38 protein-coding genes (1 of these 38 running past the window's edge) are annotated in these 57671 nt (G+C 58.2%); 12 read left to right on the forward strand and 26 right to left on the reverse strand.

Features of this window, described 5'->3' with window-relative positions; translation table 11 throughout:
- The 8 genes from LAP85_11750 to LAP85_11785 form a co-directional block, all read right to left on the reverse strand.
- A partial coding sequence (locus LAP85_11750; GenBank protein MBZ5497068.1) for a hypothetical protein occupies nt 1–4261 on the reverse strand: 4261 nt, incomplete at its 3' end.
- An 840-nt stretch (nt 4262–5101) separates the two neighbouring features.
- Nucleotides 5102–5917, reverse strand: a complete 816-nt coding sequence (locus LAP85_11755) for a class I SAM-dependent methyltransferase (protein MBZ5497069.1) — start codon at nt 5915–5917, stop codon at nt 5102–5104.
- A gap of 237 nt (nt 5918–6154) precedes the next feature.
- A complete protein-coding gene (locus LAP85_11760; GenBank protein MBZ5497070.1) occupies nt 6155–6835 on the reverse strand; it encodes a transposase in 681 nt (226 codons plus the stop codon).
- Between the two features lie 278 nt (nt 6836–7113).
- A complete protein-coding gene (locus LAP85_11765) occupies nt 7114–7812 on the reverse strand; it encodes a hypothetical protein (GenBank protein MBZ5497071.1) in 699 nt (232 codons plus the stop codon).
- 246 nt (nt 7813–8058) lie between these two features.
- Nucleotides 8059–9516, reverse strand: a complete 1458-nt coding sequence (locus tag LAP85_11770; GenBank protein MBZ5497072.1) for a radical SAM protein — start codon at nt 9514–9516, stop codon at nt 8059–8061.
- Complete coding sequence (locus LAP85_11775) at nt 9517–11265, reverse strand: ABC transporter ATP-binding protein (protein MBZ5497073.1); 1749 nt, start codon at nt 11263–11265, stop codon at nt 9517–9519.
- Nucleotides 11262–12098 (reverse strand): ABC transporter permease, encoded by an 837-nt coding sequence (locus LAP85_11780; protein ID MBZ5497074.1) that lies wholly within the window; start codon nt 12096–12098, stop codon nt 11262–11264. The genes LAP85_11775 and LAP85_11780 overlap by 4 nt, the downstream gene beginning before the upstream one ends.
- A gap of 111 nt (nt 12099–12209) precedes the next feature.
- Nucleotides 12210–13655, reverse strand: coding sequence for a glycosyltransferase family 4 protein (locus tag LAP85_11785; GenBank protein MBZ5497075.1), 1446 nt, complete (start codon nt 13653–13655; stop codon nt 12210–12212).
- Between the two features lie 307 nt (nt 13656–13962).
- Between LAP85_11785 and LAP85_11790 the strand changes: the two genes are divergently transcribed.
- Entirely contained in the window at nt 13963–15126 is a 1164-nt protein-coding gene (locus tag LAP85_11790) for a glycosyltransferase family 4 protein (protein ID MBZ5497076.1), read from the forward strand.
- Entirely contained in the window at nt 15123–16085 is a 963-nt protein-coding gene (locus tag LAP85_11795) for an NAD-dependent epimerase/dehydratase family protein (protein ID MBZ5497077.1), read from the forward strand. The genes LAP85_11790 and LAP85_11795 overlap by 4 nt, the downstream gene beginning before the upstream one ends.
- Before the next feature lie 115 nt (nt 16086–16200).
- Here the strand turns inward: LAP85_11795 and LAP85_11800 are convergent, their stop codons facing one another.
- The 4 genes from LAP85_11800 to LAP85_11815 form a co-directional block, all read right to left on the reverse strand.
- A complete protein-coding gene (locus LAP85_11800) occupies nt 16201–19179 on the reverse strand; it encodes a DNA polymerase III subunit alpha (protein MBZ5497078.1) in 2979 nt (992 codons plus the stop codon).
- Between the two features lie 88 nt (nt 19180–19267).
- Nucleotides 19268–19615 (reverse strand): four helix bundle protein, encoded by a 348-nt coding sequence (locus LAP85_11805; GenBank protein MBZ5497079.1) that lies wholly within the window; start codon nt 19613–19615, stop codon nt 19268–19270.
- A gap of 70 nt (nt 19616–19685) precedes the next feature.
- Nucleotides 19686–20816 carry a DNA polymerase IV gene (locus tag LAP85_11810; protein ID MBZ5497080.1) on the reverse strand — a complete coding sequence of 377 codons (1131 nt, stop codon included), beginning with the start codon at nt 20814–20816 and terminating at the stop codon, nt 19686–19688.
- 67 nt (nt 20817–20883) lie between these two features.
- A complete protein-coding gene (locus tag LAP85_11815; GenBank protein ID MBZ5497081.1) occupies nt 20884–21639 on the reverse strand; it encodes a DUF72 domain-containing protein in 756 nt (251 codons plus the stop codon).
- A gap of 210 nt (nt 21640–21849) precedes the next feature.
- Here LAP85_11815 and LAP85_11820 point away from each other — a divergent pair, with 210 nt between their 5' ends.
- From LAP85_11820 to LAP85_11835, 4 genes are all read left to right on the forward strand, one after another.
- A complete protein-coding gene (locus tag LAP85_11820) occupies nt 21850–22131 on the forward strand; it encodes a 4a-hydroxytetrahydrobiopterin dehydratase (GenBank protein ID MBZ5497082.1) in 282 nt (93 codons plus the stop codon).
- Nucleotides 22132–22663: 532 nt separating this feature from the next.
- On the forward strand, nt 22664–25267 hold the full coding sequence (locus LAP85_11825; GenBank protein ID MBZ5497083.1) for a carboxypeptidase-like regulatory domain-containing protein: 2604 nt from the start codon (nt 22664–22666) through the stop codon (nt 25265–25267).
- Between the two features lie 320 nt (nt 25268–25587).
- Nucleotides 25588–26712: an aminotransferase class I/II-fold pyridoxal phosphate-dependent enzyme gene (locus LAP85_11830; protein ID MBZ5497084.1), complete on the forward strand. Its 1125-nt coding sequence runs from the start codon at nt 25588–25590 to the stop codon at nt 26710–26712.
- Between the two features lie 806 nt (nt 26713–27518).
- On the forward strand, nt 27519–28562 hold the full coding sequence (locus LAP85_11835; protein MBZ5497085.1) for a homoserine dehydrogenase: 1044 nt from the start codon (nt 27519–27521) through the stop codon (nt 28560–28562).
- 123 nt (nt 28563–28685) lie between these two features.
- Here the strand turns inward: LAP85_11835 and LAP85_11840 are convergent, their stop codons facing one another.
- Nucleotides 28686–29420, reverse strand: coding sequence for an SDR family oxidoreductase (locus LAP85_11840; protein MBZ5497086.1), 735 nt, complete (start codon nt 29418–29420; stop codon nt 28686–28688).
- A 207-nt stretch (nt 29421–29627) separates the two neighbouring features.
- On the opposite strand from LAP85_11840, the gene LAP85_11845 reads away from it, so the two are divergent.
- Nucleotides 29628–30536 carry a proline dehydrogenase family protein gene (locus tag LAP85_11845; protein MBZ5497087.1) on the forward strand — a complete coding sequence of 303 codons (909 nt, stop codon included), beginning with the start codon at nt 29628–29630 and terminating at the stop codon, nt 30534–30536.
- A gap of 183 nt (nt 30537–30719) precedes the next feature.
- Here LAP85_11845 and LAP85_11850 read toward each other — a convergent pair whose 3' ends face one another.
- From LAP85_11850 to LAP85_11880, 7 genes are all read right to left on the reverse strand, one after another.
- The gene (locus LAP85_11850; GenBank protein ID MBZ5497088.1) at nt 30720–33878 is read right to left on the reverse strand and encodes a transglycosylase domain-containing protein; all 3159 of its coding nucleotides are present in this window, start codon (nt 33876–33878) and stop codon (nt 30720–30722) included.
- A 145-nt stretch (nt 33879–34023) separates the two neighbouring features.
- Nucleotides 34024–34287, reverse strand: coding sequence for a hypothetical protein (locus LAP85_11855; GenBank protein MBZ5497089.1), 264 nt, complete (start codon nt 34285–34287; stop codon nt 34024–34026).
- A 386-nt stretch (nt 34288–34673) separates the two neighbouring features.
- A complete protein-coding gene (locus tag LAP85_11860; protein ID MBZ5497090.1) occupies nt 34674–34838 on the reverse strand; it encodes a zinc ribbon domain-containing protein in 165 nt (54 codons plus the stop codon).
- Nucleotides 34839–34904: 66 nt separating this feature from the next.
- Nucleotides 34905–37730, reverse strand: coding sequence for an AAA family ATPase (locus LAP85_11865; GenBank protein MBZ5497091.1), 2826 nt, complete (start codon nt 37728–37730; stop codon nt 34905–34907).
- A complete protein-coding gene (locus tag LAP85_11870; GenBank protein ID MBZ5497092.1) occupies nt 37727–38875 on the reverse strand; it encodes a DNA repair exonuclease in 1149 nt (382 codons plus the stop codon). Before LAP85_11870 ends, LAP85_11865 begins: the two co-directional genes overlap by 4 nt.
- 13 nt (nt 38876–38888) lie before the next feature.
- Nucleotides 38889–39467, reverse strand: coding sequence for a ribonuclease H-like domain-containing protein (locus LAP85_11875; GenBank protein ID MBZ5497093.1), 579 nt, complete (start codon nt 39465–39467; stop codon nt 38889–38891).
- A 100-nt stretch (nt 39468–39567) separates the two neighbouring features.
- Entirely contained in the window at nt 39568–40962 is a 1395-nt protein-coding gene (locus LAP85_11880) for an MBL fold metallo-hydrolase (GenBank protein ID MBZ5497094.1), read from the reverse strand.
- A gap of 154 nt (nt 40963–41116) precedes the next feature.
- Here LAP85_11880 and LAP85_11885 point away from each other — a divergent pair, with 154 nt between their 5' ends.
- Both LAP85_11885 and LAP85_11890 read left to right on the forward strand, forming a co-directional pair.
- Nucleotides 41117–41782 (forward strand): ABC transporter ATP-binding protein, encoded by a 666-nt coding sequence (locus LAP85_11885; GenBank protein MBZ5497095.1) that lies wholly within the window; start codon nt 41117–41119, stop codon nt 41780–41782.
- A 50-nt stretch (nt 41783–41832) separates the two neighbouring features.
- The gene (locus tag LAP85_11890; protein ID MBZ5497096.1) at nt 41833–43659 is read left to right on the forward strand and encodes a CPBP family intramembrane metalloprotease; all 1827 of its coding nucleotides are present in this window, start codon (nt 41833–41835) and stop codon (nt 43657–43659) included.
- A gap of 42 nt (nt 43660–43701) precedes the next feature.
- On the opposite strand, the gene LAP85_11895 is transcribed toward LAP85_11890, so the two are convergent.
- From LAP85_11895 to LAP85_11915, 5 genes are all read right to left on the reverse strand, one after another.
- On the reverse strand, nt 43702–44265 hold the full coding sequence (locus tag LAP85_11895) for a hypothetical protein (protein ID MBZ5497097.1): 564 nt from the start codon (nt 44263–44265) through the stop codon (nt 43702–43704).
- 29 nt (nt 44266–44294) lie between these two features.
- Nucleotides 44295–44846: a DUF4398 domain-containing protein gene (locus LAP85_11900; protein MBZ5497098.1), complete on the reverse strand. Its 552-nt coding sequence runs from the start codon at nt 44844–44846 to the stop codon at nt 44295–44297.
- A 277-nt stretch (nt 44847–45123) separates the two neighbouring features.
- The gene (locus LAP85_11905; protein MBZ5497099.1) at nt 45124–47772 is read right to left on the reverse strand and encodes a hypothetical protein; all 2649 of its coding nucleotides are present in this window, start codon (nt 47770–47772) and stop codon (nt 45124–45126) included.
- Nucleotides 47773–47871: 99 nt separating this feature from the next.
- Nucleotides 47872–49839 carry a dipeptidyl peptidase 3 gene (locus LAP85_11910; protein ID MBZ5497100.1) on the reverse strand — a complete coding sequence of 656 codons (1968 nt, stop codon included), beginning with the start codon at nt 49837–49839 and terminating at the stop codon, nt 47872–47874.
- 227 nt (nt 49840–50066) lie between these two features.
- A complete protein-coding gene (locus LAP85_11915) occupies nt 50067–53102 on the reverse strand; it encodes a PAS domain S-box protein (protein MBZ5497101.1) in 3036 nt (1011 codons plus the stop codon).
- Between the two features lie 472 nt (nt 53103–53574).
- Between LAP85_11915 and leuS the strand changes: the two genes are divergently transcribed.
- Nucleotides 53575–56397: a leucine--tRNA ligase gene (leuS, locus tag LAP85_11920; GenBank protein MBZ5497102.1), complete on the forward strand. Its 2823-nt coding sequence runs from the start codon at nt 53575–53577 to the stop codon at nt 56395–56397.
- Nucleotides 56398–56892: 495 nt separating this feature from the next.
- Nucleotides 56893–57285 (forward strand): response regulator, encoded by a 393-nt coding sequence (locus LAP85_11925; GenBank protein ID MBZ5497103.1) that lies wholly within the window; start codon nt 56893–56895, stop codon nt 57283–57285.
- 28 nt (nt 57286–57313) lie between these two features.
- On the opposite strand, the gene LAP85_11930 is transcribed toward LAP85_11925, so the two are convergent.
- Complete coding sequence (locus LAP85_11930) at nt 57314–57493, reverse strand: hypothetical protein (GenBank protein MBZ5497104.1); 180 nt, start codon at nt 57491–57493, stop codon at nt 57314–57316.
- A gap of 175 nt (nt 57494–57668) precedes the next feature.
- On the opposite strand from LAP85_11930, the gene LAP85_11935 reads away from it, so the two are divergent.
- Nucleotides 57669–57671, forward strand: the beginning of a protein-coding gene (locus LAP85_11935) for a radical SAM protein (protein MBZ5497105.1). 1173 nt of this gene lie beyond the right edge of the window; the window shows 3 of its 1176 coding nt (coding positions 1–3); it begins with the start codon at nt 57669–57671; its stop codon lies off the right edge, out of view.

Consider the following 57671-nt stretch of genomic DNA (forward strand, 5'->3'; position numbering starts at 1 on the left):
AAGTATCGAACGGCGCCGTCGAACCGGCGTTGCGCACCCAGACCGCAAAATTGTATTGGCCGGCCACCGTCGGCGTCCAGATAAAGGTGTTGCTGGTGGTGTAGTCTTGCACCATCGTCCAGGCGCCGCCAAACCAGACGTAGAACCGGTACTGCAGCGGCGCGACGCCTCCGGTAGCGGTCGCCGACCAGGTGATCGCGGTGTTAATCCGCTGTGGTAGTGCCGGACTCGGACTGATACTTACCGACTGCGGTGTAATGTTGAAGTTGCCGGTGAATTTGTAGGCATCGTAAGCCGCCGTCGACCCGGCATTGCGCACCCAGACCGCAACATTGTACTGGCCGGCCTGGGTCGGCGTCCAGGTATAGGTGTTGATGGTGCTGTAGTCCTGCACCATGGTCCAAACGTTGTTGAACCAGACATAGAACCGGTATTGCAGCGGTGCGACGCCTCCCGTCGCCGTTGCCGTCCATGTGATGGGAGTGCCCACCAGTTGCGGTGGCGCCGGACTTCCACCGATCGTCACCGACAGAGGAGCCGGCGTCGTGATGTTGAAGTAGCCATAAAACCGGTAGGCATCGTACGCCGCCGTCGATCCGGCGTTGCGCACCCAGACCGCAAAATTGTATTGGCCGGTCTGCGTCGGCGTCCAGGCACAAGTGTTGGCGGTGGTGTAGTCCTGCACCATCGTCCAGGCGTTGGCGTGCCAGACATAGAACCGGTATTGCAGCGGTGCGACGCCTCCCGTTGCGGTTGCTGTCCATGTGATCGGGGTTCCGGCCGCCACCGGAAACGCCACATTGGGCGTCAGCCCGGTGATCGTCAACGTCCCTGTCCTTGCCGGGCTCAACGTCACCGTGTTGGTCGCCGGTGAATTGCCGGCAGCGTTGAAGGCGAACACCCGATACGAGTACGAGCCCCCGGTGAAAGGTCCATTGTCGGTGTAGGTGGCTGAGTTCGCGGGAGCCGTTCCTATGGCCGAGAAACCGCCACCGCCGCTGGACCGCTCAATACGGAACCCGACCTCATTGGCGGGATTACCCAGGCTGGGCGGAGGCGTCTGATCCGTCCAGCTGAGGTTGACTTGAGCTCCGGTTGCCGAGCCGGTCAGGGGAGAAGGTGCAGCCGGCGCGGCAACTGGAACGCTGAACACAATCGGGCGCATCATGTCGTTTTCTTCATGGCCCAGAATGTGACAGTGCCACACGTACTCCCAGCCAAAGTTGGTCAGTGTGTTAAGGACCGTGACTGGGTTTCCTTGCGGATCCACACCATAAAACTGCCCTGTGGTGCCCAGAATCCGCGTGACGTCCAGAGCGCGAATGCTGTTGGGAACCCCAAAGGGAAGCGCAGGCGCAACCGGCCTTAACGCCACAATCGCATCCTCCAATGGGTTCATCCGGACGGTTTCCTTCCAGCCCAGCTCGTTCGCGTCCGGCGGTTTTACCGTCCCGTCCCAGCCAACCCGGTTGATCAGCTGCACGTTGAACAGGTGGAAGTGTATGAAGTGGGTGTCAACACCATTGTGAGTGACCTTCCAGATCTGGGTTCCATCGCCCGTCACCGGCGGGCCAGGTGACGGGGAGGCGCTGATCATCTCGGTGGGCGGATCTATGTAGAAATAGGGGATCGTCGTCTGGGTGTTGAAATTGGTAAAGGGCAACTCGACGCCCAGCGTGGCATTCATCCGCCCATAATCGAGTTCAAAAAGCTCCTGGATGGTCTTCGGCTGCATCGAGATCGTCATCGGTGTGGCTGAACCGACCGGGGTGAAGGTCAACGCGTTGGCATAAATTGTCGAGTAAGTATTGACAGCCGCCGTATTCGGTGCCGGATAGGTCGTTTCTGGAACGATGGGCGGGGGCTGGGATGCAGCAAAGGCGACCGGTAACGCCGTTTGCAGTGCTGCCAAATTGAAGGGTGCACTGACCGGTGACCCTACCGCTACCTGGAACTGCATAACAGTCCGGGTGTTGGGACCGTAACCGGGCAGCGTCGTGGGTGCGCCTCCCGTCGAAGTTTGATCGATGTCGCCCGTGTAATAGTCGAGGCGCGGGTCAAATCCCGGGACAGGGGCTGGCGCGTCGTTATAGAGGATGAGTTTCGAACCATCCGGAACACCGGAGAAGTCAATGATGACGTCCGCCCGCTCCGCCGGTCCGATGTAAAGTCCGTGGGTGCTGACATTCAAAACGGTTATGCTTCTGCGGAAGTACTCGTAACTGATCGGCGTGCTGGGGATCACCACCGGCGCCGGCAGGAAACCGCCTTCGGTCCCGATCTGGATCATCGGCGGGCCCGAAGCGTTCGGATCGGGCACACCTCCATCCCTGCCATCCGTTGGCCAGAGATCCGGCAAGCCCGCGTTGGGAACAGCAGGAACCATCTTGACTTCGGTAACGCTCCCGACGGTGACAATAGGAGCAGAAGTGTAACCAGTGCCCCCGTTTGTCAGCGTGATGGCTGCGACGGGACTGGCCGCCAGTTTTGCTGTGGCAATCGCGCCCGTGCCGCCACCACCGGCAAAAGCGACATTGGGGGCCGAAGTATAACCCGTGCCGCCGCTCGTGAGCGTTATGCTGTTGATGGCGCCATTCACGACGGTTGCGGTAGCAGTAGCGCCCGTGCCGCCACCACCGGCAAGTGTAATCGTAGGAGCCGTAGTGTAACCGGTGCCTCCGCTCACGAGCGTGATGCCGGCGACGGGACCGGGCGCCAACGTTGCTGCGGCAGTAGCGCCCGTGCCGCCACCACCATATATGTAGACACTCGGAGTTGAGGTGTAGCCGAGGCCTCCGTTAGTGAGCGTGACTCCAGTGACCGCGCCCCCTGCTACTGTGGCTGTGGCGAGAGCGCCTCCGCCGTTGCCGCCCGTGTCGGCATAATAAAGCTGCAGGTTGAGAGTACGGTCATTGCTGGCGTTCAGGATCCGGAACCGGTAGGCTTTGCGCGTTACCGGGAGGACCGGGTAGGCAGTGCCGTTGACGATGGGCGTGTCCATGAAGGCTTCCGGCACCATGGAGGGATTGGGTGTCCCGGGGCAAGCCTGGAGCGGATTCGCTGCGCATGGAACCGCACCGTGGGTCAAGGTCGTGAGTGGGGGCCAAAACCAGGGCCCCCAGTCCCACCGGCCAAAAGCGTTGGTCCCGTCTCCGGTAACTACATCAGCTGGGTTCTGGTTCGGCATGTAAACATGGGGGAACCAGAGATTGCCGTAGCCTCCCCAGTGGACCGTATCCCAGGTAGGATCCTCGACGGACAATTGACCGCCCGGGGCGGTATTGGGCACGAAAGTCTTATCCTGGATGACCAGAGGGATTCCATAGTGGTAGACCCCTCCCAGATCAGGCAGGACCTTTACTAGACCCGGGTTGATGCCTTTGACATTGGTGCCCGAGATCAGATCTTCCTCATACAGGTCCGTCAATAGATAACCTGCCGCTTCGCCGGCATAGACATCCAGGCGCGTTATCCCGTACGCGTGGTCGTGGTAGAACATCAGACGGGAGCTCTGTTGGTTGGTCCAATAAAAGGTTGCTGATCCAGCGCCCGGATTCGGCATGTCAGGGGCGTTTTGCTGACTGTCGCCTACGGGGAAGTGGGTCACTTCTCCCGCGGGAGTAATCCACTGGTGAGGTGTCCCGTCACTGACCCAGGGAGTGGCGCCGCCATGGAGATGGAGGACGGCGCGGTTTTGTGTGTAACTGGTTCCATCGGGGCCTGTGCCCGCTCCCATGGCGGTGGTGTCCACCGGCAGAAATAAGTTGCCCGCGGCGCCGGTGGCCAGCTGATTGGTGAACTTGACGCGCACGGGCTTGCCGCTCTGGGCTATGATCAGAGGTCCCAGATAATGAGCCTTCCCGTCCGCGGTAGGCGCGAGATCCTTATAGCCTCGCAGTTGCGTGGTCGCAGGCAGGTCCCTGTGCATCTGTTGGGTGTAGTCGACCAATCCGATCTGGTAATAATCGGAACCGGGGTATGTAGTCGTATCCGCAATAGCAATCGGGATAAACTGCCCGAGGTTGTTGGCATTGGCAGCCCCCAGGCCCGGCAGGGTGTCCACGAATTTCCGAATTCCGCCGGAGACCACCGCCCCGGCGACGGTCGGAAGCGGGCTATTGGCGTAATTCGCTACATTGAAATAATCCGGCGGGCCGCCCGGATTGAGCGGGGCACGCGGCGCTGCCAGCCCCCCGCTGGCCCGGGCTGCTGCGGCCCTTTCTGCCGCAGCCTGCCTCTGCGCGGCGGTCGTACTCCTCATGCGAGGCATCTGGCCCGTTGGATCCTGGGGCGAGCCACCGGTCTTCGGAGGTTGCGATTGCGCGCGGATGCCCTGGTCATTGCCCCAGAAAAGGCCGGCCGCTGCCACCGTTAATCCCAATAACAAACGCGTCAAAAACCTATGCCTGTGCATATTGCTAATCCCTCGCTTCGAACAAAGTAATGAGTTGTTGCTTTTTTCTGCCCGGCCGCCGCCTGCGAACCACATTTGGAGGCCGGGTGAGAGGATCAGAAGAAGACGTTCCTCTCAATAGACTTGAATCGAGCTAGAGCGATGGGGCTTCCACCGCGCCGGGCGCGAGTCTATCAACGCGCCTCTGCAAAAAGGAACTAGGTTCTTCCCTAGTTTTTAAAAGGAAAAACCATAAAGATGGGAGTGCCAACTACTACCATCAGACAAAACCGAGGAGGATTATAACCCTTTTATTGACGCAGGCAAGTGAAAAAAGGAAATAGCAATCACTTTTCATCATCGCAGGAAACGCAGCCCCGCTTTGCGTGGAAATTGAAAATGACGAAGTAGCAATCGCTTTTCACTAACGCGGCAACTGAAGCTCCATTCCATTGAAGATAAAGGGATTATGTATGATTTGCCGTACCAGAGGAAGGAATCGAGCCTCGGAGGCCCCACAGGAGCTTGAGCAGGGCGCCGTTGCAGATGGACTCCGCGCAGCGCACAGCTGCCCCCTAACCCGACAGCAAACCTATACGATGCTTGACAAATGTTGCAACGACAAGCCTTACCGGACATCTCCATGAATGCGAGTTCCACGGCCGAGGCGGCTTTTTGGAGCAAGGGGAAAGCTGTTCAACCGCCGGCTCAAATTCTCGTTGCCCTGGCGATCATGATGAAGCCAAATCGCAGTCTGTCCATCAGCCGATCCAGATAGGGCGCAAATCGAATATCCAGACTGTCAATCTTCAACATCCATTGATGTGGCTTGCCTCGCACCTGGGACGAGAATTCCTGCCAGCGTTTAGAAGTACGGTTCTGAGCCACAATCTCATCAATCTCCTCACCGGCTGCCAGCTTTACAAGATAGTTGAGTACCCCCCGGTTATTGCCACCAAACAGGTCGCAGTTGAAATCAAAACGATCAGGCCTGAATCCTGTGCTTTGCAGCATTTTCCCAAGGGTACGCCTTGTGAACAAAGTCGTGTGCCGAGGAATGTCGTCATGCCGCATGAATCGTCCCGGCAGACTGTTGAAATTGGTTACCAACAGAACCGCTTTGCCACCCCTCCTCAACAGCCGGTAAACCGAGGCCAACATTTTCTTTGGATAGTAGACGTGCTCGAGAACCGCCCAGAGCGTGACCAGATCAAATGAGCCGGGAGAGTATCCGGCCGACTCTATATCCCCATAGAAAATGTCCAGGTCAAAGACATTCGGCGGCTTAGTCGAAAAATCCGCGCCGCGAACCTCCCAACCCCGTTGCTGCATGAAGTACATAAACTCGCCCTTCATACATCCGATATCCAACAGCCTGCCGGCAGGAAGGTCTCTGACATATTCAAACTTGAGTGCAAGCTGTCTGTCCTTCGCGCGCAACAGGCCCTCGGCGGTCAGATGGCTGTCGTAGAATTCCTCCGGATAAAATAAATGGATTTCTTCATCAGATGGACGAGGATTCACATAGACCAGTCCGCATTTCCTGCACCGGACAACGCAGAATGGTTCGGCATCCGTTCGATGTGCGAAGTCTTTGCGTTTGAAGACAAGCCTGGTGCGGTTGGTTTCACATAATGGGCATTGAATATATTGCATTCTCAGATCAGCGGTGGTTCAGATCAATTTACTTTATCATACGTGCAAAAGACAATTGCACCGTTGGAGTGCGTCGACCATTGACAGCCCTACGGCGATCCATGATCAACAGACCGACCTTGTCATCTCATCTATGACAGATCGGAAGTCAAGGAACACTTTCCCCTTTTGACCCTTTCTTGACCTCCGAAGGGCCCCATAATTTCGAGCACTCCCATCGCGTGCATCATTAGCGTGTCGCAACTGCGCCCACTCTATGCAGCTGCCCTGTTCTTTCAATCGCTTCAGGTTTCGACTCCCGTTTCGCACCGAATAAATTCCATCCCCTACCTCGTGCAATCCTCCTCCGAGAAAGCACTGCTTGACCCGGTTTTTGGCTCTCGTCAGCTCACGAGACGAAATCCAATAACCACGCACCGCCTGGCGCAACCCCCCATAGGTCAGCCTCGGATGATGAACACGCTTAAACCTGTTTAGATACAGCAGGTCTGACAAGGACTCGGCATCCGTCTTATCCCACTTGTCCTCCGATTCGCTGATCAGACGATTGAACCGTGGCTGGCAGCGAATCACCTCGTCAACATGACCCATTAGAAGCCGAGTCACCAAGTCCGAAAGCCGGCTCTCTTCCACGATGACCCTCTTCCGCCCTGGAATACCAATCACCAAATTCTCCAGCTCGGACTTTGTCGTCGGTATCCGTTGCCGAAGTAGGATCACTCCTTTGCCGTTTCGCACACATACGTCTGTTCTTAAACTGTGAAGATCCATTCCCATATGCTTCATCGTGGCCTCCAGTGTCACGTTCTTGCTTGCGAACGGAACGTATTTTCACACTGTGAGGCGCGTTCTGTCATATTTTCACACGCAGGAGCCTTCACCACCCTGCGGCGCAACAAAGCCTCCTGCCCGCTGACCACAATGGAATGCTCACCGTCTCTCAGCGTTTTTCCTCGTGTAAAACTGCCTCTTAGTCGCACCTTCATGAATAACCACTGCTTGAGCCCGATCTTCCTATCCTATTTTCCACCTCCTCTCAACAGATGACCAAATTTAGCTCTTAATCATTCCTGTTGAATGTCATAAGGAACACTGAATGGAGCGTCGTCATGTTTTCGATATGCAGCCATATAAAGGACGTTTGCCGGAATCCTCGACCGACGAAGCAATTCGTCGACTTTTTGTCGAAAAGAAGTCTCCCGTTTGCCGTCATAAGTAAGATAGATTGAAAAGCGTCTTCTCCAAGGGACGATTAACTCATTGCGAATAAAATGAAAAGCTTCTGCGACCAGTTGATACCTGTTTACATCACCAACCGCCTTGAAAAACATCGGATTAAAATTGTAATATCCATGATCATACCAAGTCAGCGGCGCAAGATGGATAATAACTCCATTGCTTTTTACAAGAGAGTGTATGTTTTGCAAAGCCGCCCGAACATCCATGATATGCTCAAGCGTGCCGCCGTTAAGCAGAGTGTTAAAGCTTCCCGCCATTTCTCGCGGTATTGGCTTATTGAAGTCCAACCTCAAATCCGCCATGTCATTCAGATCACAATCCAGATATTGATCTATACCGTAGCGATCGAGAAAATATGCACGAACACTGCGTAAATCGCACATCAGATGTGGATAGGAATATTTAATAGCAACCTTTTGAATCTCAGATTCCGGCTGGTTGATACGAAGGCACCCCAGCGCCAACATAGGGCCCCGCAACGCGCCTTGCGCATGGCATATATCAAAAAATTCGTTAAACGACATCTGTATTCCCATATTTCCTTAGCGGGCAGTATGCCCCGTCAAAGCAAACAGCCCGCGTCTACATTCGCAATCACTCTCGCAACGATCCGCACTTTGCGCTAGGCCCCGCAACGCAAATAGTAATCAAGTATCCGGCATTTCGGCTTTTTCTCAGATTTCGGTAACAGGCGCATAACCCAAACAGTAACACTCCCGTTGCCATTCCTACTATCACCTCCACCTTAACTCACAGAATTTCTCGCCATCTTAGATTCCACTCAATATCATGTCAATAACAGCAATAATTTGATCCTTAGAAGATGGAACATTAATATATCCCAAAACTTTCCTGAGTTGTACCAAATCCTCGGCCCGCTCCCGACAGAATATATTATGTTCATCTGTGAACCACTGATAACCCGCCGCCTTGTACAATTGCAGGTCCAGCCCTTCCGGGTCATATTTTGTGATAAATTCCTGCAACTCCAACAAACCTTTATAAGTAAAGTCGCTCAACACGGTGCTGAAACGTAATTTTGGCCGTTTGAGATTTCGCCTAGCTCTCACTTCCATAAAGTTATCCAGCCGCCGCCGCAATTGATCCAAACTTGCCCCTGTTCGCAATTTTTGATATATTTCTGGATCTACAGAATCGATCGAAATGGCTATGGTCGTAACTACATTTGAAGCAAAGATGTGATCTGCCCACGCGTTCGACATTAAAATCCCATTGCTATATAATACCAAACGCAAGTGATCCAAATTTGCGTATTCATTGACATCCGTTAAGATTCTCGACAATAAGGACTTATCGGGAGGATCAATAAATATCTCTCCACCGCCCACAATATTCAGCAATCTAAGATACCGATAGGCAGGAATGAAGTTGTTCATCGCCGCGACAGAAAGATCACCATCGCAGGCCAGAATTCCCGACGTCATTCTCTGAGGGCACATCGGACACCGCAAGTTGCACTTATCATTAATTATAACCATAGCCTGAAACGGAAATGAGGCTGTGTTACAATTTCTACCATGATATTCAAGATCATTGATGTAGATATTATCGTCATAGGAAGTGGGAGCGGTATATAGGTTTCCCGCATCATCATCAGTTCCGATAGGAGGAGATTCGAAACTATAATTTAGGTGGGAGGGCACTTTAATATACGGATGCATATCGCTATAACGCATCACCAACCGAGGACATGACAATTCGCATCCGGCGTTTCGATATGTTCCTTGAGCAAAAAATCCCCGGATTTTACTTAATACGGCGTTTTGATGCCAAATGTCATCGATTCTTGTCTTCGTCAGATCGCCGATGATTGCATGATTATTGCAACATATTGACACCTTCCCCTCAAGGGATACAGAAATTGAATTCCATGCATTATCACAGGCCCATGGGTCTTGGTGATCTATGATTTGAATGGTGTACGAGCGACCATTACTATTAGGATCACTATTATCCGATGTGGAAAACAACAACATGCCATTCCAATGGGAATAATATCCCCTCCCCAGTCTGCGAATGTTGTCATGCAGAGCGTGTGGAATCCCATATTTATGATCATTCTCAAATAGAACTACGTTCGATCGAGTGGGGTACCCGAGATCATCGGATGCAGTCTGAATCCCTGTCAGATTGGCCGCCCAGCAGTGGCCATTGTCGTGGGTAAATGGCCGTTTCAAAGGGATCTGACCTCTGTTGTTGACTTCCATCTATTCGTCCTTCACCTCTTCAGCGGATTCTCCCTTTGCCAGGGTAACCACCTTGATCTGCGGCTCGAGATCGACAACCGATGTAGTAAAAATGCCATCCCGCATTCGGACCTCGAATTGGAGCCCATCATAGCGACAATCATAATGCGCATCCGTTTCAGCATCCGGGTCACCAATAGAAAAGGTCATGAAATACAAGCCGTTCGTGAGCCGCATGGTCACATGCATGCACGCTTCGATAATATCTCCCTTTCGTTGACCTGGAACCTGGATCTTTTGCAGAGCCGCCGTGGTTCCAAACAGGTCAACGCCCTTCATATTGCGGATCAGAAAGCCGACGTTAAGGCGCTCCAGATCCTCGTAGAATAATGCACGCAGAAAGAAAGTGCAACCAGCTCCCGAGTCCAATAGCGCGCTTTTGATCCCGAGTTCATCGCGAATGCCGAAATCAAGAATCTCCGCTTTCTTGTTACCGATTCGCATCTGATGAGAATTATGTTGATCGAATGGTTCGCGAAGCCCAAGTTTTTGAAGCGCGCCACGACGAATCGCCTCCCTTTCCCGGGCATCATGAGTGTCGAAATCTCCTCCATAGGCAGCCTTCTTCGACAGGTAAATGTGCCGGAGCCGGTACTGGTGTCCGTTGTAACGAGGATCGCTATTGTCGGTCGTGGAAAATAACAGGGTTTTGCCCCAATGTGAGAATGCCCCCCGGCCATATTCGCGTATCTGGCCATGCAAACAATGAGCAGGATGCAAGCGCACATCGTCCTCCCAGAGGACAAACTTTGATTGTTCCGGCTTCTCGGATGTATCGCCTTTTATGGGGATCTTGGAAAGATCCACAAACCAAGCATGACCACTCTCCGGCATAATATCACTAGAGTTCAAGGGATAATCGAGATCCAGCTGTGATTCCTCATCGCAGGTCGATTCTGGAACTTGAACATCGCCGACTCTGTCGCACTCCCGTTCGGCTCGAACGTGAAGTTTCCGTTCCTGTTCCTCATCACTCCCGAAGAGCATTTTGTAGTAAACCAGACTGATCCGATGCGGCTCGCCTTGATCAAGAACCCGACCCTTATCCAGCAAGATCGCATGATCACAAAAAGTACTGATGGTGTTGGGGTCGTGCGAAACCAGCAAGATAGTTCGCCCAACATTGCGGAACTCCTGAATCTTGCCGAAGGACTTGCGCTGGAATTTGGCGTCGCCGACGGATAAGGCCTCGTCAATAATCAGGATATCGGGGTCTATGCATACCGCGGTGCTGAAGGTCAAGCGCGCCTGCATGCCCGTGGAATAGGTCTTGAAGGGTTGGTCGATGAAGTCCTCGAGCTCGCTGAACTCGATAACCCAATCCATCTTGCCAAGGATCTCCTCGCGGGTCAGCCCGACCATCAGCCCGCCGAGGTAGATGTTTTCACGTCCGCTGTATTCGCCATGAAATCCGGTCCCCAGTTCCAGAATGGAAGAAATCCGACCTGTGACCGCAACGGAACCGGCGGTGTGATCGAGAGTGCCGGTGATGATCTTGAGGAGCGTGCTTTTGCCCGCGCCGTTGCGCCCCATGATGCCGACGACCTGGCCGCGGCGCACCTCGAACGACACATCTCTCAGCGCCCAGAAGGGCTTGTAGTTCTGCTTGCCGGCGAGCAGTCCCCAGAACATGTCCGCAGGTCTGGCGTACATCTTGAACATCTTGGAGAGATTGGAAACGCGGATGGCAAACTCGCCGGCATCGTTCATAACACGTTCCCGAACATCACCTTCAGTTTGCGGAATATGCGATAGCCCAGGACGAAGATGAAAACGCTCATCCCGCTGAATGCTACCCATGCCCAGGGATGCGCAAAACGCCCGAAGTAGAGAATGTCCTGATAGCACCAGACCATGTAGCTGAACGGGTCGATGTAAAGAACAGCGCGCACGGCTCTGGGTACCGATGCCGGCAAGTACAGGATCGGCAGCAGGAAGAACGCGACGGAGCAAAAGACCTGTACAAAGTCTTTCACATCACGAAAGTAGACTCCGACCGATGCGAGCAAATAGCTGGCGCCGACCATCGCCAACGCTTGCAGGATGAAAAGCAAGGGCAGCAGCAGGTAGGTCCAAAGCAACGTGTGATAGTTCCACAGATTGTATCCGGTCAGGAGCACCAGAAATATGATCTGCGTCCAGAGCGTGGCCAACACCCCCTTGACCGGCAGAACCTCGATGGGAAAAATCACTTGTTTGACCAGGTTGGTATTTGCAACGACAACTGTCCCGGACTTCATCATGCATTCCTGGAATGTGAGCCAAGGGATCAGCCCCGCAAGCATGTACGAGGTGTAGTTGAGCGGCATGTCGAGCGTGCCGCCGATGCGCGTCTGGAAAACGAAAGCAAACACAAAAACATAGATCACCATCAATGCCAACGGGTGCCCGATAGCCCAGAACGTGCCGAAGAGCTGGCCCGAGTACCGCTCGCCGATCTCGCGCCTAGCCAACTCCAATGTCAGGCGGCGATGACGGGTGAGCAGGACGGTCAGCTCCTGGAACGCCTGCAAATTGGCCCTGAGATTCAGTGCCGTATACATATCCGATCCGGGATTGAGAGAATTATCATAAGGGAGAATGCGCAAGAACGCAAAGACGCGGGTCCATAGGTCGGGCCGGAGGCCCCGCAGCTGCCGGCTGCGACTGAGGTGTCACCCACGGGCTTTTTGATTGTCCTCCAACAAATTCAGCATTGCCTCGCGATATTTCGGTATCAGGACATCTTTGTCGTGATGGCCGGCAAGGTAAGTCTTGCAATTGGCGCCGGCCTGACCATATCGACGTTCATCCGACATGAGCAGGGATACATTTTCCACCAGCCGGTCAAAATCGCCGCCGGAAACCAGCCCGCATCCGTGCTCGGAAAACATGCCGTTGGGATCCACCTGCAAACTGACGATCGGGACTCCGTATTTGAAGGCCTGCAGGAAGGTGTCGGGGCAGCCCTCGAAGGCCGAAGTGTTGACCAGCAGTCTGGCCTCCGCAAAGTGCTTCTCAACCTCGTCATAGGGAACATAGGTCAGTATTTTCAGGTTTGAAAGGCTCTGGCTTTTTTGCAGGATGCGGCGGTGAACGTTGTCGATGGCCAGGCTCATGATCATCAGGTACTCGTACTCGGGTTTCCTGCGGGCGAGATCCACGAACAACTCGGGCTGCTTGACGCGATCGTCGGATTTGCCCACCCACAGGATTCTTTCAGCTCTTGAGGATTTCGGAAAACGCGGGGCCAAATCGACAGGATTGGGAATGACGACCGCGTCTCGTCCAAAATGAGTCTTTGCCAGTTCGGCTTGCCGCCTGCTTTGCACCATAAGCAGATCTGCGTTCTCGATGGTGTACGCCATCAGGAAACCCAACTGGCCATAGATGTCCGTCGAGCCGGTTCGGGCCTCATGGGCCGCGACAAAATCCTGGTCCGAGCCGCTGACCATAATGTACTTCTTGCCACGACGACGGCAGAAGTATGCGAGGTTCGCAGTCAAATCATGATTCCCATGCGCCATATAGACATCGGCGTCGATTTGGTCGTAGATGTTCACGTCCGCATTTCGGATCGTGTGCGACCGGATGCATCCAAACAGGCTCTCCCCCTGCAGGAAGGCCGTCGCCCGGCGCGCGCTCGATTCGACTGCCGCCACAGGATAACGCAGCTTCCTGATCACGTTGACCATGCCCCTCGGCGCGTGCGCTTTGAGGTAGAGTCTTGCTCTCAGGCTCAGCGGTGAAGGCGCCGGCATGATTCCTTCACGGTGGCGCTGAGCTGCGGATAAATCATCCGGTCCGGCAACCGAATCCGAATGCAGGAGAGCGCCGGCCCAAGGATTGTCGGCCCGGAGCGGGCAGTATCTGCCGGGCCACGGGCAGAGAGTCACGCCATGGCGCACTTCGCTGCCTGGTTGCCCGTGGTCAAAGACCACCAGCTTGACCTCCAGGTCCGGGTACTTTGCCAATTCCCTGGCAATCAGGGAGATCCTTACTTCCGATCCGCCAAAAGGGCTGATGCATGACGGGTTGAAAAGAGGATAGCTGTACAGACTCAATACACAGACTTTGAGCTTCCATGTCTCCAAAGTGGCCGGTGCCGGTTGTTCGCTCATCTTGTGTCACATGTCCTCAGGATTCGTCACCGAAGGAGCGTAATCAATCCTCCATGACTCTTAAAGACTCGCGGGCGCATCTTATCATGGGCGGACGAGGATTGATGACCGTGATTCGGATATCGGTCTCGATGGAGGGGGCAAACAGGACATCACAGCAGAAAACGCTGCGCAGCCCGGAGGCCGCAACCGAGACATCAACCACGAAAGACACGAAAATGATTTGGTCCCGCGTCAGGCACAGTATTCCGCCAGGGCTTGAGCGGGTCTATAATCCGCCTGTCCGGCAGCACATTCAGGGAGCCTTATGCGGAGCGGACCGCGGATACTCATCGTGGTAAACGTCGATTGGTTCTTTTTGTCCCATCGTCTCCCGATAGCAAGAGCGGCTCGGGACCGGGGCGCGGAAGTACTGGTCGCAGCCGCAGATACAGGACGATCGGATGAGATCCGCAGGGAGGGATTCGGCTTCATGCCGATTCCGCTGACCCGCACAGGGACAAACCTGATCGCCGAGTCGCGTGCCGCCTGGTCCCTGATCAAGACCTACCGCGAGACCAGGCCGGACCTGATTCATCACGTCACAATCAAACCGGTCATCTATGGATCGCTCGTCGCGCGCATCACGGGATTCAAGGCTGTGATCAACGCGGTCAGCGGCCTCGGCTACGCTTTTTCAGACGACGGGCGCGCCAACGTTCTGCGCCCCATGGTGAAGCTCCTCTATCGATTAGCTCTCGGATCCCGCCGCAGTTTCACCGTGTTCCAGAATCCTGACGACCTTAATGATTTTGTCCGCATGGGTCTGGTGACACTGGATCGCACAGCACTGATCCGGGGATCGGGCGTGGATTGTTCAAGATTCCGGGTGAATGCTCAGGCTGAGGGTAACCCGATGGTCATGTTCGTGGGCAGGATGCTCTGGGACAAAGGAGTGGGAATCTTCGTCGAAGCGGCCCGCAGGCTCCGCGCGGCCAATCCTGAAGTCAGATTTGTCCTCGTTGGCGCCGTCGACCCCGTCAACCCGGCGGCCGTGCCGGCGGACCAGATCCAGCGCTGGGTGGCGGAGGATGGGATCGAGTGGTGGGGGGAAAGGCTGGACATGCCGGAGGTCCTGGCACGCGCTCACATCGTAACGCTGCCCAGCACGCACAGGGAAGGACTGCCGAAGGTACTGCTGGAGGCTGCCGCCTCGGGCCGTCCCATTGTCGCCAGCGATGTCCCCGGGTGCCGCGAGATCGTCCGCCACAACGTGAATGGTCTGCTCGTGCCGCCTGGTGACAGCAAGTCCCTGGCACGGGCGCTTCAGGAACTCCTGGAATCGTCGGAATTGCGAAACCGCTTCGGCTCGGCGGGACGCGAGATCGTCGATAAGGAGTTTTCCCAGGAGCTCGTCGTGGAGCAGACCTTGGCCCTGTACTGCAGGATGCTGGGCAGCGCATGGTCTCAGAGCGGAGCATCCTTCTTATGAGCCGAGTCCTGGTCACAGGCGCGGGCGGTTTTGTCGGCGGGCATCTGTGCCGGCGGCTCGCCGCTGCCGGCTTGTCGATTCGAGCTGCAGCACGCCGTTCGCTGCCCTACGCCATCCCTGGAGACAGATTCCAGCAGTGCCTGATCCCAGGCGTCGGCCCGACCACAGACTGGACTATGGCCGTTGAGGGCGTTGATTCGGTGGTTCACCTGGCGGCCCGCGCACACGTCCTGGAAGCGAGAGGCGAAAGACATCTTGAGGCCTTCCGCGAAGTGAATGTCGAGGGCAGCCGCTCCCTGGCTCAAGCGAGCATACGAGCCGGGGTCCGCCGTCTCGTGATGCTGAGTTCGATCAAAGCGATGGGCGAGGAAACCGTGGTCGGCCAGTGCTACGCAGAAGACAGCCCTTGCCGCCCAAGCGATCCCTATGGGATCAGCAAGCGGGAAGCCGAGCAGGCTTTGTGGGAGACTGCGGCCGGCAGCAACATGGAGGTGGTGATCGTGCGCGCTCCTTTAGTCTATGGCCCAAGGGTGGGCGCAAATTTCCTGCGGCTGCTCAGGGCGGTCGATCGAGGCACCCCCCTGCCTCTGGGATCGGTCAAAAACAGGCGCAGCCTCTGCTACGTGGAAAATCTGACGAGTGCGATTATGAGCTGCCTGGATCACCCCGCGGCGGGTGGGCAGGTTTTCCTGGTTGCCGATGAACAGGCGCCTTCCACCAGAGAACTCGTGTGCCGATTGGGCGAACTGCTGGGCCGTTCCCCGCGGCTCCTCCCCATCCCAATCCTGCTATTGCGCATTGCGGGCAGGATATCAGGCAAGTCGGATGAAATCCGGCGACTGACCGGCTCATTGCTCCTGTCGACCGCCAAGATCCGGCAACGGTTGGATTGGCGTCCGCCATTCACGCTCGACGACGGTCTGCGCACTACCGTCGCGTGGTACCGGTCTCTGGAATGAAACCATTCCGACGCGTATTTGGGATTTTAGATTTTGGAATTTGGATCTGCTCCTTTCTTTTCAAATCCAAAATCTAAAATTCCTCAAAACACGCGAAACCGGTTTCGTGGTTTGGTTAGAGGAAGCGGACTGAATCGACGGTCAGGGTGACGGCGCCGAAGTCTTCCTCTACCAGGCCCGACAGCACATACGGGCGCGAGCGGTTCAGCATGTGGCAGAAGCGGGCATACGTCTGCGGGAAAAAGGTGGTCTCGTAGAGCGCGCTCGTGTCTTCGAAGCTGATGAACTCCATCGGCTCGTCATCTTTGCTGGTCACCACCTTGCCGGTCACCCACCAGCCGATCGTGGTCACGCGCCGGCCCACATGCTTCGCCAGATCCGCGCCGCGCACGTGCTTCAGGCGTGCCAGCGGCTCGCGATAGAGTTCCAGCGGGTGCCGGCTGATCAGGAAATCGAGTGTCTCCAGCTCGTGCTCCAGGACCGTGCGCGCGCTGTATTGCGGCACGCGCGGAGGTTCCACCGCCGCGATGTCCTGGAAGAGCGAGCGCGCCACGGCGCGCCGTGCGGCCTTCGTTTCGTGCCACGCCAGCGTCTTCCAGATCATCTCCGGCCGCGTGGCGCCCCCTGCAATGCTGTCGGCGGCGCCGGCCTTGATCAGAATCTTCACATCGGACGGATCGATGTCGACGCGGGCGAGAAAATCCTCCAGCGAGGCAAACGGCCGCTTCTTCCGCTGCTCCAGCAGCGCCTCCAGCCCAGCCTCCTTCAGCCCCTTCAGCTGCATCAATCCCACCCGCACGATCCGATCCTTCCCCCGGTATTCCTTCCCGCTTTCATTCACATCCGGCAGCAGCACTTTCAGCCCCATGCGGCGCGCCTCCGAGATGTAGGCGAAGGGCGAGTAGTATCCGCCCTGGTTAGTGAGCACCGCCGCGATGAACTCGGCCGGATAGTGCGCGCGCAGCCAGCACGACTTGTAGGAAACCAGGGCGTACGACGCCGAATGGGGCTTGCAGAAAGAGTAGCCCGCAAAGCTGAGGATCATCTCCCAGACCTGATCCACCACCTCGGGCGCCACCCCACGCCCGGCCGCCCCCTGGTAGAACATCTCCTTGTAATCTTCGAGTTTCTTTCCCGCACGCTTCTTCGACAGGATTTTACGCAGCAGGTCGGCGTCGGCCGCGCCGAAGCCCGCCATCGCCATGGCGATGCGCGAGACATCCTCCTGGTAGACCATGATGCCGTAGGTCTCGCCCAGGACTTCGTCCATGATCGGGTGCAGCGGCTGCCACGCGCCGCCGCGCAGCCGCCGGACGTACTCGCGGATGTATTTGTTGGCCGCGGGGCGGATGATCGAGCTGTGGATCACGAGATGGTCGAAATCCCCGCGGCGGCATTTCTGCTGCAGCTGCCGCATCGCGGGCGACTCGACGTAGAATACGCCCACCGTGTCCCCCTTGCAGATCAACTCCTGCGTCTTGGGATCGGTCGTCGGGTCCCAGGTGCCGTAGTCGATCGCGACCCCGTAATTCTCCTTGATCGCCGCCAGAGCGTCCCGGATGACCGCCAGGGAGCGGTTCCCCAGCAGATCGATTTTCACGAGCCCCGCATCTTCGGCCTGATCCTTTTCCCATTGGATGATCTGAACCCCCTTGGGCGCACGCTCGACGGGCACGTGCCGGTCCATCCGGCCGGGCACGATCACCACCCCGCCGCAATGCACCGACAGGTTGCGCGGATAGCCGTCCAGCTTCACGGCCAACTCGACGATCTCCGGCCACGGATCCTTAAGCTCCATGTCCTTGTAGACGGGATCGTGCTTGACGAAATCCGGCAGGTGGCGGATCGACCAGTAGTAACCCATGCGCTCGGTGACGCTCTTGATCTCAGCCTCGGGCAGGCCGTAAACCTTGGCCACCTCGCGCACAGCCGCGCGCGCGCGGAAACCCACGTGATTGGAAATCATCGCGGTGCGCTCCGCGCCGTACTTGCGGAAAACGTAGTCGAGGATGTCGTCGCGCTCGTCCCAGGGGAAATCGACGTCGATGTCGGGCGGATCCGCGCGCCCTTCGTTGAGGAAACGCTCGAAAAAGAGATTGTGCGTGATCGGCTCCACGTGCGTGATCCCCAGGCAGTAGGAGACCAGGCTCGCCGCCGCCGAACCGCGCCCGCAGGTGCGCGCCGACTGCCGCACGATGTCGCGCACCACCAGGAAATAAGGGGCGAAGCCCTTGGCGCGGATGATTTCCAGCTCGCGTTCCAGCCGTTTCAGCACAGACTCCGACAGCTCCCCGTAGCGCGCCTCCGCGCCGCGGTAACACTCTTCCCGCAGGTATGCGAAGGGATCCGATCCGTCAGGCGTCTCGAAAGCGGGAAAGGCCGGCCTGCCGATGTCGAGGTCCGCAGAGCATTCGTCCGCAATCCGCAGACTGTTCTCCAGCGCCCGGGTCAGGTGCGGATAGCGGCGCGCCATCCCCTCGGGAGGCTTCAGCCAGCGATCCGCGCTCGCCAGCTCCTCCTTCGGGATGCGCGACAGGCTGGTGTTCAAATCGATGGCGCGCAGCAGGCGGTGCATCGGGAAGTCGGCGGCATCGACAAAATGGACGTCGTTCGTCGCCACCATCGGAATGCCGCTCGCACACGCGAATTTGCGCAGCGCCGGCTCCACTGCGGGATCGTTCAGCTCGACGTAAAGCTGCGCCGTGCCGTTCTGCCTGCCGAGCGCCTCCAGCAATGGGATCTGATCGCTGAGCACGAAGACATGCTCCCGATCCGCGAGCAGCGACCGGCTCAAGCTGAATCCCGGCTCGAGGTGACGGTTCGAGATGAGCCGGCACAACGTCGCGTACCCTTCGCGGTTGCGCGCCAGGACAACTGCGCGTTCGCCGTCCGCGCGCAGCTCGGCGCCCACGATCGGGCGCAGGCCGCGCTCCGCCGCGCACTGCAGGAACCAGACCAGCCCGTAGAGGCCGTTGGTGTCGGTCAAGGCCAGGGTGCGCATGCCGCGGGCCAGCGCCGCATCGACAAGGGCTTCGATCCGGCTCGCCCCCCGGCAGAACGAGTAATTCGAGTGTACGTGCAAATGGGTGAACATATTTTGGATTTTGGATTTTAGATTTTGGATTTGATTTTGGGTTCACTCCGTCTGTTCAAATCTAAAATCCAAAATCACAAATCCAAAATCATCCCCTGGCCGTTTTGATTGACGCAGCAAAAATAGCGGTCAGTTCGTTCGCCTCGTCGTATAAAGGTTGCACGGATTTCCCGGGGAGCAATCCGCCGTCGATAATCAGTTCCAGCCAATAGGCGCTCTCATCGGTTTCCTCTTCTACATTTCCCAATTTGGCTATGAACTCAGCCCTGGAACGGCCGCGGCAGGCAGCGCGGTAGTTTGCACCAATGGCCGTTCCGCTACGGACAAGCTGGCTGCCGATTGCCCGACCAGCAGTGGATTTCGGCAGAGCATCTGACAGCTTGAGAATTCGTAGCGCGAACCTCTTTGTTCTTTCCTTCAACTCCGTTTCGGTCATCAGGACCCCCGCGTGCTTTGGATTTTGAATTTGAAGCGAACGATCAAATCCAAAATCGAAAATCCAAAATCTAAAATTCGTCGCCAAACCGGCGGCGCAGGTCGTCGAGGGCGGACTCCAGCCGCGCCTGGCGCAGCAGCTTCGGGTCGGCGAACAGGTCCAGCTGGGCAGGACCGCTGCTCAACTCGGCCAGGCGCAGATGCAGGCTGCGCACACGCGTGCGCCGGGCCAACGTCCGCTCGAGCAGGCGTCCGGCGCGGGCCGCCAGCACCGCCGTTGATTGCAGCGGCGGGACAAGCTTCGCCTTGCCCACGACTTCTCGATAATCCGAGTACCGGACGCGCACTTCCATCTGCCCGGCGCGCTGCTTCTGCTCCCGCAGCCGTTCCCCGGCGCGCCCGCACAACCCGCAGAGCGCGCCTTTTAACAGATCCCAATCGTTGCTGTCCTCAGCCAGCACGGTTTCTTCCTCCACGGCCGGAACCGCGCGGGGCGGGTAAACCGGCGTGTTGTCGATACCGAGCGCGCGCTGGTGGAGCATGAAGCCAAGCCGCCCGAAGGCCAGCACCAGATGATCCAGCCTCATTGCGGCCAGCTCCCGGATAATCCGGATGTTGAGCTCCCGGAGCTGCTCCTGCGTTTTCGGTCCCACACCGGGAAGCAACTCGGCCGGCAGCGGAGCCAGAAAAGCGGACTCGTCTCCCGCCGGAACATCCTGCAGCCCCACCGGCTCGGTTACCACTGCCGCGATCCTGCTGACCATCTTGTTGGAGGCCACCCCAAGGGCGGCATCGAGGTGAAGCCGCTGCCGGATCTCTTTCTGCGCGTGCCAGGCCGCATCCCGTGGCGGGCCGAACAGGCGTCCCGTACCCGTCATGTCGAGATAAGCCTGGCCGTAGCCCATGGGCTCCAGCACCGGAGAAAATGTTTCCAGAACCCGGCAGAGAGCGCGCGACGCCCGCGCATAGAGCGGTTCGTTGGGAGGCAGAACCACCACGTCCCGGCAGCGCCGCAGAGCGCGCGCCAGAATCATCCCCTTGCGGATGCCCGCTTCCTGCGCCTCCGGCGACAAAGCCGTCACCACCGACCGGGAAGGGCCGACAGGCGCTACCACGACGGGACGACGACGCAGTTCCGGGTGCACCACCCGCTCCACCGCGACTGCAAAAGCGGCAATGTCGATGTGAATGATCTCAGCCATCGTCCCCTCTAATTTTGGAATGGAATCAGCTCTTCCAATCCAAATTCCAAAATCCAAATTCCAAAATCTATAACAATTCCAGGAGCATGCGGGCGTTGATCACGGCCTGGCCGCGCCACGGATTGTTCATCAGCACCAGCACCCGCTCACTCTCCTGTTCCAGGTGCCGAATCTCCGGCACCACCGCCGCCAACTCCGCCCGGCTGTACAGATAATCGTGCCGGTCCGATCCGTCGCCCTGGATCCAACGCGACTGGTTCCGCCCTTGAAACCGCACATATGCCGTGCCCGCCGTCGCACAGTAAAACGTCTTATCCGTCAGGCTGGTGCCGCCGTCGACGCACGCGAGGGCGATACGCTCGGCGGCCAGATGCCGGGCGGCGCGCGGCGTCAACCAGTCGGGGCAGCAAAAATCCGCTATCAGCGGCAGGCCGGCAAGAGCATCCCTGAGCCGGCACAGGCGCTGGAAGTTGTCGCGTATGAATCCAAAATCGGGCCCGAACTGCGCAACTACGCCGGCCAATTGGGCGCCCTCCTTCAGAGGCCAGAGTGCCGCTACAAACCGCTGCGCCAGATCCCCTGCCCCGCCTCGTTCTTCCACCAACCGGGACGGAACGCGGAAAAGGAATTGGAGCGAGCCCGCCTCGTTTATAAGTTGTTGAATCGAAGATACTTCAGGAACACGATAGTACGTAAAAGTCAGCTCACAGCAACCAAAATGACGGCTGTAGTACTTCAGCCACAGGGCGGGGTCGAGGCTTGCAGGATAAAACACCCGCCCCCAATCGCGATGCTGAAACCCGCTCGTGCCCACCAGAATCATGACTCTAAAATAGGTGAAAATTAGGTGAAAGTCAATAGCCCAGAAATCAGGAGTCAGAAGAAAAACAAGCGACAAATCGGTTGCACAAATTGCAGCCTGAGGTGGCCGCCGTTTCCTATTCCGACCGGGTCGGAGTTCGGAGATGGAAATCCAGGACTTCTGTCCTGACTCCTGACTCCTGGGTATAATGAATCAAGGCAGGAGTGAGTTATGAAGATCTTGTTGCAAGATGAAATCAAGCAAAAACTGGCTGCCCTGCGGGGCTGGAGGTCCACCCCCGAGGGCATCCAAAAGCAGTATGAACTGGACAGCTTCATGTCCGTGATCCGTCTGGTCAATCGCGTGGCCGAAGCAGCTGAAAAAATCAACCATCATCCCGACATCCTCATCAATTACGACAAGGTAACGTTCACGCTGGTAACCCACGATGCCGGCGGCGTCACCCGGAGAGATTTCGACCTCGCAACTCGCATCGAGACGCTCGCGTCGTAACCGGTGCGTCGCCAAAACAAGCAAAAGCCAGCCACGAATGGCGCGGTGCGGAATATCCGCAACCGAAAGCCTCAACGCAGAGGCTGCAGAGGATTTTCGCTTCTGCATGACTTTTCTCCGCGACTTCTGCGACCTCTGTTGATCTTTTGCTGTTCTTGCCTAAATGGCGAGGATTGTAAGTAAGTAGTACAAATTTCACCAATGGCGCATTCGTGAAATTGTGGCATTCGTGACTGTTTGGGAAGTATCCCGAGGGTATTTTTCTCCCGGGACTAGGATTCCACCTAGTTTCTTACCTGGGGCGTTCCCCATAGAATGCGCGCAGCGTTGGCAGGGTCGGGCTTGTGACCTGGGTTGCTCGGATCACCGCTCCTCAAGCTTACATTTCGAGCGACCGTCAGATGGATTTTGGGGTGTTCTGGGTTTTTGATTCTTTGATTGAAGCAACCCGGCTCGCTCCAGGTTCACCCATCCGTATTTGACCGCAATGGTCTGTGTTTTCCGGAAACGCAGGAACCGGGGGGAAAATTGCATGAGAACCAAGATCTTCGTGGTTGCTGTATTCCTTGCACTCTTCATGGCAAAGAGCACCTATGCGCAGAACAGGTATTTCCTGGCTCAAGTGGCCACGGGCCACTATGCCGGTGGGAGTTACCGCACGACATTCATCCTGTTCAACAATACCGATGCGGATACCACAACCTCTTTGCAGTTGACCGATGACAACGGCAATCCTCTGACGGTCACAATTCCAGGTCTCGGCACCAACAGTCAATTCAGCATCTCACTGACGGCCGGCGCCTGCCGCATCCTCCAAACCGACGGCTCGGGAAACCTGGCGACGGGAAGCGCTACCGTAGCTTCTGCAATAGCCATCGGTGTTTCGGCGATATTTACGATCTATGATCCCAATGGAAATTATGTGACCGAAGCGGGAGTCGGAAGCTCCAATCCGCTGTCGGAATTTGTGCTCCCTGTGGATACGACCGGATTCTTCAATACCGGCCTGGCGCTTTTCAACGCCGGTGGCGTCGACGCCTCGATTACATTGATCCTCCGGAATACATCCGGGCAGGAGGTTTTGAGAGCGCCACTGACACTCAAGAGTAATTACCACATCGCCCGCTTTGTCGCTGGCACCAATCAGCTTTTCCCCTCGATAAGCAGTTTTCAAGGCACACTTCTGGTCCAGAGCTCCGTCCCCATTGCGGCGCTTGTGCTGCGGCAAAACGGGACACCGCTTTCCTACACTTCGTTACCTGCAGTGCCGACCACTTCGACCAAAACGATTCTTAATCTGGCACATGTGGCAAATGGAGCCTACGGCGGTGGGAGCTACAAGACATCGTTCCTGATTTTTAATCTCTCTTCAACACTCCCCGCAAACGTCACCCTTTCATTGACAATTCCCGTGACTATTGCGAACCAGGGCACCAGCACGAGTTTCAATTTTTCCCTGGGTCCCGGCGCCTCGATCTTCCTTCAGACGGATGGTTCGGGCACCGTGGCCACGGGTGCAGCCACCGTCACATCCACATCCAGCGTGCCTATCGGGGCATCCGGGATTTTCACGGTCTTGGATTCCCAGGGAGCCTTTCAGACGGAGGCAGGTGTTGGGGATTCGCCCATAATGACATCGTTGACGCTGCCCGTCGATGTCATCGGCAACTTCGACACCGGCGTCGCCTTCTTCAATCCGACCAGCTCAACCGCGACTCTGACCTTCCGGTTGCTGGATCCTAGCGGCTTCCTGGTCGGATCGAGCGCCACGAGAAGCCTGTCCCCCAACGGCCATACGGCGGAATTTGCCTCGCAACTGTTCCCGGGAACCAGCAATTTCTTTGGATCGGTTGCAGTCACTGCAACCGCGGGAGTAGCGTCTCTGACATTGCGCCAGAATACCTTGCCTCTTTCCTATACCACTCTGCCTACGGCCTCCGGGACAGCCACAGGAAAGACCGCAATCGCGCCGCTGCTGTCGAAGAAAGAAACCGGCATCACGGCACTCATCAACGACCCCAATGTGGTAGTCAACGAAACGCTTCTCCCGGGATTCAAGCTTTCGGGCACGGTCAGTGGGGCCGGCCAGGGGATTCAGGTCATAGCCAGCGCAGGCACAAGTAATGTCTTTGCAGGTCAAGTCGACCCACTGACAGGCAAGTACCTGATAGTGGTTCCGGGCGGGACCTACAGTCTCACAACCTGCTACCAGCCGGCTGGTGCCCTATCCGTTGGTGTCGTGACGGTGACGTTTGCAGATCCGAACGCGGTCCAGGTCTCCGGCGACACCACCAGGGACATAACGCTGCCTGCGGTCCCGCTTTCCAACGTCTCGGGCGCAGTCTCCGGGCTGAATGGCCTGCCTTCCGGAGTGATTACGACGATCGTGTTCACTGCTACCGACAACACCAGGCAGGGTCAATTCACTCTGGATGCGAGTGGGAATTACCAGGGAGTCCTGCCGGCGGGAAACTATCTCGTGGGCGTCAGCAGGGCGCCGATCCAGTTCGCGCTGCTCCAGAACGAGTCGTTGCAGCTTTACAACATTGGCTCTCTGACTGTGGGAGGAGGCCCAGGCACCGGCAACTACGCCATCCCTGCCACCGCGACGCTCTCGGGCTCCATTCTTGGCGGAGGCCTGCTGAGCATCCCGCCGGGCACGATCGTTACCGCGACCGACACATCCGCGCCGTCAATCACGCAGCCTGCCTGCTGCGCCGCGCCGGCCACGAGCTCCGCGACCGCCAACCTCTTGGCGCAGTACCAGACGGTTCTGGCGCAGAACCGGAGCTTCGCAGTCAGCGCCACTGTTCCAATCGGGCAGGGACTGAATTTAGCCAGCCTGGTCACTTACCCGCTGAGCCCCAGCGCCGTGAGCCTGGGGGTGAATACTTCACTCGACATCGTAATCCCCAACTTGCCGAGGAGTGCAACCATCTTCGGCCAGGTCAAGGATGGCGCGGGCGTACCGATCGCCAATGTGGTGGTCACCGCCTATTCCCAGTCGATCCAAGACGCCGCCAACGTGGGATTCACGGCAGTTGGAAAGACGGATGCCTTTGGGAACTACAGCATTACGGTGCTTAGCGGAACCAACTATCAACTCACCTTTGTGCCGCCTGCGCCCCCCGGATAGCGGCGAAAGTCGCCGAAGATCGACATGTTCTCCGCGAGCAATGGATGCGGCCCTGAGGGTCCGCGCCGGCCTTGCTCCGATTGTCTGCGCCTGACTCATCGGCTGCCGTGACGGCGTTCGATCCCGGGCGGCGTCCCGATCGGACTCCAGTGCGGTAACCGGGCATTGTGAAGGTGACCACTTCGGCCATCGGAAACCTACCGACATCACAATTTTGGTGCGCTTGAGTGCGAAGACGGCGCATGAGACTGTGGTGAGGCTTTTTGCTTTTTCCATGCTTTGATGTAAGATCAGGCAATTTTGCGAGGAGGAGATCGCCGATGAGGCTGGACGAATTCGAAATGGAGCGCCTGCAGTCCACCTGGGAGAATCGGGTGAAATTCAATCTCTCAGAGAGCAGCGTTCACCCCATGTCTCCGCGGGAATTGGTCACCGATCCGGACTATCTGGAGCGGCTCATGGACACGCCGCTGATCTACAACCAGAGCAACGGGACGGACGAACTGCGCTCGACCATCGCGGCCCACTATCCCGGAGCCACGCTGGATCATGTCGAGGTCACCAATGGCGGCAGCGAGGCAAATTTCGTCTCGGTTTTTGCCATGCTGGCGCCCGGCGATGAAGTCGTCATCCTCCTCCCCAATTATCAGCAGATCCTGGGCATGGTCCGCAGCTTCGGAATGGCGGTGAAACAAGTCAACCTGCATGAAGATCGCGACTGGGCACCCGACCTCGCCGAAGTTGAGGCCGCGGTGTCGCCGCGCACCCGCATGATTATTGTGTGCAATCCCAACAATCCCACCGGCGCAATTCTGACTGCCATGGAGATGGACGCGATCGTGCGCATCGCAGCCCGAAGTGGAGCCTGGATCCTCTGCGATGAGATTTACCAGGGCTCGGAAAGAGATGGCCGGATGACGCCGACCTTCTGGGGAAAGTACGATCGGGTCATCATCACGAACGGCCTGTCGAAAGCCTACGGACTGCCAGGCCTGCGCATCGGCTGGATTGTCGCTCCGAAAGACATCATCGCAAAGACCTGGTCTTATCACGATTACACCACCATCGCGCCCGGCACGCTCAGCGACTGCCTGGCTCGCATCGCTCTCTCCCCGGAAGGGCGCATCCGTTGCCTGGAGCGCACTCGCAACATCTGTCGCCAGAATTTCCCGCTGTTCCGTTCGTGGATGAACAGCCACGGCTCCCTGTTCCGCATGGTTGAGCCCAAGGCTGGCGCCATTGCCTACGTGCGCTACGATCTCCGGGTCAATTCCAGCGTGCTCGTCGACCGCCTGCTCAAGCAGAAGAGCGTGCTGGTGGTACCCGGCGATCACTTCGGCATGGATCACTATCTGCGCATCGGCTACGGTCCGCCGCCGGAGTATCTCCGGGAGGGGCTTGAGCGTGTGCGCGATGTCATTTCTGACCTGAAAGAGAAAGAATGATTTGAGGGACAGTCCCGAATGGCGCTTAAAAAAAAGTGATTTGAGGGACAGTCCCGAATGGCGCTTAAAAAAGGGTGATTGGAATCGTCTTGAGCGTACCAGGAGCAAGGGCTTAAGCCCCGAAAGGGGCGTCCGCAGTCCGCAGCCCAGGGCGTGAGCCCTGGGAATGGAGGGCCATTAACAAAGAGAGCCCTGCAAGGGCGATGCAAGGTCCCTGCAATCGGGGCATTGCAGGCGTTTCTGCATCGCCCTTACAGGGCTCGTCGATCATTTGCGTCTTATCCCAGGGCTTGCGCCCTGGGCTGAAAACTACGGCCGCCCTTTCAGGGCTTGCGGACGCCAACCGCTGCGGACGCTAACGGTTGCGGACGCTGACGGTTGCGGACGCTGACGGTTGCGGACACCAACGGCTGCGGGGATTGTAGCAACCGATGGCTCGCCGGAATGGCTGAGCCCGCCAGGGTCGCACCCTATTTACTTAAAGGGCCTATCCAGGTGACTCAGGTTCGGTTCTGTAATTGCGCGTCAGTCGGCCCTGAGTGGGCCCGCAGACGCAGGACTGGTGGTCTGTGCCATACCGACGCTGCTTTGATGCCCAGGAGCCTCTGAGTGCGATTCTCGCGCCAACCTGGAGCGCATTGGACCGAGATGGCTACCTGAGTCAAATGGATAGGCCCTTTACTTAATTAAGCGCCAGTCGGGACAGCAAGCGATGTCCCAAACTTTTGGGGAAACGGTCCTTGTGAAAGCCGTCCCTTCAGTTCGGGGACAGAGGCGACTATCCCTGAAGTTCCGGATGAGGTGTGATGACTGAGGAATTGCTGCAGATCAACCTCGCGTTTCTTGGTTTCGGCTCGGTCGGGCGCGCATTCATGCGCCTGTTGCTGCACCGCCGCGCCTGGCTGCATCGGGAGTTTGGCCTGGAATGGAAGGTCACCGGTATCGCCACACGGAACCATGGCATGGCCATCGATCACAATGGTCTGCCCGCGCAGAAGATGCTGCGCTCCTGGAAGCGCGAATTCAGCCTCGACCGCTATCATGACGGCCCCGCCTGCTCCTCCAACACGGACTTCGTCCGCCAGTGCGGAGCGGACGTGCTCTTTGAAACGAGTGTGTTCGATCTCAGCGGCGAGCCTGCCGCAACCTACATCCGGGAAGCGTTGCAGGCCGGTCTGCATGTGGTGACTGCAAACAAGGGGCCCGTGGCGACGCACTTCCGCCCCCTGACCCGCCTTGCGCGCCAGCGCGGCGTCGGTTTCCTGTACGAGGGGACGGTGCTGGACGGAGCGCCCGTCTTCAACCTGGTCCGGCAGACGCTGCCATCAACCCGCATTCGCTCACTCCATGGAATTCTGAACAGCGCTACGAACTATATCCTCACCCAGTTGGAGCAGGGCGCCTCCTTCGAAGGGGCGCTGAGCTATGTCCAGAAGCAGGGGATTGCCGAAGCCGATCCAGCGCTTGACATCGAAGGCTGGGATGCGGCGGCAAAACTGTCAATCCTCATCCAGGCCCTGATGGGTGGGACCGCCAAGCCGGAGGACATCCGGAGAGAGGGGATTTCGGAGAGCACCGGGAAGCTGGTGCGGGCCGCTGTGCGCAGGGACAGGCGCATCCGCCTGGTTGCCAGGGCGTATCGAAAAGGCGGGAAAATCATCGGCAAGGTGGCGCCGGAAGAGTTGGAGATTTTCGATCCGCTGGCTGCGATTCGAGGCCTGAGCAACATCCTGATCCTCAACACGGATACCATGCGGGAACTGGCCATCGTCGAAAACAACCCAACCGTCGAACAGACCGCTTTCGCTCTCTTCGCCGACCTGGTGACCCTGCTTCATCGCCCTCGATAGCAGACTTCCGAAATCCGACCTCAGACCAGAAGCATCAAGCTGGTCTGGGACCGGGAAGATAGGGGTGCACGGGTTTCGGCCGGGGCTTGGATCCAAAATCCGCAATCCAAAATCCAAAATAGATCAGATGCCCCAGGCGCCGCTCAGGTGGATGTTGGTCCCATTGATGTAGCGGGCTTCTTCCGACAGCAGAAAGCATACGATCGAGACTGCATCCCGGGGGCTGCCGACATAGCCGGCTGGGATGTTCTTGGTCAGCTGCGCGAACTCCTGCTGCGGTGGGCTGTCGGTCTGGATGAACCCGGGCGAAATCGAGTTCACGGTGATGCCGTGCGGCGCCAGAATCTTGGCGAGCGACCGCGTCAAGATGAGTACGCCCACCTTGGCGATATAGTGCGCCGTAATGAAGGGCTGGCCGACAAGCTGATCGGCTTTGGCGATGCTGAAGTTGATGATGCGGCCCCAGTTCCGCCCGATCATGCCGGGCGCCGCGGTGCGGCTGAGATAAAACACCGTATGGAGGTTGTCGTTGAACATGGAGTGCCATCCCTCGATGCTCTCCTCGAGCACGGGTGTGCGGTGATAGGAGCCGGCACAATTGACAAGGGCGTCGATCCGGCCGAACTCCGACTCGGCCCGCCGCACCAGTTCCTCAGCCGAGGCGGGATCGGATGCGTCGGCCTGCAGGGCCAGGGCGTGGCCCCCCATACCCTTCAGTTCGGCCTCGAGAGACCTGGCCTGCTCTTCACTCGTTCGATAGGATGCTGCCACCGCCCAGCCGCGCTCCACAAGGGCAGTGGCTACGGCGCGGCCAATGCCGCGCGCCCCACCGGTGATCAGAGCCACTCGTTCTTCCATACCAGCACCTTCTTTCCCTCAACAAACCGCACAACACACCAAGCAGGCTGCGGCAGTGCCTGTTTCCCTTGATGAGCAGGTAGATGTTATCAGGGATGCGGGGATAACCTTAACGAAATCGGAGCCCCTATTTTTCTGCATCTTCCGCAATCTCTGCGGTAATATAGCCCCGGTGACTTGCTCGATGGTCATGGAGGATGACTCGAGATGCGTGCGATCCTACTGTTTTTGTCCCACCGCGAATCCTTCAAGAACTTCATGCTGCGTTTCAAGATCTTCCGGAAGACAGCATGGCGCTTTGTCGCGGGCGAGACGATTGATGACGCGATTCGCGCGGCACGCGAGGCGAACCTCCAAGGGATCAGAGCCACGTTGGACCTGCTCGGCGAGAATACGCTCTCACAGGAAGACGCCCTGAGAAGCACCGGGGAGATCATCGGCTTGCTCGATCGGATCTATACCGAGAAGGTCGACTGTAATGTCTCCGTCAAGCTGACGCAGCTCGGCCTTGATCTCGGCACCGATTTTTGCCGGCAAAACCTGATCGGGATCCTGCGGCGCGCGGCCGAACTGGGCAACTTCGTCCGCGTCGACATGGAGGACAGCAACTACACGCAGCGCACCCTCGACATCGTGCTTCAGGCTCACCGAGAGACCGCAAATGTGGGTACAGTGATCCAGGCCTACCTTTATCGGAGCGAAGATGACGTACGCAGGTTGATCGAGAACGGAGTCGAGATCCGCTTGTGCAAAGGCGCCTACCTGGAGCCGGCGACCGTGGCCTTCCGGAAGAAACGCGACACCGATGCGAACTATGTGAGGCTGATGAAGCTGTTGCTGGCAAGCGGCCTCCGCCACGGCATCGCCACGCATGATGAAGCCATGATCGACGCCACCCGGCAGTTCGCGCGAGAGAAAAACATTCCCAAGGACCATTTCGAATTACAAATGCTTTTCGGAATCCGCCGCGACCTGCAGCAGCAACTTGCGCTGCAGGGTTACAACATGCGGGTCTATATTCCCTACGGTGTGCGCTGGTACCCTTACTACATGCGGCGTCTGGCCGAGCGCCCCGCCAACCTGCTCTTTATAGCCCGCAATCTCCTCAGACAGTAACCGGCAAGCAGTCGACGCCCGGCGTGCTGACTGCACTCGATTGCAGAGCCCCGGCTGATTCGAAAATCCTATTGAAAAGCAATAGCTCAACGGAGAGGGGGTGGAGAGCTCGGAGTCGAGGCAAGAAACGCCCTGCGTCCCCTGCGCTGAGCTGTTGAGGCTCGAGGCAGTTATCTTGTACTTTTAGTCAGTCTGCGGCCCCGGCACCTGAGAAACCGCTTTGAACAAATGGGGCTCGATGGCCGGGGCGAGCAGCTGCAACACTGCGAGCGGCAGAGAACTTGTAAACTTGTAGCTGTCGGCGGCCTTGCCATCGACGAAGGCGGTGATCACGCCGAAATACCGGTCCCCGACATAGAATACGAAAGTAGCCGTCCGGTTCACCGCGCGCGATGACAGCTTGACGCCTCCGCGGCCGACCACAACGAAACGATTGTCCCCCGATCCGGTTTTACCGCCCAAGGCGATGCGCTTGCCGTCCGGACCGACGAAAGCACCTGCAACGCGGATGGCAGTCCCCTTGTCGACGACTTCCGACAGAACCTGGCGTAAGAGGCGAGCCGCCGGTTCAGCCATAACCCGCTCGCTTTTCTCGGGAGCGCCTGTAAACACGGTCTCGTACGGGCCTCGCGCACCGAACTTCAGGTCTTCGAAGCGCAGTGTCGGGCGGAGCAAGCCGTCGTTGACGATGATTCCCATCAGCTCGGCAAGAGCCGCCGGGCGGTCCGAGGAACTGCCGATCGCCGTTGCATAGGACGGAACCAGATGATCGAAAGGAAATCCCAGGCGCCGCCAGTAAGGTGTCATGCGCTCGAATGCATCTTCTTCGAATCGGATCCGCAACTGCAGGTCCTGCGCCCCGCGGCTCCGAGTCTGAAACAGCCATGCCGAAGAGATCTTCCGCGCCACGGTGCTGCGGTCGAGCAGATCACGCCAGGAAGCCGCAGGATCACGCACGAGCTCTCCGGCGATCCAGACTTCGAGGGGGTGCTTCCCCAACAGGTAGCCGTAATCCGCAATGGTTAAGCGGGAGCTGCCGTAGGCGCGGACCAGGCGGCCGACCTGTTCGGGTGACTCCGCCACTTTTCGGGCGCGAAGCCAGCGATCCAGCTGCCCCTCGGGATCCTGGATGCGAGCCTCGGGATACCAGGCGAAAAACAGCATGGCCAGATGCCGGTCGCTGGCCGCGCGCGAGCCCAGCAAGGTTGGAATGGCCGCATCCGGCTTTAGGCCGTGGTAGGTCTCATAGAATCCCGCGAGCCTTGCGCGCGCATCGTCGTCCGCGATTTGCTGCAGCAGATGGTGCCGGACCGGATCGTTGAGGTTGTTCAGGACCTGATCCGTGTTGTAAGGCAAGCGTGCCTCGTGAAAGCGTACGATGTCGCGCATCAGCCGGATGAACACGAGATTGGTGGAGTGCTGCGTTGCCTCACGAATGGTCAGCGTGCGCTCATTGTCGTCCGGATCAAAGTTCTCGAAATTGTGAGCTCCGCCTCCGGTGAAAAAGGTCTCGAACGGGCTGGCGGAATAAGTTCGATTCATCGCCATTTCAAGAAACTTTTCAATGCTCAATCCCGGCCCGCGGCTCAGGGTTTCCGTAGCCCAGTGCGTGATTGGATCGCGCGCCTGCCGGGCCCGTTGCTCCAGAGTCTTGGCGTCGAGGGGGACGAGTTCGCTGTGCAGCGCCATCATAAGCTCGAGGTAGTGCGCGAGGACGCGCAGTTTGGCCGTGCTTCCCAGCTGCAGTTTCACGCCCTCATTGATGTCGAAGGGAGCGTCCAGGTTATCCGCCTGGGCGCGCAGTACATTTCCCTGCGGCAGACTTTCGAACAGCAGAAAGCTGTAGGTTACCTTGTCGAGATCATCTCCCTGAGACAGCAGCCTTTTCCCGTACAGGCCATGAGAACCGAGGAAGTTCGAATCTCTGAGCTGCTCGAAAACCTTCAGCACCTCATTCTGCACGGAGTCGTCAAGCGTGGTGTCCACATCCAAATGAAGCTGATCCAGATCGTAGAGGCTCGGCACGCCAAGCACGTTCGACAGGTGGATGCGAATGCTGCTGGCAGCTTTCCGTTGTGGGGAAAAATCGTCGACTGCAGTCCTGGCGCGGGGCGAATAGTTGATCGTAACATTTTTAAGGTTTTCAGCCAGCTCGTGGCTGATAAGCCCGTCCTTCTCCATCAGCTTGCCGTAATAACGCACGCGCGCTTCCAGCTCATCGCGGTGCTGGACCAGAAAGTAGGCGGGCGCGCGCACCGATGCCAGCAGCGTAATCAAATACTTGAATGCCCTGGCCTGAGCGACGGGAGAGTCGGGGCTCTCCAGTTCGCGGCAGACATCGCCGAGTTCGAGGCCGAACCACGCATAGAGGCCGTCGCCCAGGCCGTGGACCTCTCCGTATCCCTGGACGGCAGCCAGCGGCATGGAGTTCAGGTAGTCGACCACGATCTGCTGCCGGGCGTTCCTGGTGTCACGGCCTTCCCGGTAAACTTTGAGGCTGGCGGATAAGATCTGCTTGAGTTTTTCGATTCCCGAGTCGGTCCGACCGGATGGCGAGTGGCGGAACTTCTCCATCTGGGTTGCCAGCGTGCTGCCCCCTTCCAGCCGCACGGGCAGCCGCAGTTTCCTCCCCACATAAGTAGCCGCGGCCTTGCCCAGGCGCGGCCAGTCAATCACGGGATTGTTCTCAACGTCGCGCGGTTTCTCGCTCAGCTCGCGGTTCTCCATAAAGAGAATCGAGGCTACCAGGACTGGCGGAATGTTTTCGTAGTCAAGGAAGGACCGGTCTCCGGCGATTGCGCTATACAGAAGAGCGCCGTCGGCGCTTTTGATGGTAAGCCCGACATCAGCAGGTTCCCGGTAAGGGGGAGTGATCCCCCAGGCAGCAATCCGCGCCAGTTCCTTTGAAAAGTTCGACTGCTCGTGGATGACAAACCCCTCGCTCTGCAATCGGCGTTCGAACTTCGGGATGCGCGTATAGCCACGGCGCACGTCGAAGGGCCCATCTTTAGGAAAAACAATCCGTTGGGCGGGCCCGGGCTTCACTTCGTAGACCAGCTTGCTCGAGTAGGAGCTGAGAATCCGGGCTTGCAAGGTCGAAGTGTTGACCTCATGAACCACCGCCCCGGTAGTCACCAGCAGGACCACCATCCACAGCCAGAATCGGAATGATCCTCTGGGGTGATAGACGTGAACCCGGACCGCTTCCAGCGATTCGGCGTGCCCGTGACCCGCCCAATTGGGCACCCAATGGCCGAGCCAGCGGCGCTTCCTGGGTTTGTCTTTGGATCGTCGACTTCGTGCGGCTGACAAGTGGGTAAAGCCATTAAGGTATGTGGACATAAGCGTTTATGGGGCAGGACCGAGGTGAATCCGGTCCCCCCGGACCGAATCAGCTGATCTTGTGTTTTCCTTTTTTCGTCCTGGTTGCGTGCGTCGTGGGCATCATCATCTTCGAGGCCACGCTGCTGCCGTTTTCAATCATGTATTAAACCCGGATCCTGTCGCAGGTCTTGAGCTCTGCGGGCCTGGTGGTCTTGTTGTCCATACCAAACGTCATCTCTTTGCCGTTGCTTGTCTTGATCGCCAGGCTGGTGCCGGCAGCAGAGACAATCACGTCCGTGATCCTATGCAGCAGGGGACCAGGTGCCTTCTGCTTCGAGGGGGCGGCAGCAGGGGACTCTTGTGCAGCAAATGCGCCAAGGCTCGACATGCAAAGCGAAAGCAGAGCCGACAACAGGAAACACTTCATTTTTCCTGCTCCTTTCCCCCTTCAGCACCTGGGAAGGCCCGAGCCGTCCAGCTTTCCTCGCCGGGTGCCAATACTAATTATGCAACCGTCCCGCGCGTAAAGCAAAAATGCCCAGTTATCCGAAGCCTGAGGAAAAAACACGGCAGCCTGTTCTAAAAATCCTATTGAAAAGCAAAAGCAGCCACGAATGGCACCGGTTTCACATTCGTGAAATTCGTGCCACTCGTGGCTGCCTTGAACAGCCTTCATTTAGCTGCCCGACAGTTCCGGGCGACGAGCATTCCCGCCAGGATACTTCTATTCAATGGCGGCCCTTTGGGCCTCACCAACTGAATGTATAAACTCCAGGGAGTGGCGGCTCGCCGCCACTGCGCAATGGAATTCGATCAGCTCTTTTTGGATGTCACGACAAAGAACGGCTGGATTTCCTGCTCGACCTTTTTGCTGCCGCACTCCGGGCACTTTGCTTTCTTTTTTTCATACTCGGACAATGCCAGTATGGCCGTGAACTTTTTGTCGCATTTTTTGCAGATGTAGTCATAGATCGGCATATGACCTCCGTAATCGGCTTGAGTCCATTATCGGTCGAGCGCCCTTCCCAGACAACACTCTTGATTCTAAATTGTTATCAGGGAGGCGCCGTGGAGGAGCGCCTGGGCGCGAACATCTTCGCGGCAGGTGAAGAGGATCAACTGGCGCCGGCCGGCTTCCTGCTCGAGGATGGAGAACGCGGCGCACATCCTCTCGTGATCATAGGCGACAAAGGGCTCGTCAAGCAGGCAGGGACACGGCTCGTGCCTGTTTCCCAGCAGTTCCAGCACGCCGAAGCGCACGGCGAGATAGAGTTGATCCTGCGTACCCCGGCTCAGGCTTTCCGCAGGGCGCAATTCCGCGGTTCCCTTCTCGCGTGCCTGGATCCTGAAGTCAGGGTCGATTTTCACCTCTTCGTAGCGATCGGGGCAGATCTGAAGAAACCGCTCCTCCACCGCGCGGTTCAACTGCGGAGCGCACACCTCCTGCTGCAAACGCGCGAGGCTACGGATACCTTCCAGAGCCAGGGTGAGCGCCGTGCGGTTCAGGGTGAGGCTCTGGACGATCCGCTCAGCTCCGGCGAGGTCTTCCTCGATTTCCGCCGGGGAGCGGTAGTTGTGGAAAGCTTGCCGGACCCTTTCAACAAGGCGAGCATGTTCTTCCCTCTTGGCCCCCAGAATCGCTGCATTGCGCTTCTCTTCCTGTTCCGCCTCCTCCACTGTCGGGAGATAGGGGAGGTACGGCGGTTTCCGGGTAGATCCGTTTGCCAGGGGACCTTCTCCATCGCCGCCCCGCAGCCCCTGCAATTCATCGAGGCGCGCCTTCCACTGGTCGAAAGTGAAAGTGCCTCGCAGGCGGTCGAATTCGCGGGCGCGGGACGCCTCCCTGGCGCGCAGTTCCAGCAACCGACGGCAGTTTTGGCAGGCCTGCCGGAACGCGTCTGGAGAATCGACACCGCCTTCCGTGAGGATGTTCTGGATGCCGGCACTGATCCTGGCGGCGCGGGCTGCCACACTCTCCTCGTCAACGCGGAGGGCGTCCATTGCGAGGGCCAGACGCCGCTGAGCAGCCTGGATTTCGGCATAACGTCGCATATTGGCCCTCAAGGCGTCGACCGGGATTTTGAGGTTCCCAGGGGCGCAGCTCAACCCGGCTTTTGTCAGACATTCCTTGAGGTGGATGTACACTGCTTCCGCCTCAGCCTGGATCCGGTTGCGCTGCTGCTCGGCATCGCTGACGCTGTGTGCCAGATCGCCCAGCCGTTGGCGGTCCAGAATTGCCTGCCGGGCGGCGGCGAGGAAGTCCTCGACTTTCTCAAATCCGGAGTCAGTCACTGCCCGGCGCATCTCGCTCTGAGCCGCATCTGCCTGCTCGCGCAGCCGGTTCAGGCCGGCATCCAGGGCCTCGAACGCCTGCCTTGCCTGCTGTGCCGCGCCCCTCGACTTTGAGGCCATCATCAGCAGTGTCACGCCGAGCACACCCAGCCCTGCGGCAAGAGCAAGTCCGGATGAGGATGGCAGGATTCCGGCGAAACCTGCGGCAGCTGCCGCCAGAAGGCCGGTGAGCGCGATTCCTGCGAGCAAGCCCTGGCGCCTGGCTCTGCCTTTGATGCGGACATGCTCTGCCTTCCCCTGTGCGACTCTCTCCACCAGGACCGCGCTCTGCTGAGAGGCGGCGCGCTCTTCGTCCGCGGCCTGGAGTGCTTTGCGCTCCCAATCGATCCCTGCATCCCGCAGCGCCGGGCTCAGCGTCTCGAGCCTGTGGTGGATGGCGGCCGTTTCGTCGAGCAGCCGGTTCGTGGTGCGCTGCATTTCATCTCTCTGCCTCGACAGGCTCAGATAGTTGACGAACCACTCTGTGATCTTTTCCGGCTCGATGCTCTGGTGCAAGGCGGCATAGGAAGCCAGATTTCGAAGCACTGCTTCACCCTGCTCGTGCCGGGCCCCGGCTTCCTGTTTCTGTTGGCGCAGCTCTTCCAGGCGCCGTTCCTCATTGTCCCGGTCGGCTGCCAGCCGGTTCAGTTCGTCGAGGCGGTGCACGGGGAAGTCAGGATTGGCGCCCAGGGATTGGATCTCCGCGCCCAGGTTGCGGATTTCATCATCGATCTCCTCGAGCGTGCGCACGCGCAGGCGCGCTTCCCGCCAGCGGGCATCGATTACGCCTCGCCTGGCCGCGTGCAGGTTCTGCTCCAGGCGCTCGATCTCGCTCCCCAGTTCCGTCCTTTCACGGATCCAGGCCTGGCACTGCCGGCGCAGAGCTTCCAGTTCGTCGCGTTCTTCCTTCAACTCCTGGAGGCGGTCCAGTGCTTGCTTGTACGGCCGCGTGGGAGCGCGCTCCGATCCGACCGCCTCCAGCGCCTCCTCCAGCTTGACGAGGCTCAGGCGCACGGAGAGTTTCTCATCGCCGGATTGGGCAAGATTGGCAATGCGGTCTCGCAGTGGTTCGCGGTGCTTGAGTTCCGCGGTCTCGCTCTCCCGGACGACCGCAACCGACTCGAACAACTCCTTGGCCAATCCGAGATGGGAAGCAGCGAAGATCACTTCGCCGTTTCTCTGAATTTCATATTGGCGCGAGATATCTTCGCCGCTGGTGGTGAGGACTTCAAACCGGCTCTCATCCCGGCCAAAGGTACGGTGGATTTCCAACTCGCGGCCGTTCGCCAGGGAGCACCAGAGGGTGCCGCCATAATCAGACGCCCGCCACGGCCGGTACTGCTCCACCCAGGCATCGAGACGGCGCTGCGCTTTCACATCGGCGCGCAGTTGTCCGTAAAGCAGAGCCATCAGAAAGCGTTGGAGTGTGGATTTTCCAGCCTCATTGGCGGCGTACACTACGTTCAGACCGCCGGCAAAAGAAAACGTCAGGTGGGCCAGCCTGCCGAAACCCTGGATATTGCAGCGGAGCAGGTTCACCGGATGCGCACCTCCCGCCCCAGCAGTGCCTGTACGCCATAGAGCCGGGCGCGTTCCAGCACGGAACGTTCCACGACCGGCGCAACGCCGATCTGCTGGTTCATGGAACGGACAAAGTATCCACAGAGTGTCCGTTCCTTGGCTAGAGCATCAAAGTCGAGGGCGGGCGAGGTCCGATCCTCCCATACTATGTGCAGTGCCTCTCCGGCCAGCCTCTCTTCGATCTCGGCTGTCGACAGATCGAGCTTGGGGTCGACCGAGCCCTCCAGGCGCACGCGCAGGATGGTTTTGGCATCGAATGCGGAGCCGCGGAGCCCGAGAAGAGCGTCGACGATTTGCTCCCGGGTAGCATACCCATCGCAGTCCAAAGTGATGGTGGCGAACGGGTACTGATTCGTAGGACAAGACTTCACTGAAAGTGCACCGCCGTCGCCGATCTCTCCCAGCAAGTACCCACAACTCCCTTCCTCGTCCCAGGCCCGCCCTTCAGGAATGCCGCAATACCAGACCTGGGTCGCATCGAGTGGGTTCGCTACCGGCCGTTGCTGGTGGTAGTGCCCAAGGGCGCAGTAGATCACGTTCTTGCCTGCGATCTCGTCGATGGTAAACGGGCCGTGAGCCGTCTTCCCTGCCGGGACACCGCCGACATCGGAGCCGTGGGCAAGTACCAGATTCCAGGCGTCTCCGGGCAGGACCGGAAGCTTCAGAAAGGGATGTTCCTGAAGCTGGGTGCGGTTGAAACCGAAGCCTGTAACCCGGACTCCCTTTCCCGGCAGTTCGACGGAACGGAACTCTTCTTCCTGGAAAATGTGAACGTTCCTGGGCCAGGCCTCCTCGCAGTAGGGCGAATCCCGCAGACAGGGATCGTGGTTGCCGGGCGCGATGAAGACCGGGATCGGGCCCAGGCTTTCGAACTGCTGTTTCAGAAACTCGATCGTGTCGGGCGTGACACGGTCGTGCTCGAACAGATCGCCGGCAATCAGCACCAGGTCGACGGCTTCGCGGCGGGCATCCTCCAGGATGTGGCGAAAGGTTCCCCGGATCGCTTCCCGTTTGCGATCCCCAAGGCGGGAGGGAAAGCCGGCACTTGAGAAGCTGGTGTCGAGATGTATGTCGGAGGTATGAATGAAGCGGATGGGTGTCATTCCGGCCGTTACCCTACCAGGAAACCTCAACACGGCGCCGGGTGTTCTGGCGGGCGTCGTCGATCAACAGGTAGCCGCGCTCCTTGCCGAACAAATAGATATCCCTGGTGAGCTCGACATCCATCCTGCAATAATCGATCGCCTTCTGCCGCAGAACAGGATCTCCCGAGCGCCACCACGTGACGCACTCTGTGCCGGACCCGGTCTTTCCGTGACCCAACGTTGCCTGGGCCAGAGAGTCAAGCTTGACACGGAATCCCAGCTTTTTGCTGAGCAGCGCCAGCATATCCTTACTCTTGCGATAAAGCACATCCACCGGCCCATAGGCGCTCAGAACCCTGAAGTCGAATCCTTCGCCGTTGAAGGTGACGATGGGATCGAACTTCTCCGCCTCCTGTAACAGCTGCCGGGCATCCTCTTCATACCATACGCGCGAGCCGCTCTGCTGATCCCAGGTGACAACCAGCGCGATGCGAAACTTGTCGACGGAATTCCAGCCGCCGGGAACCTCATCGCTGAGGTACTGGGTTTCGACATCGAGCACCAGCGGGCCTGCACCGGTCCCGGAGAAATCAAACGTGAGATTCTTCATCGGATCCGTTCTTCAAGCGTTGATAAGTAACCCCGATTCATTTTGAACCTCGAAATGTGCGAAATACACGAAAAATTTCGCGCATTCCATGACCTTCTGCTCATTTTATTTTGACCGTGCTGAGGTACTCGGGCACGCTGACTTTCCAGCCGAGCTTGCGAATAGCTTCCGCCAGCGCCGCGCTGGATTCAGCCTCACCGTGAACAACGTACGTGTGCTTTGGCGGCTCCCGGAAGCTGCCCAGCCAGCGCAAAATCTCAGCCGAATCCGCGTGGCGCGAGAATGATTCGATGGCATGGATCTGCGCGCGTACCGGGATCTGCTCCCCGTGGATTTTGATCTCCCGGGCCCCATCTTTGAGAATCTGCCCGCGCGTGCCATAGGCTTGGAAGCCCACGAATAGGATCGTATTGCGCGCATCGGGCAGCCGGTATTTGAGGTGATGCAGCACGCGACCGCCTGTGGCCATGCCGCTGGCCGAGATGATGATGCAGGGATAGTGCAGGCTGTTGAGCTCCTGAGATTCCTGGGGCGTATGGACGAATTGGAGATTCGGGCACAGAATGGGGCATTTCCCGGTAGCCCTGAAGACCTCGCGTGCCTCCGCGCTGAGGTCTTCAATATGCCGGCAATAAAGCTCGGTCACTGAGATCGCCATCGGGCTGTCGACATACACCGGCAGGTCAGGAATGATCCCTTTGGCTTTCAGGTCCCGGATGGTGTAAAGCAGGATCTGGGTCCGGGCCAAAGCGAAGGCGGGCACCACGAGGGAGCCGCCTCGTCGGGCGGTGTTATTGATGACCTCTGCGAGTTCGTGGGGAGCATCCTCCTGGGGATGCCTTCGGTTCCCGTACGTGGATTCAACCAGGAGATAGTCCGTGCGTTCGACCGCAAATGGATCGGTATCGATGAGTGCGTGGTAGCGCCCCAGATCTCCGGAAAACACGATCGATGTGCAGTTGCCGTCTCCGGCCGCCACTTGCACTTCCACAATCGCCGATCCCAGAACATGCCCGGCATCGTGGAACTGGACACGCGAACCATCGGAAAGCTGGAGTGGTTTGCCGTATTCCAGAGGACGCAGGTGCGGCACGCAGCGCTCGGCATCCTGCAGCGTGTAAAGCGGGAGGGCGGGCTTGTGTTTGCTAAAGCCCTTTTTGTTGGCAAACCGCGCGTCCTCTTCCTGGAGGTGCGCGGCGTCGGCCAGGTTGATTTCGGTGAGCTCCAGCGTTTCCGGGGTGCTCCAGGCAGGCCCCTGATAGCCTTCCCGTACATACACAGGCAGCATGCCGATGTGATCGATGTGGGCATGCGTCAGGAAAATGTGATCGAGGGTTGAGGGCTGGACTGGAAGCTTGTCCCAGTTGCGCAGCCGCAATTCCTTGGAGCCTTGAAACATGCCGCAATCCATCAGAAAACGTGTTTTGCCCGTGTCAACAAGGTATTTGGATCCGGTTACGGTCTGAGATCCGCCGATAAACTGGAGGTAAGCCATGATCTTCCTTTCGTATCAGGACGCGCGGTGAAACGTGGCAGAGTCTGTGGGATTCCCCCTTTGTTGTCAAGCACGCGCAAACCGACATCCTGAGGTTGTAGGAAGCAGCAACGAAGTGATAAACTCCGATACCTATTCGGAGCATTAAGCTGCCATGATCAAGCTGCAGAACGTCGAAAAATATTTTGAACACGGTATCACAAAAACCTGGGTGCTGCGCCGCATCGACCTGAATGTGAAGGAAGGCGAGTTTATATCCATCATGGGTCCGTCAGGAGCCGGCAAGTCCACGCTTCTGCACATCCTGGGAATGTACGATAGTGCGTGGAACGGGGAGTATTACTTTACGGACGTTCCCGTGCACAAGCTCAAACAGAAGGAGCGGGCCGATCTGCACAAGCGTAACATCGGATTCGTGTTCCAGAGCTATCACCTGCTGGATAACCTGACGGTTTATGAAAACCTGGATCTTCCCCTCTCCTATCGTAACCTCGCCAGGAAGGAGCGGGAAAGCCTCGTGTGCGACGTGCTGGACCGGTTCCAGATCGTGGGCAAAAAAGACCTATATCCCACCCAACTCTCCGGCGGGCAGCAGCAACTGGTCGCGGTCGCCCGGGCCGTCATTGCCAGCCCCAAGGTGATTCTGGCAGATGAACCCACAGGAAATCTGCACTCCAGTCAGGGCAAAGAGATCATGGATCTCTTCAGGAAGCTCAATGACGAGGGGACAACGATCATCCAGGTGACCCATTCGGAAAGGAACGCCTCCTACGGCTCCAAAATCATACAATTATCGGACGGATGGATCGTAAGCCAGTAGGCGGTGCCCACTACTTATTGCCAGATGCCAACTGCTGGTACAATCACTGCATGAAAAAGTCTGACGTCGGCGACGAGGTTGCTGGTCTCGGGGAAAGCAAGCGGGGTCCGCGGCGCCTGGCAGATGCCGCAGGCGGAGTTCTGAAATCCTCCATGCCGGGCGCCCAGGGAGAACGGCCCGGCGGGTTGCCGGAACGATATGCGATCAGAGAGCAGGAGAAAGGCCGCGTACTCGTGTGCGTGGAAGCGCCCACTCTTGAGGTGCGCGTGGAGCGAGGCTCCAGCGTCAATGCGGCGGCAGCGCGCAAATCACCCCCAGGGTCGATCTTCCTCGACGGGGCCGCGCAAGCCGAGCCGTTTATCGACAGCGAGAAACAGGTGTTCAACCTCGACCATCATGAGGGCTGCGTGCGAGACTTCACGCTGGCCACGTGCGAGCAGGCCATGGTTCTGGTGCGCATGGGACTTGACTTGCGCAAGCGCGATTGGACGATTTATGCAAACGAGCCGGATCTCGACACCGTGCTCGCAATCTGGGTCCTGCTCAACCACATCCGCCTGAACGATGAGAATCCGGTGTTCCGGCAGACCGTCATGCCGCTCGTGCGCCTGCAGGGTGCCATCGACGCGCATGGTCTGGAAATGCAGGAGTTGGTCGCCTTCCCACCCAGACTGTACCTCGACACCTTCGCCCAGCTCGAACGTCTGCGCGCGCGCGAGGTGGAACTGAAACGCGAGGGGCGGTGGCACGATGTCGATTACCTGAGCTATACACTCGAGGTGCTGCGCGAGATCGACAACCTGGTCTACTCGTCTCTGGATTTCGAAAAAACACTGGAAGTCCAGGAATTGGCGCATGCCACAATCGCAGATCATTGGCTGGTCATCGCCTGCCGGTCTGAGGCCGGGATCTACGAAGTGGAGCAGCACCTGCGCCGCCTTCACGGAGAACGCCTGGGAATCATCCTGCTGCAGAAGGACGATTCAGCCTACACGTTGCGGCGTGTCAACCACTTTCTTCCGGTCAGTCTGGAAGCGATCTATGAGAGGCTCAACGCGACGGATCCGGCAGTGGGAGGGCCCCGCTCCGGCAATCGTTGGGGCGGTTCGGAGGAAATCGGCGGCTCGCCGCGCCTTACGGGCTCAGGCTTGGCCGCCGAGCAGATCATCGAAATTTGTGGCACGCCATTCCGGAGGCCCAGTCGCGCCCATACCGCGGCAAGCATAGTACAGGCGCTTGCTGCCAGCCTGATTGTTTTGATCGCTGCCGTGAGTGTCATAGCGCTGCACGGGTTTCTGCGCCGGCCGTTCCCTGCGCTGGCAGATGTATTCGTGGAAAGAACGGGCCTCTACGCTGCAGTGCTGGGGAGCTTGAATCTTGCCGTCTTGCTGCTGCCATGGGACAAGTGGGGCGAATATGGATTGCGCCTCCCCTCGGGTTTTGACTGGCTGTATCTTGTCCCGGGCGCGGCGATCGCCAGCCTGGCAGGGGGTGAGTGGTTCACGGCGGCATTCTCACCGGGCCCGACCTTGCTGAACTGTGCGACCGGCGGCAAGATGCTCACGATCCTGGTGTTCGCTGTCTCGGCGGAGTTGCTCTTTCGAGGGACGGTGCACGGGATCCTGGCCCAGGTCTTTGCGACTCAGAAGACCGGCGGGCGCTGGTATGTGTCGTGGCCCGTGGCGATATCGAGCGTAGTCTACGCGTTCTGGACGCTGGTTCCCTTCCAGGCTTCCACTGTGCCGACGGGCCTGGTGACCGGCATCGCCGCGGTTCTGTTCGGCATTTTCTGCGGAATCGCGCGCGAACGCTCCGGCAGCCTCCTGCCCCCGATCCTGATCCATTGCGCCTGCTTGCTCATCCCGGCGCTCATCTGAACCAGCCATCCGCGCAAACGAGCGTCCGGTTCCGACTTTGTCTCAGCGGGCTCTGGTTGCCCCTCCCAGCAGCTTCTTCTGGAAGTATTCGATTGCCTGCAGGGTTTTCTGCGCTTCTCTCTTCGCCCCGATAAAATCTCCCTGGTTCATCCCGTCGTCGACAATCTTGATTCGCTTGTCGACATCATCACATGCAGCCTGAAACTCCTTTTTGGCCGCACCTGCCAGCCGGGCGGGAGTCACGGCAGCTTTGAAGGCGGCATAGTTGGTCGCGATCCCCGCCTGCAGGTCTTGGACCTGTTTCTGCATCGATGCCCGCTCGGCCTTGGCGATGTCCCTGGCCTTTGTGAGACGGGCTTTGGCGGTAATGAAAGAGGTGGCGGCGGAGGCATATTGCTGTTTTGCCAGGCGATCCTGAGCCTGGTCCCAGGCTTCTTTGGCGCTCTTCCACTCGCCGGGGGCGTACTGTTCGGCACGCTGCTCCATTGCCTGATTCATTGCGTCGGCTGCAAGCTTGATCTGTTCATCAGGTCGTGAAGCGCAGGCATAGCACAAGAGAACGAGAAAAACACAAGCGGTGGTCAGAATACGAAATGAGTTGTTCATAGTTGCCTCCGCGTCCCTCAATTCAGGATCTACTTTTTAAAGAATTCCTGTTGAGTGTCCCAGACTTCCCTCACGGTCTTATCAACGAGATATTTGGCCTCGGCATATTGCCCGTTCTGGACCTGCTCGGTCACCTTGGCGACGCTGTCTTCGATCTGCTTTATGGCAGCATCGAATTCCTTCTTGCGGGCAGGCGAAAGCTTGCCGGCCGCAGGATTGTCCTTCAAATCACTCTTGAGCCTTATGGTGATGGTTTCCTTCATGGAATTGATATAATTAACGGCGACCTCACGTTTGCTCTTAGCGACATCCCGGGCTTTCACGAAGTTGGTTTTGGCCTTCAATAGCAATCTGTCCGCTTCTCCATAACTCTTGGCGTCAATTTTGCGATTGGCTTCTTGCCAGGCCTGCTCCGCCGGATTCCAAAAATCCGGGGCAAACTGGTCGGCATGTTCGGCGGTAGCCTGGTTTCTGGCGTCCTGGGTCAAGAGGAACATTTGCGACGGCTGCCCGGAGCAGCCAAAAACAAAGAACGCCAAGGGAACAATCATCGAAAGGAGAAAAACATGCGAGTGCTTCATTGTGGCCTCCGCAGAGTCCGGCGGGATGTCCGCACGGCACTTGAAACCTCGTAGTATCACGCCGGGATGGCAAGAAATCTCTACCGGCGCTGCTCTTGAGCCTGTGTGAGATAATGCAAGGAATAGTGACTGCTTAACGCCTCTATTTCACACCGGCCGCGCAAAAAAGTCAAACTGCTAAATTGGCCGGAACGGGGGCATCCCGAGTTTTCGGCGCCATCTGACCACCGCCCCTGTCGTGAGCGGAAATCCGGAATGCCTCCTTTTCGCGGACCTGTTACCGATTTTGGGATGAATCGATGGCGGAGGTCAGAATGGCATTGAAGAGCAGTTTGAAGGTAGCATAAGGCTGGGCGCGCTGCTGCACTTTCAAGGGCATCAGCACCATCCGGCCCTTGCCCAGCTTCACCTCCGCTACCGCCACCTTGTTGGCGAGAAAGGACTCTCCTTGCAGCCAGCCGCTTCGTAGAATCTTTTCGTTCGGATAGCGTACCACGCTGGTGGCTTGCATGGTGGAAGATGGAGCCGCTTCCAGAGCCATCGAGTTCGTAAAATAGGAGTCTATGTCTTCCTTCAGTCCATAGCCGATCGGGTGGGTATTGTCTACCAGAACACGGAGCACCGAACCCGGGCAGAAGAACTCTTCCCGCTTCAGCCCCTGCAAACCGTCTTTGTAGGGAGCCGCAAACCTGTCAATCAGGAGGGTCGAACTCCGGCCGATCGTAATCACGCTGCCGCCGCCTTCGATGAAGGCTTGCAGTGCCTTCAGACCGGACTCACCGATGCCGCCTCGATACTGTTCCGGGACGTTTTGTCCGGTCGCACCGTTTATGATCTGCTGGGCAGCCACATCGGGGAAGAGGATGACGTCGAACTTCTCGGAGGGATTTCCATTACGCAGATCCTCCGGATGCACGGTCACGAACGGGAAGTCGTTCTGCTCCAGCAGCCATCGGGTCCAGCCTTCATCCATGTTGCCGCCGCCCCATGGTTGGTAAAGCGCGGTACGCGGGCTGCGGATGCGCATCGCCGCCAGGCTGGCGGGAACATCCGCCGCCATGGCATCAATGCCGAGCGACTTGGTCAGCCCTGCCATGGTGGAGGCCAGATCACTGCCTCCGCGCACAATGATGGTGCCGGCCGGACAGCTCTTCCCGCCCACCGTAGCGGGCGCGGTCAGCCAGGACACCTGATAACCACCTTTGAGCAGGCGGTTGACTGCCACGAGGCTGTTGTTGGGTTCATGACTCAGCACATACGCCGAGCCTTGGCCTGTGATCTGCCCCGCCGGCAGCCCGATGGCGTCCATTTTCCTGAGGTTCGCATCGAAGGGCTTTTTGACGAAAATGGTGTTGACACCCATTTGCATGCCGAGAGACCAGCCTGCCACATCATAAGGCGGCCGTGGCGACACGCCCGGCGCAGGCGAGATTTTGGGGTATACCTGGGCTTCGAGCATATCTTTGGCATAAGCGCGGAAGGGCTGCGCCAGCAGGATCACATATGTGCCCGCCGGATAGCTGACGTCGTCGGCCGAGAAGGCGGCCTGTGCCTGGTGCACTTCCACGCCGCCCATGGCCAGTGTCTGCAGCAACTTCACGACTGTGGGCTGGTCGGACTGATCGCGCGGAACCACAATCGCGTAAGGATCCCCTTTCTTCCCCGTTTCGATCTGCCGCTTGCCCGCGATATAGAGTCCATCGAGGAGCTGGGTGCGAAGATTGGCCGTGGTCTGAAGAAGCCCGAAGGTGGCAATCTCATCGTAATCCACGATGTCGCGCAGCGTCCAGCGGCCTCCCAACCACGGGCGCGGGTAGTTCGCGCGGAATTGCAGGTCGTTGGGCGGAGGCTGCGGACCGCCTGAGCCACGACCCCCGCGTCCCCCGCCGCCGCCGGCGGGCGGCGTCTGTCCGGGCTGCGCCCTGAGCTGTTCGATTGGAGTGGCTAGATTCGCGGAAGCCACTTCCGTGAGCAAGCCCAGCATGTTGTGCCACCAACCCGCCCATGCCATGGCTCCTTCCCACCAGTACGTGTACGACTCTCCGTAGACGATCCCTTCTTTGCCGGCACGCTCGAGAGCCGCACCCTGCGCGAATCCCAGCAACCCGGTATTGCGGTAGATCAACGGATCGACGTTCGGATTGATCGGATCGCTCGCCGGCATGACGAATATTCGGGCTCCGTTTCCTCCCATCTGGTGCTCGTCCAGCCAGACCTCAGGAAGCCATTCCCGGTACAGGATGTTGCCAATGAGCTGGGTCTCCTTTTGGGTAAACATGTAAGCGTCGCGGTTGTTGTCGTGCCCGACGTACGGATGGTAGAGCCAGGGCATTTGGGAGTTTTCATAAGGTGTGCCGAGGTTTTTGTTGTACCAGTCGATGACCATGATCTGGCCATCGGGGTTGAGGCTCGGCACAAGGAGGAAAATCACATTGTCCAGAATCGACTGGATCTCGGGCGTTTTCTCGGTGGCCAGCCGGTAAACAGCTTCGGGCGTCATCTGGTTGGCACCGATCTCGGTGGCATGAATGCTGCAGGTAACCAGGACGAAGATCCGCGCCTGCTGAACCAGATCCTGGGCCTCTTTGTCCGAGGCAATCGTCCTGGGATCGAACAGCCTCCGATTGATCTGCTTGTAGCGCTCGATGTTTTTCAGATTGGCGGGCGAAGAGATCACCAGAAGCACAAAGGGATTGTTGTTGGTCGTCTTGCCGACCTCCTTGAAAAGCACGCGGTCGGAGCGCTTTGCAATCGCCTGGAAGTATTCGAGCTGCTTATCCCAGCGTACGAGCTTTTTATCCGCTCCAACGGCATGGCCGAAGAACTGCGCCGGCGTCTGAAGCGACTGCCCGAAGGCAAGAGCGCCGGATATGACAACAGCTACAAAGATCGACAACCAAGCGGTTGATTTGCGTGTGACACCCATGAACCACCTCCGATGCGATCCACGAGGGCTTCAGTGACTCCGAAGAGGCTCATCCATAGTCTCGCCGGTCCTCGAGGCCTTCGCGGTCTGATATTGTCGTTACTCCGGGATCTTCTTATTGAAACGCAAACGCGACATGCGCAGCTGCTGCGTGGCCAGATCCTCATCTACAAAAAGCCGCACGTCCTTGATCTCGTTCCCCTCGACCACAGGATCGAGGCGCGGGAAAACGATCGCCGACTTGTTGGGGATCTTCAGCCTGGCCGAGCGTTCCCGGACATTCTTGCGCCACTCCGGGTTCACTCGGGTGCCGAAGCGGTCGAAGATCTGCGTAGCGGCTGCAGCATCGCCTTTGGCCTTGATAACTTGCAGCAGGCGCAACAGATCCCCAACCCCTTTGTGAGCCTTGTCGTGGTCTACCAACTGGACATAGAAGTTCCCGTCTTTATTGATCACCCTGGTGCCGTAGTCCTGGCTCCCCTTCTCGCCCCCCTCCAGCAGATACCCCATGACCAGTTGATTGCCCCGTTGGTGCGCCTCCCGGACGTAGTCATCCTCATACATCCGATATCGATTCATCTGCCCCTGGAGGTAGGAAATGTACATGGCGCGAACCATGTCGGCCTGCTCCTCTTTCTTGAAGGCCCCGATCTCAGCCAGCTTCGGATCCCCTGCATGGTAGAGAGCGACCAGGTCGGCGCGGCACTCCTCGAGCGACGAGTACGCCCGGCCGATGGCGACGGCCGGGTCCGCTTTCAGGCCGGCCGCAGGCTTTCCTGACCCGTGACCGATCACCTCGTGCATGTAGACTTCCCACTGCCGCGCTCGGTCACCCGAGGTCCGGACCAGATCACGGTATTCGGGCAGGTAGAATTCATTGATTGTGAGTTCGCGGATCTTTTCGGACCTGGCTTCCTCGATGTTCAGCAGGATAACGTTCTTGCTGCCGTAGTCGCGTCGCAGGTCATTATAGTTAGGCAGGTTGTAGGCCGCGGGCGAAGTCGGCCCGCTGTCTCCGGTTTCGACGATGACGTTCACCACGTTCGCTACCGGCTTTTGGATCTTGTCCAGCTTATAGATGTCAGGCCAAGGCATCTTCCTTTCGAAGTAGAGCGCGTTTTCAGCCAGCCGGTCGATCAAGGTCGAGTCGGAAACGAGGCTCACATTCGCCTCGAACTGTCCGATGACACCGCGCGGGTCCATGTAGCTTTCAATGAATCCGTTCAGATAATCGATCGTGGTATTGGACCGCAGCCAGTCGACGGAATATTGCCGGAACTTTTCTTCATCGCCCGTCTTGTAGTAATCGATGAGTGACCCGATCCCCCGCCGCTGCTCATCGCTTTCCGCATACGGCAGAGCCAGCTTGAGAAAGTGGTTGATGGTCGAGAGGTCCTCGCCGTACAGACCGCCGATCTGGTAGACCTGCGGCAGCACCTTGCCACCCGTAAAGCCGAAACGCACGTTGAGGCGTTGCTGCCATTCAGGCGGCAGGGCATCAATGTGCCTCTGGGTTAGTCCCCGGTCATAGAGATTCACCGAGCTGGTGGCGATGATGTCGTCGCCCTTTTTCTGATTCGTCATGACCGGTTCGAAGTTCGGATCGAAGATGGTGGGGCGCAGGCGCTCCAGCTTGGCCTGCAACGTCTCTCCCCGTGCCAGCTCGAATTTCGCGCCCCGCGCCTGAGCGTACTCCGCTGCCTGTTGAAGCATTTGGCAGGTCAGGTCGTTCGGCAACGTCTTGACGTGGGCATCGTGATCATATGGTCCGTGGTTGATCCAGATGTACTTGAGATAGTCGAGTACGGCCGCACGGATCCGGGCTTTCATCCCGTGGGAGCTGAGGTAAATGGTCTCCAGCAGGGTACGGATCTCGAGCGCATATCGGTGGTTTTGCTGATCGGCAAGGGTATGCCCTGCGATGGCCGCTCGATAGAGGTAGTAGGCCAACAGTTTTCGTTGGAGTGTGAGTTGATCGAATCCAGGCGCATCCACCCCCAGCACGATAAAATCCTGGCCAGCCTTTCCGAGGCGTTCGAGTTCACCCACCATTCGTTTTCCACTCACAGCCCTCTCCACTTTCTCTATTTGCAACGCTCCACGTGAACTGCAGGAGACAACCAGCGCGCAGGAAAAAAACAACAATAGTAGCGGCATCCTGCGCATCATCTGCGGGTGCCCTCCGAAAAGAAATTTTGCGCAAAGGAGGGAGCATTGTATCAAATGGCAGAAGCAGGAGGGAATTTTCCGGTTCTAAATTGCGGAAGCTGGATTTTAAATTGCGCAATCCAAAATCAGGCTTGATGGAGCACCTCGACCACTTTGCGTGCCAGCGCAGAAGGAGAAAACGGCTTAAGCAGAAACGCGGCACTGGTCTCTTGCAGACGGCGCAAAACCACGGCATCGTCGGTGTATCCCGACAGGTAGATGACTTTCATTTCAGGCCTGAGCGGAACCAGTTGCTGCACGAGTTCGTTGCCGCCCATCCTGGGCATGACAATGTCTGTAATCAGCAGCTGGATGGTCCCATGGTGTCGCTTCACGATCGAGAGCGCACTTTTTCCGGAGGCGGCTTCGAGTACCGTATAGCCGCACCGGCGCAGGATCTTTGCGCTGAGGGAGCGCACCGCATCATCATCTTCGACCAGCAAGATCGTCTCTTGTCCGTCGGTCTTCGGAGCCTCCTGGGCTCCAGCGGCATCTGCCTCCACAGCACGATCGACTTCCGGGAGGTAGACCTCGAAGGTGGCGCCTCTGCCGGGCTCGCTGGCAGCGTATATATATCCGCCGCTCTGTTTGATGATTCCGTAGGCGGTCGAGAGCCCGAGGCCTGTGCCCTTCCCCACATCTTTGGTGGTAAAGAAGGGGTCAAAGATCTGGGCCAGGGTTTCGGCATCCATGCCGCAGCCGGTATCACTCATAGCCAGCAGGACATACGGACCCGGCCGCATTCCGGGGTGCTCGTGCGTATCGATTTTGTCCGCGCGGACATTTGCAGTCCGGATCACGAGCTTGCCGCCATGAGGCATGGCATCACGCGCGTTGATGGCGAGATTCAAAATCACCTGCTCGATTTGTCCCGGATCGGCCTTCACGCACCCCAGATCAGGCTGCAGGGAAGTAACGAGCTCGATGTCTTCCCGAGTCAGCCGACGAATGAGTTCGTCGATGTCGGCGAGGACTGCGTTGAGGTCGAGCACTCTCGGCCGCAGCACCTGCTTGCGGCTGAATGCCAGGAGTTGCCGCGTCAGGCTGGCGGCGCGATCGCCCGCCTTTTTGATCTCTCCGATATCCTTCCGCAATGGATCGGCGTCCTCGAGACTGTTGAGAATAAGCTCGCTGTAGCCGTTGATGGCAGTCAGCAGATTGTTGAAGTCATGGGCGATCCCGCCGGCCAGCCTTCCCACCGCTTCCATCTTCTGGGCCTGACGGAGTTGCTGCTCCAGGTTCTTGCGCAACGTGATGTCCTCTTTGATCGCGACAAAATGGGTGATCTCGCCCTGCGCATTCTTGATGGGCGCGATCGTCGCATGCTCCCAGAAGAGCTCACCATTTTTGCGCTTGCTGTGCAATTCACCGGTCCACTCCCGCCCGCTTCGGATCGTTTCCCAGAGTGCCCGGTATTCCTCCCGCGGCATGTCTCCAGATTCCAGGATCTGGGTCGTGTTGCCGACCACTTCCTCGACCGAAAATCCGGTGATTTCGATCAGCTTGGGATTGACATACTGGATGCGCCCCTGAGTGTCCGTAATGGCCACGGATATCGGACTTTGCTCGACGGCGCGCATTACTTTATGCAGTTGCTCCTCCGCGCGCTTAAGCTCCGTGATGTCTTGCCCCACGCCGATCACCTGGCCGTCCGAGCCCACGGTGTCGTGCCACAGGATCCAGCGGGAATTACCGTCACGCTGGCGCATCAATTGCTCATAGGGTGCCTTCGGAACCGGCACCTCTCCTCGTGCGATGCCTGCCACGCGCTCTCGACGGCGCCCGCGCGTCTCAGGTTCGCTGTGCGTCAGATTCCACCAGCCCTCCCCCAGGAGTTCTGCGGGCTCGTGGCCCAGAATCTCCTTTACCGACGGGCCCACATAGGTAATCCGCCCGGTCGAGTCGGCGGCCACAACGAGCGCCCCAACTCTGTGCAGAATCTGATCGGACAGGCGCAGCTTCCTCTCTGCTTCTTTATGGGCCGTAATGTCCCGGTACATGCCTTGAAGGGCCGGTTTGCCGTGCCACATTATCTGCGTGACACTCGCCTCGAGTTCCAGGATGCGGCCGTCGCGGGCACGCGCCCGAAACTCATAGATGGGAGTCAGCGGCAGTGCCTTTTCCCGTTTGGCCGCACGATCCAGGATGAGCGGCCGGCTGTCCGGAGCTACAATCGACACGTAGTCGAACCCCGGCGATGTGGCTTCAGCGCTGGAATAGCCAAGGAGACGCTCCCAGGCAGGATTGACCAACAACAGCTGCAGCGGATTCAATTGCATGACGTAAATGGGATCGCAGGATTGCTCAACCAGGGTGCGCCACTGGTGTTCCGATTCGCGCAGCGCATTTTCGGCCAGTATGCGTTCGGTAACGTCGACACCAAAGGAGATGGTTCCCTCAAACCTGCCGTCTCTTTGCAGCCGGCTGTTCTGCCAGTTGATAAACCGCTCTTCTCCCGAATTGGTCAGGATCGGGTTGGCAAATACACTCTTCTGCCGGAGATCCCCCGCCTGCAATCCCTCGAATGTCTGACGGACTTCCGGATATCTCTCCTTCGGCACCAGGGTTTCGAACCAATTCCGGCCTGCAACCTCTTCTCTTTGGTAGCCGGTGATCCTCTCGGCTGTCTCGTTGAACAACTCCACGCAGCCGGTGCTGTCCAGACCGACAATCATCACGTTGGCGGTCTCGATCAGCTGCTTGCAGTATTCCAACGCTTTCCGGAGATCACCTTCGCTACGCACCTGGTCGCTGACATCCCTGCAGATGGCGACGACCTCATTCCCCAAATCCGCTCCCGAGCCGGGAACCAGGCGCGCTGATGTCTCGGTCCAGAGATATGTGCCGTTCCGATGAAGCACCCGGCATCGGATGCTCTGTGCCTTGGCCGTCTCGAGAATGTCCCTGTGGCACTGCCGGAGCAGGTCGACGTCCTCTGAGTGGACGAACTCATATACGAACCGCCCGACCAGCGCCTCCGGGTCGTAGCCCATCATCGTCCGGCAGGCGGGCGAGATAAAAAGGCACAAGCCTTCACGGTTGAAGATTATTATCAGGTCATTCGAGTACTCCACGAGCAGCCGATATCTGGCCTCAATATCCTCAATTCTGGCTGTCGTCATGCGGATGACCTCCTGTTGGCGATCTGTCCAGCCCGGTGTATGTCTTCTATACATCGTCCGCCGACCTTTGAAAAGTTAAGATTACAGAAAAATCAAATCACACGCGAAAAACGCGAAAATTCCTATGTGTTTTCCGAAATAAGCACTTCCGAACCGGTTCTGATTGCGCGCCATTGCGGCCAGGTGATACAAGAACCGCGCGAACCGATCGGGCCTCCCACCTTATCCATTCACAACCGTACGTCTGTCGATCCATTCGGAGCAATTGTGATGCTACGGCCTCTGTAATCTCGGCGAATTCTGCCTTGAGATTTTTTCGATGCGGCTAAACCGCGCCGTGTTATTCGTGGCCGACTGGTTTCCCCGGCATCCGGGTCGCAGAATTTGCAGTACTTGAGACTTTAAATGCTGGTAAAAGACCGCTATTCTCTAAGGTTTGTAGGATCAATGGCACATTTCGGAGGACGGAGGAATGCCTGTTTATAATCCTCACAGGATCGAGCCCAAGTGGCAGGAGTATTGGGAACAGAACAAGGTATTTCGTGCGGTAGATCAGGCGGGAAAGAAGCTGTACGTTCTGGATATGTTTCCCTATCCTTCGGGCGAAGGGCTTCACGTGGGGCATCCGGAGGGATACACCGCAACCGACATGTACTGCCGGTTTCAACGCATGCGCGGCCACAATGTGCTGCACCCGATAGGATACGACGCGTTCGGGCTGCCTGCCGAGCAATACGCCATCCAGACCGGAACCCACCCGCGCGTGACAACCGAGCGCAACATCGCCAACATCCGGCGCCAGATCAGGCGGCTGGGCTACAGTTACGATTGGGACCGCGAGTTCGCGACCACGGATCCGGAATACATGCGCTGGACCCAGTGGATCTTCCTGGTTCTCTTCCACACATGGTTCGACCCTGACCTGGAGTGGGTTGGGCCCGGCGGCAGCAAACAGCGTGGGAAAGGGCGCCCGATCGACGAGCTGCCCATCCCTCCCGAGATCCGGAAGCAGGGGGAAGCCGCCGAGAGGAAGTACCGGGATTCCTTCCGGCTTGCCTATCAGGCGGAGTCGCTCGTGAACTGGTGCCCGGATTTGGGCACGGTGCTCGCGGATGAGGAAGTCATCGACGGCCGCTCGGAACGAGGGGATTACCCGGTCCAGCGGATTCCTCTCAGACAGTGGAACCTGCGCATAACCGCCTACGCGGACCGGTTGGTCGAGGATTTGGCGCTGCTCGACTGGCCGGAGCCGATCAAAGAGATGCAGCACAACTGGGTGGGGCGGAGCGAAGGGGCCGAGGTCGACTTTTTCGCCGCCGAGCCCGGGCCGGCCTACGCCGCCTGGCGCGCCGCCCGCGCCGGCAGCCTCTTCCCCGAAGCAGCCGAACCCGCAGCAATTCGCGTGTACACCACCCGGCCGGATACCCTTTTCGGGGCAACTTATATGGTGCTCGCCCCCGAGCATCCGCTGGTCGAAAAACTGACAACGCCGGAGCGCCGCGACGAGGTGGAAGAATATCGCAGGCGCGTCGCCGCCATGAGCGAGGAGGACCGGATTGCGGGCCGCGGCGAGAAGAGCGGGATCTTTACGGGCGGATATGCCACCAACCCTGCTACGGGGGAGCGGATCCCGGTCTGGATCGCCGACTATGTTCTCATCAGCTACGGCACCGGCGCAATCATGGGCGTCCCGGGGCACGATGAGCGGGACTTCGACTTCGCCAAGAGATTCAACCTCGAAATTCGAGCCGTAGTCATGCCGCCCGAAGGCTGGCTGGTCCAGATGAACTCGTCACGAGCAGAATATGGGAAGCGGGTCGCCGAATTGACAGCCGCCTTCGTGGACGACGGTCACGGCATGCAATCCGCGAATGCAGAAGTCTCGCTGAACGAGTTGCCGACGACGGAAGCAAAGAAGACCATTACCTCCTGGCTGGCCAAGGAAAGCCTCGGCCGCGCGGCTGTGAAATACAAACTGCGCAATTGGCTCTTCAGCAGGCAACGTTACTGGGGCGAGCCCATCCCCATACTACATGAGGTCGATGCCCAGGGAATGCCGACCGGGCTCACTAGAGCCGTGGCGGAAGACCAGCTCCCAGTGCTGCTTCCTGAACTCGATGATTTCGAGCCCACCGGGCGCCCCGGGGGGCCTCTGGAGAAGGCCATCGAGTGGATCCGCGTGTTTGAGAACGGCCGGTTGCTGCACCGCGAAACCAACACCATGCCGCAATGGGCCGGTTCCTGCTGGTACTATCTGCGCTTCTGCGATCCGAAAAATGATCGGGCGGCCTGGGATCCCGAGCGGGAGCGTTCCTGGATGCCGGTTGACCTCTATGTGGGAGGCGCGGAACACGCTGTCCTGCATCTTCTGTATGCGAGATTCTGGCACAAGGTCCTCTTCGATCGCGGCTATGTTTCGACGCTGGAACCCTTCAAGCGCCTGATCAATCAGGGCATGATCCTGTCCATCACCTATCGCACCAAAGAAGGAAGGATCGTCCCTTACACCCAGATAAGATTCGGTGAAGGCAAGGCTGTTCACGCCGAGACGGGCGAAGATCTCGCCGGTGAAGTCGAGAAAATGTCCAAGGCGCGCGGAAACGTAATTCCCGTAGACGTCCCGCTGCAACAATACGGAGCAGACACAACGCGGCTCTACGAGATGTTCATGGGCCCGCTCGAAACCACCAAGCCCTGGAGCATGCAGGGAGTGGAAGGGATCAGCCGTTTTCTCAACCGCGCCTGGCGCATGATCATCGACGAACCGGCCGACGGGCTGCAGCTCAATTCCAGGATCCGCTCGGGGGACAATCCCGGCGCGGACCCCACGGCGGAGCAACTCCGCGTCCTGCACCGCACGATACAAGCGGTCACGGAAGACATGCTCGGTCTGCGTTTCAATACGGCGATCAGCCGCCTGATGGAATTCGTCAATTTCTTCACGGGCCAGGAGAATCGGCCGCTATCGTGCATGGAAATCTTCGCCCTCCTGCTCGCTCCGCTCGCTCCGCATCTCGCTGAAGAACTCTGGCAGGCGCTCGGACACGCGGCGTCGCTGGCTTACGAAGCCTGGCCGGCTTTCAACGAAAACTACACGCGCGAGGACACAATCGAGCTGCCGGTTCAGATCAACGGCCGTTTGCGAAGTCGGCTCGTCGCCTCCTCCTCCGCAAACAAGGAAGAGCTGGAACGGGCCGCGCTGGCCGATGCTAAAATCCGAAAACATATCGAGGGCGCCACCGTCAGGAAAGTGATCATCGTTCCGCGCAAACTCATCAATATCGTGGCCAACTGACCATGTGATCTGAATTCTCTGATTGAGGTCGGCAAATTCAAGCCGCAGAAATCATGAAAATCTTTAAGAAATGGCAGAGATTTTCAGGGATCTGCGGGAAAATATGGTCTGATTCTTGCTTCACACCGCCCCGGACATGTGATCATCGGCTCGCGGACACCGCCCCAGGGTGCGCAGCCGCTCCATTCCTGGCTATGCGCGCGCAGAAATTTCCATGGTTCGATATATTATTGTAATCACAATAATTCCGCTCTTTCCTCCAATCAGGGCTTTTTTCGAAAACCTAGGGTTTTCCCTAGTTACACTGGGGTGCTGCACAGGTTTAATGTTAGGATATTCGGCTGCACTTCCTGGTGACGGTCGCAGAAAGTATGCTGTTGCCGACACGGCAGAACCGGCGATCGAGTAGACCCCGCACAGCAGCCCCAAGGACACACCGTTTCGGGAGTCGATCCCGAATCCGGCCCCGAGAGGCTTTTGTGATTTGAGGTAGTGATGAATCAGGAAAAGCAACTGCGGTTGCTCGTGTGCGACCCGGATCCGCAGGGTCAAAAAATGATAAAGGAATATCTGCGGGATTCCTCGATCAGGGTTTTTTTCACTTCCCCGTCTGAACCTTTCGAAGTCACATTGACGAAGCACTCCCCTTTCAACGCCGTGGTAATCGACCTTTCGAACCCTGCGAAGAGATCCTGTGATGTTCTTGTTTCAGCCGTAAAGCAAGTAGCTCCGAGCGCCGAAGTAATCTTCATGTCCAGACTCGCTGACGAGATGTTGTGGAGCCAGGTGTTAGCCCTGGGGGCATATGACCTGCTGGCCAAGCCTCCGGAGCGGACGGAGTTCCTGCGTACGGTGTTTGGTGCCGTGCAGCACATACAGGCAGCCTGAGCAATCCGCAGCCCGGAATCCGCCCTGACTACCGGTCAAGAGCCGCGACGGCCCTTGGCATCAGGTAGATATTCCCCCAAACCGCCCACTGGACGGTCATCTTCTCCCGCAGCACAGTCCCAAACGTTGCCGGCCCGGAGATTTCGGCAACCGGCAAGTGAAAAGAGTTGGAGCCGGGATCGACGGCTGCAACTCGCAAACTGTCCACGCCCTCGCATCAAAACCTGCATCCCATATCCCTAATCTCAAAAGTCGGGATATAATGAGGCAAAATTCGGCTTGGGTTTCTCAGCACGATAAAAAAGCGATCCTGGCCATTCCTTATAACAAAAGAGTGTCGGAGTGCATCAGTGAGACGAAGCGCAATTGATCCTCGAGTGTTGATG

This window comes from Terriglobia bacterium, from assembly GCA_020072565.1.
GTDB lineage: Bacteria > Acidobacteriota > UBA6911 > UBA6911 > UBA6911 > JAFNAG01.

Bases quoted from the DNA above. Each gene is read 5' to 3' on its own strand.
- LAP85_11805 (MBZ5497079.1), bottom strand. From the start codon at position 19,615: ATGACCGAAACGGAGTTGAAGGAAAGAACAAAGAGGTTCGCGCTACGA.
- LAP85_11790 (MBZ5497076.1), top strand. From the start codon at position 13,963: ATGCGGAGCGGACCGCGGATACTCATCGTGGTAAACGTCGATTGGTTC.
- LAP85_11885 (MBZ5497095.1), top strand. From the start codon at position 41,117: ATGATCAAGCTGCAGAACGTCGAAAAATATTTTGAACACGGTATCACA.
- LAP85_11825 (MBZ5497083.1), top strand. From the start codon at position 22,664: ATGAGAACCAAGATCTTCGTGGTTGCTGTATTCCTTGCACTCTTCATG.
- LAP85_11795 (MBZ5497077.1), top strand. From the start codon at position 15,123: ATGAGCCGAGTCCTGGTCACAGGCGCGGGCGGTTTTGTCGGCGGGCAT.
- LAP85_11850 (MBZ5497088.1), bottom strand. From the start codon at position 33,878: ATGTCCACATACCTTAATGGCTTTACCCACTTGTCAGCCGCACGAAGT.
- LAP85_11900 (MBZ5497098.1), bottom strand. From the start codon at position 44,846: ATGAAGCACTCGCATGTTTTTCTCCTTTCGATGATTGTTCCCTTGGCG.
- LAP85_11860 (MBZ5497090.1), bottom strand. From the start codon at position 34,838: ATGCCGATCTATGACTACATCTGCAAAAAATGCGACAAAAAGTTCACG.
- LAP85_11925 (MBZ5497103.1), top strand. From the start codon at position 56,893: ATGAATCAGGAAAAGCAACTGCGGTTGCTCGTGTGCGACCCGGATCCG.
- LAP85_11815 (MBZ5497081.1), bottom strand. From the start codon at position 21,639: ATGATTCTGGTGGGCACGAGCGGGTTTCAGCATCGCGATTGGGGGCGG.
- LAP85_11905 (MBZ5497099.1), bottom strand. From the start codon at position 47,772: ATGGGTGTCACACGCAAATCAACCGCTTGGTTGTCGATCTTTGTAGCT.
- leuS (MBZ5497102.1), top strand. From the start codon at position 53,575: ATGCCTGTTTATAATCCTCACAGGATCGAGCCCAAGTGGCAGGAGTAT.
- LAP85_11770 (MBZ5497072.1), bottom strand. From the start codon at position 9,516: ATGGAAGTCAACAACAGAGGTCAGATCCCTTTGAAACGGCCATTTACC.
- LAP85_11820 (MBZ5497082.1), top strand. From the start codon at position 21,850: ATGAAGATCTTGTTGCAAGATGAAATCAAGCAAAAACTGGCTGCCCTG.
- LAP85_11895 (MBZ5497097.1), bottom strand. From the start codon at position 44,265: ATGAACAACTCATTTCGTATTCTGACCACCGCTTGTGTTTTTCTCGTT.
- LAP85_11830 (MBZ5497084.1), top strand. From the start codon at position 25,588: ATGAGGCTGGACGAATTCGAAATGGAGCGCCTGCAGTCCACCTGGGAG.
- LAP85_11890 (MBZ5497096.1), top strand. From the start codon at position 41,833: ATGAAAAAGTCTGACGTCGGCGACGAGGTTGCTGGTCTCGGGGAAAGC.
- LAP85_11760 (MBZ5497070.1), bottom strand. From the start codon at position 6,835: ATGAAGCATATGGGAATGGATCTTCACAGTTTAAGAACAGACGTATGT.
- LAP85_11870 (MBZ5497092.1), bottom strand. From the start codon at position 38,875: ATGACACCCATCCGCTTCATTCATACCTCCGACATACATCTCGACACC.
- LAP85_11915 (MBZ5497101.1), bottom strand. From the start codon at position 53,102: ATGACGACAGCCAGAATTGAGGATATTGAGGCCAGATATCGGCTGCTC.
- LAP85_11765 (MBZ5497071.1), bottom strand. From the start codon at position 7,812: ATGTCGTTTAACGAATTTTTTGATATATGCCATGCGCAAGGCGCGTTG.
- LAP85_11845 (MBZ5497087.1), top strand. From the start codon at position 29,628: ATGCGTGCGATCCTACTGTTTTTGTCCCACCGCGAATCCTTCAAGAAC.
- LAP85_11800 (MBZ5497078.1), bottom strand. From the start codon at position 19,179: ATGTTCACCCATTTGCACGTACACTCGAATTACTCGTTCTGCCGGGGG.
- LAP85_11835 (MBZ5497085.1), top strand. From the start codon at position 27,519: ATGACTGAGGAATTGCTGCAGATCAACCTCGCGTTTCTTGGTTTCGGC.
- LAP85_11840 (MBZ5497086.1), bottom strand. From the start codon at position 29,420: ATGGAAGAACGAGTGGCTCTGATCACCGGTGGGGCGCGCGGCATTGGC.
- LAP85_11780 (MBZ5497074.1), bottom strand. From the start codon at position 12,098: ATGTATACGGCACTGAATCTCAGGGCCAATTTGCAGGCGTTCCAGGAG.
- LAP85_11785 (MBZ5497075.1), bottom strand. From the start codon at position 13,655: ATGAGCGAACAACCGGCACCGGCCACTTTGGAGACATGGAAGCTCAAA.
- LAP85_11810 (MBZ5497080.1), bottom strand. From the start codon at position 20,816: ATGGCTGAGATCATTCACATCGACATTGCCGCTTTTGCAGTCGCGGTG.
- LAP85_11880 (MBZ5497094.1), bottom strand. From the start codon at position 40,962: ATGGCTTACCTCCAGTTTATCGGCGGATCTCAGACCGTAACCGGATCC.
- LAP85_11875 (MBZ5497093.1), bottom strand. From the start codon at position 39,467: ATGAAGAATCTCACGTTTGATTTCTCCGGGACCGGTGCAGGCCCGCTG.
- LAP85_11855 (MBZ5497089.1), bottom strand. From the start codon at position 34,287: ATGAAGTGTTTCCTGTTGTCGGCTCTGCTTTCGCTTTGCATGTCGAGC.
- LAP85_11775 (MBZ5497073.1), bottom strand. From the start codon at position 11,265: ATGAACGATGCCGGCGAGTTTGCCATCCGCGTTTCCAATCTCTCCAAG.